At 70.2% G+C, this 50787-nt stretch carries 51 protein-coding genes and 2 pseudogenes; 23 read left to right on the top strand and 30 right to left on the bottom strand.

Features of this window, described 5'->3' with window-relative positions; genetic code table 11:
- Positions 1–162 precede the first annotated feature (162 nt).
- From KBZ08_RS15855 to KBZ08_RS15845, 3 genes are read left to right on the top strand one after another with little or no spacing between them, the layout of a single operon-like run.
- Complete coding sequence (locus KBZ08_RS15855) at positions 163–1068, top strand: YihY/virulence factor BrkB family protein (protein WP_106222944.1); 906 nt, start codon at positions 163–165, stop codon at positions 1066–1068.
- A 49-nt stretch (positions 1069–1117) separates the two neighbouring features.
- On the top strand, positions 1118–1354 hold the full coding sequence (locus KBZ08_RS15850) for a glypican (RefSeq protein WP_106222945.1): 237 nt from the start codon (positions 1118–1120) through the stop codon (positions 1352–1354).
- Positions 1354–1776: a hypothetical protein gene (locus KBZ08_RS15845; RefSeq protein ID WP_254974171.1), complete on the top strand. Its 423-nt coding sequence runs from the start codon at positions 1354–1356 to the stop codon at positions 1774–1776. Before KBZ08_RS15850 ends, KBZ08_RS15845 begins: the two co-directional genes overlap by 1 nt.
- 3 nt (positions 1777–1779) lie before the next feature.
- On the opposite strand, the gene KBZ08_RS15840 is transcribed toward KBZ08_RS15845, so the two are convergent.
- From KBZ08_RS15840 to KBZ08_RS15820, 5 genes are all read right to left on the bottom strand, one after another.
- Positions 1780–2187: a DUF2834 domain-containing protein gene (locus KBZ08_RS15840; protein ID WP_254974169.1), complete on the bottom strand. Its 408-nt coding sequence runs from the start codon at positions 2185–2187 to the stop codon at positions 1780–1782.
- Positions 2184–2537: an exodeoxyribonuclease VII small subunit gene (gene xseB, locus KBZ08_RS15835; RefSeq protein WP_106222948.1), complete on the bottom strand. Its 354-nt coding sequence runs from the start codon at positions 2535–2537 to the stop codon at positions 2184–2186. Before xseB ends, KBZ08_RS15840 begins: the two co-directional genes overlap by 4 nt.
- A 91-nt stretch (positions 2538–2628) precedes the next feature.
- On the bottom strand, positions 2629–3819 hold the full coding sequence (gene xseA / locus KBZ08_RS15830) for an exodeoxyribonuclease VII large subunit (protein ID WP_254974167.1): 1191 nt from the start codon (positions 3817–3819) through the stop codon (positions 2629–2631).
- Between the two features lie 4 nt (positions 3820–3823).
- Entirely contained in the window at positions 3824–4018 is a 195-nt protein-coding gene (locus KBZ08_RS15825; protein WP_254974165.1) for a hypothetical protein, read from the bottom strand.
- 141 nt (positions 4019–4159) lie between these two features.
- Positions 4160–4306: a chlorophyll a/b-binding protein gene (locus KBZ08_RS15820; protein ID WP_015109196.1), complete on the bottom strand. Its 147-nt coding sequence runs from the start codon at positions 4304–4306 to the stop codon at positions 4160–4162.
- A 111-nt stretch (positions 4307–4417) separates the two neighbouring features.
- Here KBZ08_RS15820 and KBZ08_RS15815 point away from each other — a divergent pair, with 111 nt between their 5' ends.
- On the top strand, positions 4418–5305 hold the full coding sequence (locus tag KBZ08_RS15815) for an HAD family hydrolase (protein WP_254974163.1): 888 nt from the start codon (positions 4418–4420) through the stop codon (positions 5303–5305).
- Positions 5306–5316: 11 nt separating this feature from the next.
- On the opposite strand, the gene hrpB is transcribed toward KBZ08_RS15815, so the two are convergent.
- The 3 genes from hrpB to KBZ08_RS15800 form a co-directional block, all read right to left on the bottom strand.
- The gene (gene hrpB / locus KBZ08_RS15810; protein ID WP_254974183.1) at positions 5317–7914 is read right to left on the bottom strand and encodes an ATP-dependent helicase HrpB; all 2598 of its coding nucleotides are present in this window, start codon (positions 7912–7914) and stop codon (positions 5317–5319) included.
- The gene (locus tag KBZ08_RS15805) at positions 7911–8294 is read right to left on the bottom strand and encodes a hypothetical protein (protein ID WP_043326803.1); all 384 of its coding nucleotides are present in this window, start codon (positions 8292–8294) and stop codon (positions 7911–7913) included. Before KBZ08_RS15805 ends, hrpB begins: the two co-directional genes overlap by 4 nt.
- A 64-nt stretch (positions 8295–8358) precedes the next feature.
- A complete protein-coding gene (locus tag KBZ08_RS15800) occupies positions 8359–8649 on the bottom strand; it encodes a DUF2973 domain-containing protein (RefSeq protein ID WP_106222952.1) in 291 nt (96 codons plus the stop codon).
- Between the two features lie 253 nt (positions 8650–8902).
- Between KBZ08_RS15800 and KBZ08_RS15795 the strand changes: the two genes are divergently transcribed.
- Positions 8903–10060 (top strand): trypsin-like peptidase domain-containing protein, encoded by a 1158-nt coding sequence (locus KBZ08_RS15795; protein ID WP_106222953.1) that lies wholly within the window; start codon positions 8903–8905, stop codon positions 10058–10060.
- Between the two features lie 46 nt (positions 10061–10106).
- Here the strand turns inward: KBZ08_RS15795 and KBZ08_RS15790 are convergent, their stop codons facing one another.
- From KBZ08_RS15790 to KBZ08_RS15770, 5 genes are all read right to left on the bottom strand, one after another.
- A complete protein-coding gene (locus tag KBZ08_RS15790) occupies positions 10107–10376 on the bottom strand; it encodes a hypothetical protein (protein ID WP_106222954.1) in 270 nt (89 codons plus the stop codon).
- Between the two features lie 248 nt (positions 10377–10624).
- Positions 10625–10789 (bottom strand): hypothetical protein, encoded by a 165-nt coding sequence (locus KBZ08_RS15785; RefSeq protein WP_181280224.1) that lies wholly within the window; start codon positions 10787–10789, stop codon positions 10625–10627.
- A 125-nt stretch (positions 10790–10914) separates the two neighbouring features.
- Positions 10915–12672 (bottom strand): ABC-F family ATP-binding cassette domain-containing protein, encoded by a 1758-nt coding sequence (locus KBZ08_RS15780; RefSeq protein ID WP_315861270.1) that lies wholly within the window; start codon positions 12670–12672, stop codon positions 10915–10917.
- A gap of 241 nt (positions 12673–12913) precedes the next feature.
- Entirely contained in the window at positions 12914–13180 is a 267-nt protein-coding gene (locus KBZ08_RS15775) for a hypothetical protein (protein WP_106222955.1), read from the bottom strand.
- 89 nt (positions 13181–13269) lie between these two features.
- On the bottom strand, positions 13270–13578 hold the full coding sequence (locus KBZ08_RS15770; RefSeq protein ID WP_106222956.1) for a hypothetical protein: 309 nt from the start codon (positions 13576–13578) through the stop codon (positions 13270–13272).
- A 223-nt stretch (positions 13579–13801) separates the two neighbouring features.
- Between KBZ08_RS15770 and KBZ08_RS15765 the strand changes: the two genes are divergently transcribed.
- Positions 13802–14134: a ribbon-helix-helix domain-containing protein gene (locus KBZ08_RS15765; protein ID WP_254974159.1), complete on the top strand. Its 333-nt coding sequence runs from the start codon at positions 13802–13804 to the stop codon at positions 14132–14134.
- Here KBZ08_RS15765 and KBZ08_RS15760 read toward each other — a convergent pair.
- The 7 genes and pseudogenes from KBZ08_RS15760 to KBZ08_RS15730 form a co-directional block, all read right to left on the bottom strand.
- Positions 14123–15268, bottom strand: coding sequence for an anhydro-N-acetylmuramic acid kinase (locus tag KBZ08_RS15760; RefSeq protein ID WP_254974157.1), 1146 nt, complete (start codon positions 15266–15268; stop codon positions 14123–14125). The genes KBZ08_RS15765 and KBZ08_RS15760 overlap by 12 nt on opposite strands.
- Positions 15269–15288: 20 nt before the next feature.
- On the bottom strand, positions 15289–15993 hold the full coding sequence (locus tag KBZ08_RS15755) for a TrkA family potassium uptake protein (protein WP_254974155.1): 705 nt from the start codon (positions 15991–15993) through the stop codon (positions 15289–15291).
- Positions 15994–16059: 66 nt separating this feature from the next.
- Positions 16060–17439, bottom strand: coding sequence for a potassium transporter TrkG (locus tag KBZ08_RS15750; protein WP_254974152.1), 1380 nt, complete (start codon positions 17437–17439; stop codon positions 16060–16062).
- Complete coding sequence (locus KBZ08_RS15745) at positions 17436–18071, bottom strand: peroxiredoxin (RefSeq protein WP_254974179.1); 636 nt, start codon at positions 18069–18071, stop codon at positions 17436–17438. Before KBZ08_RS15745 ends, KBZ08_RS15750 begins: the two co-directional genes overlap by 4 nt.
- 81 nt (positions 18072–18152) lie before the next feature.
- Positions 18153–19421, bottom strand: a pseudogene (gene hflX / locus KBZ08_RS15740) (GTPase HflX); the annotation flags it as partial.
- Positions 19422–19768: 347 nt separating this feature from the next.
- Entirely contained in the window at positions 19769–20419 is a 651-nt protein-coding gene (locus tag KBZ08_RS15735) for an HAD-IA family hydrolase (RefSeq protein ID WP_254974151.1), read from the bottom strand.
- Entirely contained in the window at positions 20416–21657 is a 1242-nt protein-coding gene (locus KBZ08_RS15730) for an NAD(P)/FAD-dependent oxidoreductase (protein ID WP_106222963.1), read from the bottom strand. The genes KBZ08_RS15735 and KBZ08_RS15730 overlap by 4 nt, the downstream gene beginning before the upstream one ends.
- A gap of 51 nt (positions 21658–21708) precedes the next feature.
- On the opposite strand from KBZ08_RS15730, the gene KBZ08_RS15725 reads away from it, so the two are divergent.
- Both KBZ08_RS15725 and KBZ08_RS15720 read left to right on the top strand, forming a co-directional pair.
- Positions 21709–22530, top strand: a complete 822-nt coding sequence (locus tag KBZ08_RS15725) for a phosphoadenylyl-sulfate reductase (RefSeq protein ID WP_106222964.1) — start codon at positions 21709–21711, stop codon at positions 22528–22530.
- 1 nt (position 22531) lies between these two features.
- Positions 22532–23293, top strand: coding sequence for a type III pantothenate kinase (locus tag KBZ08_RS15720; RefSeq protein WP_254974149.1), 762 nt, complete (start codon positions 22532–22534; stop codon positions 23291–23293).
- Here the strand turns inward: KBZ08_RS15720 and bcp are convergent.
- A complete protein-coding gene (bcp, locus tag KBZ08_RS15715) occupies positions 23263–23730 on the bottom strand; it encodes a thioredoxin-dependent thiol peroxidase (protein WP_106222966.1) in 468 nt (155 codons plus the stop codon). The genes KBZ08_RS15720 and bcp overlap by 31 nt on opposite strands.
- 186 nt (positions 23731–23916) lie before the next feature.
- Between bcp and KBZ08_RS15710 the strand changes: the two genes are divergently transcribed.
- Complete coding sequence (locus tag KBZ08_RS15710) at positions 23917–24627, top strand: alpha/beta hydrolase (RefSeq protein WP_106222967.1); 711 nt, start codon at positions 23917–23919, stop codon at positions 24625–24627.
- Between the two features lie 91 nt (positions 24628–24718).
- Here the strand turns inward: KBZ08_RS15710 and KBZ08_RS15705 are convergent, their stop codons facing one another.
- A complete protein-coding gene (locus KBZ08_RS15705; RefSeq protein WP_254974147.1) occupies positions 24719–26953 on the bottom strand; it encodes an AAA family ATPase in 2235 nt (744 codons plus the stop codon).
- A gap of 54 nt (positions 26954–27007) precedes the next feature.
- Here KBZ08_RS15705 and KBZ08_RS15700 point away from each other — a divergent pair, with 54 nt between their 5' ends.
- The 12 genes from KBZ08_RS15700 to gltS all read left to right on the top strand — a co-directional run bounded on the left by KBZ08_RS15700 (position 27008) and on the right by gltS (position 42978).
- A complete protein-coding gene (locus KBZ08_RS15700) occupies positions 27008–28174 on the top strand; it encodes an efflux RND transporter periplasmic adaptor subunit (protein WP_254974146.1) in 1167 nt (388 codons plus the stop codon).
- Between the two features lie 10 nt (positions 28175–28184).
- Entirely contained in the window at positions 28185–31595 is a 3411-nt protein-coding gene (locus KBZ08_RS15695; protein ID WP_254974145.1) for an efflux RND transporter permease subunit, read from the top strand.
- Positions 31595–31879, top strand: coding sequence for a hypothetical protein (locus KBZ08_RS15690; RefSeq protein WP_254974143.1), 285 nt, complete (start codon positions 31595–31597; stop codon positions 31877–31879). Before KBZ08_RS15695 ends, KBZ08_RS15690 begins: the two co-directional genes overlap by 1 nt.
- Positions 31880–31931: 52 nt before the next feature.
- Positions 31932–33107, top strand: a complete 1176-nt coding sequence (locus tag KBZ08_RS15685) for an efflux RND transporter periplasmic adaptor subunit (RefSeq protein WP_254974142.1) — start codon at positions 31932–31934, stop codon at positions 33105–33107.
- Positions 33108–33113: 6 nt separating this feature from the next.
- The gene (locus KBZ08_RS15680; RefSeq protein WP_254974140.1) at positions 33114–36419 is read left to right on the top strand and encodes an efflux RND transporter permease subunit; all 3306 of its coding nucleotides are present in this window, start codon (positions 33114–33116) and stop codon (positions 36417–36419) included.
- 84 nt (positions 36420–36503) lie between these two features.
- Positions 36504–37061 (top strand): hypothetical protein, encoded by a 558-nt coding sequence (locus tag KBZ08_RS15675; protein ID WP_254974138.1) that lies wholly within the window; start codon positions 36504–36506, stop codon positions 37059–37061.
- A gap of 181 nt (positions 37062–37242) precedes the next feature.
- Positions 37243–38187 (top strand): LysM peptidoglycan-binding domain-containing protein, encoded by a 945-nt coding sequence (locus KBZ08_RS15670; protein ID WP_254974136.1) that lies wholly within the window; start codon positions 37243–37245, stop codon positions 38185–38187.
- A 108-nt stretch (positions 38188–38295) separates the two neighbouring features.
- Positions 38296–39057 (top strand): 20S proteasome subunit A/B, encoded by a 762-nt coding sequence (locus KBZ08_RS15665; protein ID WP_254974134.1) that lies wholly within the window; start codon positions 38296–38298, stop codon positions 39055–39057.
- Positions 39058–39114: 57 nt separating this feature from the next.
- Positions 39115–40101 (top strand): glutaminase A, encoded by a 987-nt coding sequence (glsA, locus tag KBZ08_RS15660; RefSeq protein WP_254974133.1) that lies wholly within the window; start codon positions 39115–39117, stop codon positions 40099–40101.
- Between the two features lie 83 nt (positions 40102–40184).
- Positions 40185–41195, top strand: a complete 1011-nt coding sequence (locus KBZ08_RS15655) for an AI-2E family transporter (RefSeq protein WP_254974131.1) — start codon at positions 40185–40187, stop codon at positions 41193–41195.
- A gap of 41 nt (positions 41196–41236) precedes the next feature.
- On the top strand, positions 41237–41734 hold the full coding sequence (locus KBZ08_RS15650; protein WP_254974129.1) for a hypothetical protein: 498 nt from the start codon (positions 41237–41239) through the stop codon (positions 41732–41734).
- 26 nt (positions 41735–41760) lie between these two features.
- Positions 41761–42978, top strand: a complete 1218-nt coding sequence (gene gltS / locus KBZ08_RS15645; RefSeq protein WP_254974126.1) for a sodium/glutamate symporter — start codon at positions 41761–41763, stop codon at positions 42976–42978.
- A gap of 42 nt (positions 42979–43020) precedes the next feature.
- Here gltS and KBZ08_RS15640 read toward each other — a convergent pair whose 3' ends face one another.
- Positions 43021–44376, bottom strand: coding sequence for a carbohydrate porin (locus tag KBZ08_RS15640; protein ID WP_254974124.1), 1356 nt, complete (start codon positions 44374–44376; stop codon positions 43021–43023).
- A gap of 13 nt (positions 44377–44389) precedes the next feature.
- Positions 44390–46036: an alpha-D-glucose phosphate-specific phosphoglucomutase gene (locus KBZ08_RS15635; RefSeq protein WP_396122428.1), complete on the bottom strand. Its 1647-nt coding sequence runs from the start codon at positions 46034–46036 to the stop codon at positions 44390–44392.
- Between the two features lie 136 nt (positions 46037–46172).
- On the opposite strand from KBZ08_RS15635, the gene KBZ08_RS15630 reads away from it, so the two are divergent.
- Both KBZ08_RS15630 and KBZ08_RS15625 read left to right on the top strand, forming a co-directional pair.
- A complete protein-coding gene (locus KBZ08_RS15630; protein WP_106222981.1) occupies positions 46173–46604 on the top strand; it encodes a hypothetical protein in 432 nt (143 codons plus the stop codon).
- 11 nt (positions 46605–46615) lie between these two features.
- A complete protein-coding gene (locus tag KBZ08_RS15625) occupies positions 46616–46858 on the top strand; it encodes a hypothetical protein (RefSeq protein WP_106222982.1) in 243 nt (80 codons plus the stop codon).
- Here the strand turns inward: KBZ08_RS15625 and KBZ08_RS15620 are convergent.
- From KBZ08_RS15620 to KBZ08_RS15595, 6 genes and pseudogenes are all read right to left on the bottom strand, one after another.
- Positions 46839–47303, bottom strand: a complete 465-nt coding sequence (locus tag KBZ08_RS15620; RefSeq protein ID WP_146134670.1) for a hypothetical protein — start codon at positions 47301–47303, stop codon at positions 46839–46841. The two genes, KBZ08_RS15625 and KBZ08_RS15620, sit on opposite strands and share 20 nt — an antisense overlap.
- Before the next feature lie 14 nt (positions 47304–47317).
- Positions 47318–48547, bottom strand: coding sequence for an FAD-dependent monooxygenase (locus tag KBZ08_RS15615; RefSeq protein ID WP_254974175.1), 1230 nt, complete (start codon positions 48545–48547; stop codon positions 47318–47320).
- A 32-nt stretch (positions 48548–48579) separates the two neighbouring features.
- Positions 48580–48852, bottom strand: coding sequence for a hypothetical protein (locus KBZ08_RS15610; RefSeq protein ID WP_106222985.1), 273 nt, complete (start codon positions 48850–48852; stop codon positions 48580–48582).
- 17 nt (positions 48853–48869) lie between these two features.
- A complete protein-coding gene (locus tag KBZ08_RS15605; RefSeq protein WP_254974173.1) occupies positions 48870–50246 on the bottom strand; it encodes a phospholipase D-like domain-containing protein in 1377 nt (458 codons plus the stop codon).
- A 161-nt stretch (positions 50247–50407) separates the two neighbouring features.
- Positions 50408–50617, bottom strand: a complete 210-nt coding sequence (locus KBZ08_RS15600; protein ID WP_106222986.1) for a hypothetical protein — start codon at positions 50615–50617, stop codon at positions 50408–50410.
- Positions 50617–50787, bottom strand: a pseudogene (locus KBZ08_RS15595) (DUF4912 domain-containing protein); the annotation flags it as partial. The gene KBZ08_RS15600 and the pseudogene KBZ08_RS15595, both read right to left, overlap by 1 nt.

The raw sequence follows: 50787 nt of genomic DNA, 5'->3' as shown, positions 1-50787 counted from the left end.
TTCTGTTGGCCACCACATCGGACAGCGCAGCGGACAGCCCAGGGCAGCGGGCGGCTGAGGGGGCCGGCGGCAACGGCCAGGCCAGGCTCTTGAACAGGCACAGCGCTGGGCAGGCCAGGATGCGGGAATGCTGCAGCTCCCACCCTTGATGATCGGTCTGTTGTGAAATGGCGTCGTCGCCTCCGTCCGTTCTGGAAGGCCTATCTGTTGTGGCTGCGGGCGGACTGCGTTGATCTGAGCGCCGCTTTCGCGTACCACACACTGCAGTCGTTCTTCCCCGCCCTGCTGATTGCGCTGTCGGTGGCCTCGCGGCTTCTCGGCCGGGACGTGGAGCGTTTCGATCGGCTGATCGTGCTGGTCGGCCAGGTGCTGCCCGCGTCTGCCCTGCCGGGCTTCGAAGCCACCCTGCGGCGGTTCACCAACCAGGGATTCGGCGCCGGCATCCTCGGCCTGGTGCTTCTGGCCCTCAGCGCCAGCAACATCTATCTCACACTCCAGCGTGGGGCCGATCGGCTCTGGTGGAATCGGCCCTTCGGGTTCGACCACCTGCGCTGGCAGGAGCATGTGCGCCGGTTTTTGGCCCTGCGGTTGAAGGCCCTGGTGTTGCTGCTGTTCGTCGGCCTGCTCATCGTTGTCGACCAGCTCTTCAGCACGGTGCGCCTGTTCGGCTCCAGGGGCTTCCATGACCAGCTCCAGGCCTTCCTGCCCGGACCCCTGCTGCGGCTGAGCTCCCTGTCCTTCGGGCTGGATCTGCTCGTCTCCCTGCTGATCGGCTTCGGCGCCACCCTGCTGTTCCTCTGGATGCTGCCGTCGCGCCGGATCCCTTTCCGCCCGCTGATCCCCGGCGCCCTGCTGGTGAGCGGCAGCCTCACCCTTTCCAACCTGCTGCTGGGCAGGAGTCTGCTCGCCCTCGGGTTCCGCTTCCAGGCCTACGGGGTGGTGGGGGGCGTGCTGCTGCTGACGCTCTGGGTCTGGCTGGTGGGTGCTGTGCTGTACTTCGGCCAGTGCTTCAGTGTGGTGCTATCCGGCGGGGCGGCTGGGGGGCCATCGACACCTCTGCCCCGCTGAGGATCGGCCCGTTTCGGGTCAGGATGGAAGGGTCTGATTGGATGGACCCTTGGCCAAGCCTGCCCTCCGGATCCCCCCTCTGCCGGCCAGCCTGGCGCTGGTCTCGATGGCGGTGGGCGCGGTCGTGCTGATCGGTCTCACCACCCTGGCGTTGATTCCGCTGCTCGTGGGCCTGGGCCTGCTGGCGGCCTGGGTCGTGGCGGCCCTGCTGCTGGGCTGGGCTGGCCTCGAGGGCCTGGCGGCTCTGGAGCGCTGGATCGAGAACGATCCACGCTTCCAGCGCTGATGGAACGGCGCATCCCCTGGCTGTGGATCGGCGTGGCGGCGGCGCTGCTGTTGATCCCCACCTCCGCCGGCCGCCTGCTGCTTGACGTCATCGGCGGACTCACCCTCACCCTGCTGCTCCTGCCCCTGCTGGCGGGAGGAGTCGCCCTGATCGGCTGGCAGCTGCTTCGGCGCCGCCTGCGCACCTGTCCCAGCTGCGGCTTCGCCAGCCTCGGCACCGACGTCTGCCCGGCCTGCGGCAGTCCCTTCGCCGCTGGCGATACCCCTGCATCGGCGCCGGGGGAACCGTCCGGTTCCATCTTCTGGGGACCCCGCTCCCCTGCCGAGATCGATGCCCGCGACGTGACCATCAATGTCGACGCGGTCGATGTGGAGACCACGTCCAGCGGCGATACGGGTGGTCGCCAGGGTGATGGGTCCTGAGCCCTAATCAGCCGACTCCGGCACGGCCGGGCTGAGGCGAGCCAGCTCCAGCAGCCGACGTTCGCGCAGATGGAGGAACAGGGGCGCCCCGAACGCAAAGGCGATCGTCACGCAGCTCAGCAGGACCCAGCCCAGCCCCCGCATGCCGAGGCGGCGGCTCTCGCGCACCATCCAGATCGTGACGGCCGTTGCCCCGATCGCCAGATCGCTGGAGAGGGAGCGGGCGGCTGGATTGGCGTTGGCCTGGCGGATGAACAATCCCAGATCGAAGGCCGAGCCTGCGCTGCGGATGAACTCCAGATTGGCCAGCCAGGGGAGCACCCCACCGGCGACGGCCAGCAGCAGATAGATCCAGGCGATCCAGCTGAGGCCGCCGGGGCCGCTCCGGGTGGACGTGGCGTCGTCACTCATGGGGTGTATGGCGTGGGGGCCAGATCTGGCTGGCCGGGATCCCATTGCATCACCTGCTGCTCCACCCGGGCCAGCACCGCCTCGCAGCGTTCGGCATAGGCCAGGGCCCGGCGGTAGAGACCGGCCATCGCCTCCACATCCAGATCCTGGTCCTGCAGCTGGGCCAGGCAGAGCTCGAGAGCCGTCTGGGCTTCCCGGAAGCTCAGCCCCTGGGCCACGTCGCTCCCATCGTCTTCCTCGTCCGCCCCGTGTCCTTGGGTTCCACCGGTCCGAGCGCCATCGGCGTCCAGGCCGGAGAGCTGGACCTTGGCCTTGGCGGAAGCGCCGGCTCGGGGGGAGGGTTTGGCCATGGGAGTGGGCAAGGACGGAAACGGTGGGAGCCAGCCGGAACGACGGGCCGATGGAAGAAAAGGACGCTGGGGCGCTGTCCCGGGCCCTGTCTCAGGGACCTGGCCCGTCCGGCTCGATGGCCTGCACCTGCAGGTTCACCCGACCATCCGCCAGCTCGGCGGTGATACCTGCCCCTGGCCGCACCTGGCTCACCGAGCGCAGCAGGCGACCATCGCCATCCCGAAGCAGGCTGAAGCCCCTGGCCAGGAGATGCCGCGGCGAGAGCGCCTGCAGCAGCTGCCGTCGCTGGTCCAGCCACTGGCGCCGCTGGTTCAGCAGACGGATGGGGTGCAGCAGGTGCAGCTGCTCCTGCCGTGCGCTCAGCCGTTGACGGGCCGAGGCGACGCGGAGTGCCAGGGTCCGTTGCAAGTGGCCGCGTTCCTGCTCCAGGGCCCGGATCACCTGGCTGCGATCCGGCAGCAGGGCCACCAGGGTGGCCGTGGGCGTGGCCGCCCGGTAGTCGGCCACCAGATCGGCAATGGTCACGTCATCTTCATGGCCGATGCCGCAGATGACGGGCCAGCGACAGGCCGCCAGGCAGCGGGCCAGGGACTCCCCGTCGAAGACGGCCAGATCCTCCCGGCTGCCTCCGCCGCGGGCCAGCACCAGGGCCTCGATGCCGAGGTGGTCGGCCTGGGCGCCCAGGCTGTCGATGGCGGCCACGATCTGGGCTTCCACGTTCCCCTGCACGGGGATCGGCACCACCAGCAGGTCGGTGGCGGGCCAGCGCTCCCGGGCGGTGCGCAGCATGTCAGCCAGGGCGGCGCTGGGCACGCTGGTGAGCAGGGCGATGCGCCGGGGCCAGCGGGGCAGCGGTCGCTTCCGCTCAGGGTCGAGGAGCCCCTCCGGCTCCAGCCGGCTGCGCACCTGCTCGAACTGGCGCAGGACGGTGGTCAGGCTGGGGCGCACATCCAGCACCTGCACCGTGAGGCTGGCCCGAGCGGCCCAGAAGTTGAGCTTGCCGACCACCACCACCCCATCCCCCTCCTGGGGCACGAAGCTGAGCTTCTGCAGCTGGGACGACCAGATCACCCCCTGGATGCTGGCCTGGCCGTCGACGAGGGTCAGCCAGAGATGGCCCTTCTTCTGCTGGGGGCGCCCCACGGTGGCCTCCAGCAGGAAGCGGGGGGCGAAGCCCCGCTCCAGCAGGGCACCGATGGCCTGGTTGAGCTCGGCGACCGTGTAGCGGGGGATGCCGTCGTGCTGGCGGGGGGACGCACTGCTGCCAGGGACCGTGAGCATGGATTCAGTGCTTGAGCTGGCGGTAGCAGAGCCACCAGTAGAGGCTGAGCAGGCCAGCCACCAGGGTCACGGCCCGGCCCATGGGATGGTCGACGCGCACCAGCCCGGCGCCGGCGATCACCAGGGCGCTGCTGAGCAGCCTGGCGCCGTCGCGACGGTTTCCCACATAGAAGCGGGGAGCGGTGGCGGAAGGGGCCATCGGAGGGCGCTGCCTGGCGAAGAGTCCAACCTAGGACCGCCCGGCGCAGCCTCCTGGCCCACGAAAAAGCCGCCGGTGGGCCGGCGGCCTGCCCCTTGGACGGGTCCCAGGGGCGATGGTGCTGGGGGAGACAGCCGGGCCTCAGCCGAGGCCGACCTGGGCCAGAATGCCCTGGCCGGTGAGAATTTCGGTCGCCAGCCCGATCACGAAGCCCATCATGGCCAGGCGGCCGTTCCAGGTTTCGGCGAAGTTGACGAAGCCGAAGCGGGGCTGGGAAGCGTCAGACATGGAAGGATCCCTCGGTGGAGCCCTGACTGTAACGAAACATGGAGCGGACTTGACAGTGGCAGGGGCTACAACGGCGGGTGTGGGTTGCACGGTTGACAGTCGGGCCTGGCCATGGCAATGAGGCCTCTGCCGGGGCAGGCCTCGGGCGCGGATGCCGGCCCCGGCACCGTCTGGGGGCCCGGGCTGGAGGAGCGCCGGCGGGCGCCCCGGACCCGCCTCCAGGGCCATCTCGCCGCCCCCCTGCCCAGGCAGAGCGAACTCGTGCTGGTCACCGACCTCGATGGCACCCTGCTGGAGGGGACCGTCCCCACCCGCCGCCGGCTCTACCGATGGCTGGCCTCCCAGCGCCACCGGGTGTTGCAGGTGTTCAGCACCGGCCGGGACCTGCGCTCCGTCGCCCGGCTGCTGGCTTCGGAGGCCGCCCTGGGACTCCATCCACCCCACGTGGTGATCGGCGATGTGGGCTGCACCGTGGCCTGTGGTGCCAGCCTCACCCCCCTGCCGCTGGCCCTGGAGCCGATCGAGGCCCTCTGGCGGGGCCGGGCGGAGAAGGTGCTGCCCCTGCTGGCGCTGCTGCCGGGGCTGTCACCCGAGCCCCTCAGCACCGACCGGCGCCTGGCCTACGGCATCGACCCCCTGCGGCTGGACACCAGTCGGCTGGCGGCCATCGAGGCCCACGGGGTGGATTGCCTGGTGTCCGGCGACAAGTACCTCGACGTGCTGCCGGCCGGCGTCAACAAGGGCAGCACCCTGCTGGGCCTGCTGGAGTGGCTGGAGCTGGAGCCCGCCCGGGTGGTCACCGCCGGGGATTCCCTCAATGATCTGGCCATGTTCGAGACCGGCCTGCAGAGCGTCATGGTGGGCAATGCCGAGCCCGGGCTGGTGCGGGCCCTGCCGGGGCTGGCCCGCACCTACCGCGCCCGCGCCTATGGCTGCCTGGGCATCCTGGAAGGACTGCGCCACTTCGGCTTCGGCCATCTGCTTGACGGTCTGCCCTAGGGAGGGCCCCCTCAGCGACGCTCCCCGCGCGCTTCCCGCGCCAGGCCCGCCTTGGTGCGGGCGCTGGCAACGCCCTGGCGGGGATCCTCGGGCCAGGGGTGGCGGGGGTAGCGGCCGCGCAGCTCGCGGCGCACCTCGGCGTAGCCCTGGCTCCAGAAGCCGGCCAGGTCGCTGGTGACCGCCGCCGGGCGTCCCGCCGGTGACAGCAGCTCCACCCGCACCGCCAGCCGGCCGTCCAGCACCGTCGGCCCTTCAACACAGCCGAACATCTCCTGCAGCTTCACGGCCAGCACCGGCGTGCCGCTGCCGTAGTCCAGCGGCACCCGGCGGCCGGAGGGCACTGGCTGGCTGAGGGGCAGCAGCCGATCCAGCTCACGGCGCAGGGACCAGTCCAGCTCCCCCCAGAGGATTTCCGAGAGGTCGAGCTGCTGCAGATCCTGGAGACTGCGCAGGCCGCCGAGGTGGGGCCCCAGCCAGGCCCCCGGGTCCTGCCCGAGCCGTTCCGGCGATCGGTCGGGCCAGGGCGCCCCCAGGTGCCGGTGGGCCAGCATCAGGCGCTGCTGCAGCTGGCGGCTGGTGCGGCACCAGGGGAGCACCTCCAGTCCGAGTCGTTCGAGACCCTCCAGCAGGGCCCGCTCCACCACCTCGCCGCTGGCATCCGGCCAGGGGCGGCGCTCCAGCACCAGCGCCCCGCTGCGCCGCAGCCGCTCGCAGCGCACCCGCTGGTCGGTGCCATCCCAGCGGGCTTCGGTCACCTCCTCGATCTCCTCCGCCACCAGCTCCTCCAGGCCGCTGCGGGAGAGGGCCACGGCCAGCCGCACCCGGGCCTCCTGCCCCTGGCCGTCGACGCTGGCGATCGCCAGGGCTTCGGCGGCGGCCAGGGGATCCCCCGGGGGGAGCACGGCGCCGCGACCGCTGCGCATCAGGAAGCGCCCATCGCCCCGGCCCCGGCCCAGGGCCAGCCGTTCCGGGTAGGCCCAGGCCAGCAGCTGGGCGGCACGAACGTCGTCAGACCCGTCCGGGGGATCGTCGCGGCCGCCGCTGCAGGAGCCATCGCGGGATGTGCCGCCGTCGACCACCGCCGGCTTCGACGCGGCCGACCCCTGGCGGAGCTGGCGCAGCAGCTGGGCCTGGAGGCTGCTCCAGGGGCCCCGGCCCGCCGACGGCCCGCTCCCCTCCGGCCCGGGGCGGCGCAGCAGCCAGTCGAGGCGCCGCATCAGATCGCTGCCGGCCTCGCGGCGATCGAGGGGATCGCGCTCGCTGAGCAGCACGGCCACCGCCGTGGCGAGCGACTCCCAGCCCCTGTCGGCGGCCCGCAGCAGCATGTGGGCCAGACGCGGATGCAGGCCGAGACGGGCCATGGCCCGCCCGTGCGGGCTGATGCGCCCCTGGCCATCGACGGCCCCGAGCTGCCGCAGCAGGCCCTGGGCCTCTTCGAGGGGCCGGCGGGGGGGCGCGGTGAGCCAGGGCAGGCCGTCGTCCTCCGCGGCACCCCATTCCGCCAGCTGCAGGGCGATCGGCAGGGGATCCACCTCGAGCAGCTCCGGTGGATCGAAGGTGGGCCGTCGCTGCTGCTCCGCCGGCGACCAGAGCCGTACACATCGCCCGGGCCCCAGCCGGCCGGCCCGACCCCGTCGTTGCTCGGCACTGGCCTGGCTCGCGGGCTGGGTGACCAGCCCATCCATACCCGTGGCCGGGTCGAAGCGGCTGCGTCGGCTCAGACCGCCGTCGATGACCAGGGTCACCGCCGCGATCGTGAGCGAGCTTTCCGCCACCGACGTGGCCAGCACCACCTTCCCCATCCCCCCCCGGGGGGCCGCGATCGCCTGGCCCTGGGCCGCCAGCGGCAGCTGGCCGTGCAGGAGGGCCACCTCCAGCCCCTCGCCCCAGGGGGTGGTCTCGATGGCCCGCCGTGCCGTCTCCAGCTCCCCCAGGCCGGGCAGGAACACCAGCGCGGTGCCCCTTGGCTCGGGTTCGACCAGCCAGTGGCCTTCCAGCGCCCGCAGCACCTGGCGCTCCAGCCGCTCGTCCGGCCGCTGCGGCTGGTAGGCCACCGCCACCGGATGGCTGCGGCCTTCGCAGCTGATCACGCTGGCCCCATCCAGCTGGGCGGCCAGGGGCGCCAGATCGAGGGTGGCGGACATCACCAGCAGCCTCAGCTCGGGACGCAGCAGGCTGCGGGCCTGACGCACCAGGGCCAGGGCCAGATCCGCCTCGGCCTGGCGCTCATGGAATTCGTCGAAGATGACGCAGGCCACCCCGTCGAGGGCGGGATCGGCCTGGAGCCGGCGCAGAAACAGCCCCGCAGTGACCACCTCCAGCCGGGTGGCCGCCGAGGTACGCGACTCCAGTCGCACGCTGTAGCCCACACGCCCGCCGACGCTTTCACCGAGGCTGGCGGCGAGGCGCTGGGCGGCATTCCGGGCCGCCAGCCGCCGCGGCTCCAGCAGCAGCAGGCGGCCCTCCGGGCCGAGGCTCTCCAGCAGGGCGAGGGGAACCCGGGTGGTCTTGCCGGCGCCGGGTTCGGCCTGGAGCAGGAGGGTGGCCCCGGGCCCGAGGGCCGCGGTGATGGCCGCGAGGCGACCGTCGATGGGCAGGGGCGGGTTCAGCGCACGTGGCGGATGCCATCCACCGGGTGGTAGGCCTCTCCGGTGGTTTCTTCGTAGACGATCGCCGGCAGGCCCGTCTCGAACATGGTCTGGAGGGCCTCCTTCAGGTACGGGTTCCAGCCGCCCGTGGTGACCTTGCCGTGGCGCACCGTCCAGTCCCAGGTGCCCTGGAGATCACGGGGAATGCGACCCTCCCGGTCGCGCCGGGCCACCAGGTCCTGGGATTCGACGATGCCGACCAGGATCGGATCCTTTCCGTAGGACGGCGTCAGGCTGAGCTCGAGCCGGATGGGGTCGTCCTTCACCATCTTGAGTCGAAACCGTGGCGGCAGCTTCAGTGCCCCGAGCACAGCCGCCACGATTCGCGTTCTCTGATCCACCATCGATCTCCGCCGGTTGGCGCATTCACCTCAGGGAGCCTATTCAGCGGCCGGCCGGCTGCGCTCAGTTCGGATCGGTGGGGAAAGCGGGCTGCTCGTTGTCGCCGCTGAAACGCACCGTCAGCAGGTCCTCCTGGGTGAGCTGGCCGTCCGCGTCCAGGAGTTCCGGGTGGATGGTGAGGCGACCGGTGCGATCACCGACCGGGCCACCGCGCTCCGTGGAGGCGGCTCCCGCATCGCCGGGACGGGGAATGGCGCGGAACCCCTGCCCCATGACCCGGAACGCCTGCCACAGCAGCACGAGGAAACAGGCCCCGTAGACGATCGGGAAGATCTGCGAGAGGAGGGAGGTCATGGCGCGATGGGAACCCCGCAGTCCGCGGACTTCCCCCCCATCATCACCCGTCTGACGGAGCGGTGGTGGTGGCCAGCATCCAGGCCCAGAGGGAGGTGCAGGCGGCTCCGAAGGCGAGAAAGGCCAGCAGCAGGCGGCTTGTGTCCATGACCCGATAAAAAACTTTACAAATCATAGCCGGTCAGGCCGGTTTGCCTCCCCTTTCTCGTTCCCGGGGACTTGCCTACGGTTTTTCCATCTGAGCTTCTTCACGATGCGTTCCTCCCGCGTTCTTGCCGCGGCCGCCGCCGGGCTGGCCACGGTCACGGCGGCGGCCACCGCCACGGTCACGGCCACCACGGCCCTCGTCAGCCCGACCCTCACCTCCCCCGGACTGGCCCAGCCCGCCGCGGCCGTGCTCGGGCGGCAATCCTTCGTGGCGGCGGCGATCCGTCGGGCGGGCCCGGCGGTGGTCACCATCGACACCGAACGCACCGTGCAGTCGGCCGCCACCGGCGGCCTGCCCCGGGGCCTGCTGAACGACCCCCTGTTCCGTCAGTTCTTCGGCATTCCCCAGCAGGGGGCCCCCTCCCGGCGCACCGAACGGGGTCAGGGCAGCGGGGTGATCCTGCAGTCCGACGGGCTGGTGCTCACCAACGCCCACGTGGTGGACCAGATCGACCGGGTGACCGTGGGTCTCGAGAACGGCCGGCGCTACGAGGGGCGGGTCGTGGGTCTCGACAAGCTCACCGACCTGGCGGTGGTGCGGCTGGTGGGGGCGGGCCCCTGGCCGGTGGCCCCCCTGGGCAACTCCGATGCCCTTCAGGTGGGCGACTGGGCGATCGCGGTGGGGAACCCCTTCGGCCTCGACAACACCGTCACCCTGGGGATCATCAGCAGCCTCAACCGCAACGCCAGCAAGCTCGGCATCACCGACAAGCGGCTGGATCTGATCCAGACCGACGCTGCCATCAACCCGGGCAACTCCGGTGGGCCGCTGCTGAACGCCGACGGCGAGGTGGTGGGCATCAACACCCTGGTGCGCTCGGGGCCGGGGGCCGGCCTGGGCTTCGCCATTCCGATCAACCGTGCCCGCGGCATCGTCAATCAACTGGTGGCCACCGGCCGGGCCACCCACCCCATGATCGGCGTGGGGCTCGATGAGGTGCGGGCGGGAAGCGGCTCCGGCGTTTCCCAGGGAGCGGTGGTGGTTTCCGTTCAGCCCAATGGACCGGCGGATCGGGGCGGTCTGAGGACCGGTGATGTGATCGTCGCGGCCCAGGGAGCCGCGGTGAGGGACCCGTCCCAGGTGATCAATGCCGTCGAGCGGGCCGGGGTGGGGGGAACGCTCAATCTGACGGTGAACCGTCAGGGGGCGACGGTCAACCTGCGGCTCATCCCTGGCGACATGGCCCTGCTGCGTCAGGGATGAGGAGGAGGCCCGGGCTCGCCCTCAACAGGAGACCCGAGCTCGGCTCTCAAAGGACATCCATGCCCCCCTTGCTGCTGTCGGGACGGAGCGCGTCAAGCAGGCCGGCGTCCATGGTGAGCTCGGCGCCGAATCGGGCGGGAGACCCCAGCTGCTGGCGCATGACCCACTGGGTGGCCGCCTTCTGGCTCTGCCAGGCCTGCAGCAGCTGTTTGGCCAGACCCCGCAGAACCTGGGGGTCGCCCGTGGCGTCGATGGCCCGGGTCATGCGCTCCAGCTCGAATTTCTGACCGAGGCTGAGGGCGAGGGGTTCGGACATGGTGGGCTGTGCGATGGGGCGTTTCTGACCGGCCCAAAGCTACGAACTGTTTCAAGATGCCACGTAGCGGCTGTTACAGGGCCTGCGCCATGGTCAGGAAATCCGCTCAACCCCTGCTTCTGGCCCGGTCCCTCTGGCGCAGGGCCGGGAAGGGCGCTACGGAGGACGCCCATCCTGGCCCCGACCTGTGGCGGCCCTGCCCTGAGAAGCCCTGCTCTCGGAGGCCCTGCCCCGGAGGCCCAGTTGCGTCAGTGGCGCTCGCGCAGCTCTTCCACGCAGCGGGTGACGCATTCACCGTCCTCCAGGGAGCAGGTGGTGATGCACTCGAAGTACACCTCCATGGCATCGCTGGTGCCGGAGGTCTCTTCGCGCTCCGCAGTCCAACCGTCGGTGACGACGTTCTGGATGGTCATCGCTGCTCCTGGATGGGTGACCCTGTCAGCCTATGCACACAGAAACGCCCACACCAGAGAAATGAGTCTTCCTGCCTAGGCAACCATGAAGTTGTATTTTGCGCCGCGCCGATGACGGCACCGCGTCAGCGGCCGGTCTTCCCTGCCGCTTTCCCCCCTGACGCTCCGCCGGCCTTGCCGGCGGCCTTGGCCTTCTGCCTCTGCCGCTGTTCCTCCCGTCTGGCGGCGAGGCGGCGCTCCTCCTCCAGCCGCTCGTTCTCCAGCGCCTCTTCCCGTTTCTTCTCCTGGTAGTAGGCGTAGTCACCGCGGTAGAGCACCAGTTCGCCGTCGCGCACCTCGACGATCCGGTTGGCCACCCGGCCGATGAAGAAGCGGTCGTGGGAGACCAGCAGAGCCGCGCCCTCGTAGGCCATCAACGCCTCTTCGAGCATCTGCTTGGCGGGAATGTCGAGGTGGTTGGTGGGCTCATCGAGCACCAGCAGGTTGCAGGGGGTGAGCAGCATCAGGGCCAGGGCCAGTCGCGCCTTCTCCCCGCCGCTCAGCTTCTCCACCGGCTTGAACACCGTGTCGTTGCTGAAGCCGAAGCTGCCCAGCAGGGAGCGCACCTGGGTCTGGGTCCAGTCGGGCACGGCCTCGAAGAGGGTGTCGATCACCGTCTTGGCCAGGTCCAGGGCTTCCGCCTGGTTCTGCTCGAAGTAACCGGCCACCACGTGGTGTTCCCCCAGGCCGGCCTGGCCCTCGAGGGGCATCTCGTAGCCCATCACCAGCCGCAGCAGGGTGGACTTGCCGGCGCCGTTCGGGCCGACGAAGGCGATCCGGTCGCCCCGCTCCACCTCCAGGTTCGCCCCCAGGAAGAGGATCTGGTTGTCGTAGCCGTGGGTGAGGTTCTCGATCGAGGCCACCACCCGGCCGGAGCGCGGGGCGGGGGGGAAGGCGAAACGCGGCCCGCCCACCGATTCCAGCGGCGCCTCGATCCGCTCCACCTTCTCCAGCAGCTTCTCGCGGCTCTTGGCCTGGGTGCTGCGGGTGGCGCTGGCCCGGAAGCGGTCGATGTAGGCCTGCTGGCTGCTCAGTTCCTTCTGCTGGCGCTCGTAGGCCGCCTGGCCGGCCTCCCGCTCCAGGGCCTTCTGCTCGAGGTGCTGGCTGTAGTTGCCCAGGTAGGTGCGGGAGACGCCCCGCTCCGTCTCGACGATCTGGTTGCAGACCCGGTCGAGGAAGGCCCGGTCGTGGCTGATCACCACCAGGGGAACCGTCTGATCCACCAGGTAGGTCTCCAGCCACTGGATCGTTTCGACGTCGAGGTGGTTGGTCGGTTCGTCGAGAAGCAGCAGATCCGGCTCCTGCAGCAGGATCTTGCCCAGGGCGATGCGCATCTGCCAGCCCCCCGAGTAGTCGCCCACCGCCCGCTCGGCCGACTCCGGCGTGAAGCCGATGCTGGGCAGCAGCTTGTCGATGCGGGCATCGAGTTCGTAGCCGTGCAGCGCCTCGAAGCGGCTCTGCAGCTGGCCGAGCTCGTCGATCAGGCGATCGAGCAGGTCCGGATCGGCGGCGGCCTCCTCGCTGGCCATCGCGTCCTCCACCTGGCGCTGGCGGTTGAGCACCTGGGCCGCCTCCCCGAAGGCCTGGAACAGTTCCTGGCGGACGCTGCGGGCGGGGTCGACGTCGAACTCCTGCTGCAGATAGGCGATGCGGGGATCCCCCTGGCGGACCACCTGGCCGCTGGTCGGCTCCTCCAGCCCGGCGATGATGCGCATCTGGGTGGATTTGCCGGCCCCGTTGACCCCCACCAGGCCGATCCGGTCCCCGGCCTTCACCTCCCAGGTGATGTCCTTGAGCACCTCACCGGTGGGATAGATCTTGCCGATGCGTTCGAGGCGCAGCACGGAGCGGAAGGCGGTCGCGGTGAGCGCATCATCCCCTGTCGGGGCGTCCTGCAGACTGTCCAACGGGTCCGGTCGCGTCGTCAGGATGATCAAGCGCCTTGAGCAGATCGCCGCCCTGGTGGTGGCGGCGGGCCTGGCGCTGACGAGCTACTGGCTGTTCTTCAGCTGGGCCCAGGGCGGTGGATCCCAGCGTCGGGAACAACCCCGCCGCCCCCCGCAGGAGGGCCTCCGCTCCCCGGCCTCAGAGTCCGCCCCGGGCCTTGATCAGCCACTGCTTGGTGGCGCCGTCATCGAGGCCGGCCAGATGGGCCTTCACCTCCTCCGGGCTGACCGGCAGGCCCTCCTGCTCGCCGAGGGCGACGATCCTGCGCAGGGCGCCGCTGGGGTCCTGAAGGGCCTGGCGGAACAGTGACTGGGTGAGCTCCACGTCGTTGCTGATGCGTCCGTAGAGCTCCGCTGCGTTGCCAGTGGTGTTGCCAGTGGCGTGGTCGGTGGCGTTGCTGGTCATCCTGGCCGGGATTCTTCCCTGACCTTATGGGCACGGGGCCGTGGGCGCAGCCCCTCGCGGGGGGTTCGTGAGGGACGGTGCGCGGCGGATCAGGCGGCGCGCGGACTGGTGTCCTCCTCGGCTCCGCTGGCGGAGGCGTCCTCCATGCTGCGGGCATCGAGGCAGAGCACCTTGCGCAGCTGGGCGTAGTTGGCGGCCAGGGACTGGCGCCCCTCCTGCTGGGCACCGAACTCGGCCCGCTGCAGCACATGGTGCAGGTGGGTGAGCAGGTAGGTGCTGATCACGGCCGACACCAGCACATCGCTGCGTTCCGCCGTGCTGCGCCGCCGGCTCTGGCGGGTCTTGGGCTGCAGGGGTGTCTCGGAACCGGTCGGACGGGACTGGGTGGAGCGGGCCATGGCGGAAGCGGCCGGTGGGCCGTCGGAGGGGACGGGGTGGGGGCGGGAGCGTGGAACTGGTGGGCCTGGGTCTGGGTGAGGGGCCTGGCTGAAGGGGATCCCGTGGGGGCGGGACGGTCCACAACCCTACTTTTGGATACTACCCATGACAGTCACTGTACACTTTTTCCTATCCCGCCGGATCCCAGCGGCACCCTCTCTTCGGCCCCCACCCAGAGGCACCGTGCCCACCCGTCAGACCTCCTCCAGCGGCAAGCCCAAGTCGCCGCGGATCCAGGTCGTCCTGCCGGAGGAGCTCTGCGCCCGGCTGGCCGCCCTGGCGGAGAGCGAGTCGCGCACGGTCAGCAACATGGCCAAGGTGCTGATCCAGCAGGGGGTGGAACGGCTGGAGCGGCAGCGGACTCCCGAACCGGCCGCGGCCCCCTATCCGCTCGGGCCCGCCGTCGCCGCCGATCGCTTCCGCCGCGAACTCGAGCAACAGGAGCAGGCCGGCACCCGGCGGCTGCGGGGGGCACCGCGCCGACTGCGCCTGCGCCAGCCCCCCTCATCCCCCTGACGGGGGCGGCAGGGCCATCACCCCCAGCACGGCGGGCCGCCGGGCCCCGGTGACCGAGGGCAGGGAACCCGGATGGCCGCGGTGCCGCCACCAGGCCAGCAGGGCGAAGGCCAGGGCCTCCCGCTGGTCGTCGGCGATGCCCTGGGTGGCCAGGGGCAGCACCGCGGTGCCATGGCAACGCTGGCGCAGCTGCTCCATCAGGAAGCCGTTGCGGGTGCCTCCGCCGGCCACCAGCAGTTCCAGGGGCCGGGGTCGGGGGGGGCGGGCCAGATCCTGGGCCACCACCGCCGCACTGAAGGCCGTCAGGGTGGCCAGGGCATCGGCCGGATCCACCCCGTCGCCGAGCTCGGCCAGGCGCCGCTCCAGGTCGGCGGCCCCGAACAGCTCCCGGCCGGTGGACTTGGGCGGCGCGGCCTGAACGTAGGGCTCCCTGAGCCACTGCTGCAGCCGCCACTCGTCGATGCGGCCCCGCCGCGCCCAGGCCCCATTGGCATCGAAGCCCAGGCGACCGCCGCTGAAGCGGGCCACCGCCAGATCCAGGAGCGTGTTGGCCGGGCCGCAGTCCCAGCCCAGCACCGGCGCCTGCCGATCAGGACCGGTGGTGGGAGGCAGCAGGGTGAGGTTGGCGATGCCCCCCAGGTTGAGCAGGGCCCGCCAGCCGCCGATCCTGCCCAGCAGGGCGGCGTCGGTGGCCGGCACCAGGGGGGCGCCATGGCCGCCCAGAGCCAGATCGATGCTGCGGAAGTCGAACACCACCGGCGTCCCCAGCAGCTCCGCCAGCAGCGGCCCCTGCAGCAGCTGCCAGCTGGCCCCGCGGCGCTCCGTTTCCGGCGGGCGGTGCCAGAGGGTCTGGCCGTGGCAACCCACCAGCTCGGCCCGGCCCTCCGGATCGCAGGCGCGGGCGGCCAGGGCCTGGTGCTCGGTGAGCTCCTCGGCCAGGTCCAGCAGGGCGGCGGCGTTCTGGGGAACCCCCTGACCCATGGCCACGAGCCGCTGGCGCAGTCCGGCTGGGTAGGGGGTGTGGGCACTGGCGAGGATGCGCCAGCGCGGCCGGGCCGGGCGACCCTTCAGGCTCACCAGCACCGCATCGATGCCGTCGGCGCTGGTGCCGCTCATCAGCCCCAGCACCCGCATGGCTGTCCTTCGCAAGGCAATCAGTGGGAAGGCAGGGCCTCGAGGGCCTCGCTGCTGCCCATCACCACCAGCAGCTCAGAGGCGTTGAGCACATGGGAGGCGGGCGGGTTGACCGTGAGCTGGTTGGCGGGGCCCGCCGCCAGCACGCTGACGTTGTAGTTCTTGCGCAGGTTCAGATCCCGCAGCGACTGGCCGACGAAGGAGCCGGGCACCTTGATCTCCTCGATGCTGTTGCGGTCGTCGAGCCGCAGCCGCTCCAGCAGGTTGGGCCGGACCAGCTCCATGCCCAGGCGGCTCCCCTGCATCTTCGAGGGGAAGACCACCTTGTCGGCGCCGACGCGGCGCAGCATCTTCTCGTGCAGATCGCTTGTGGCCCGGGCGATCACCTGCCGGACACGGCTGCCTTCGCCGTCCTTGACGATCAGGGTGGCCGTGATGCTGGCGCCGATCGGTTCGCTGATCGCCACCACCACCGTGCCCACGTCGAGGGCTCCGGCGGCCCTCAGGGCCTCCTCATCGGTGCAGTCCACCACGCGGGCCTCCATGGCCGGATCCATCTGGCGGAGCTCATCGATGGCCCGCTGGCTGTTGTCGATCGCCAGCACCTCGGCCCCGTGGCGCAGGAGCTCCTTGCACACGGCACTGCCGAAACGGCCGACGCCGATCACGGCGTAGCTGTTGGAGGTGTCGGTCTCGCTCCCCTGCCACTGCCACCACTGATTCATGAGGACGACGGTTTCATGGGGATGAGGTTGTCAGGGGCATGGGCCGCGGATCGATGGAGCCCGGGCTCAGATGTAGAGCTCCTCGCGGGGGAAACCCACCCGATTCTGGGGCCGGCTGCCGTAGACGGCGGAGAGCATCAGGAGAATACCGATCCGGCCCACGAACATGCCCACCATCAGCACCAGCTGACCCCAGCGGTTGAGCTGGCTGGTCACGCCGACATCGAGGCCCACGGTGCCGAAGGCGGAGACGCAGGTGAACAGCTTCTCCAGGAAGGTGAAGGCCTCGCTCCCGGGGGTGCCGGCAGTGGTGTTGCCGAGCCCCAGCAACAGGGCCATCAGCAGGATGAACAGGCCTGAGCCCAGGGTGACGCCCACCGCCTTGAGGATCACCTTGAGGGGGATCTCCCTGTTGCGGACCACCACCACGTCGTGGCCGCGAAGGGTGGAGCGGGTGGCGGCGATCAGGGCCGCGAAGGTGGTGGTCTTGATGCCGCCGCCGGTGCCGCCGGGGCTGGCGCCGATGAACATCAGCATAATCATCAGCAGCAGTCCCGAATCGGAGATCGTCTCCAGGGACAGCGGCACGGTGTTGAAGCCGGCGGTGCGGGTGGTGATCGACTGGAAGATCGTCACCTGGAGCTTGTCCCAGAGACCCAGCTGCTCCACCATTCCCTCGGTGGCGAAGTGCTCGGTGAACAGCAGGCCCACCGCCCCCAGCACGATCAGCACGATCGTGGTGCGGATGACGAGGCGGGTGTGGAGGCTGAGACGGCGGAGGCGGGCCAGCCGGAAGCGGTTCACCCAGATGTCGTTGGTGACCCGCCAGCCGATGCCGCCCATCACGATCAGCAGGCCGATCACTCCATTGACGATCGGCTGGCTGCGGTAACCGACCAGGTTGTCGCGCCACAGGCCAAAGCCGGCGTTGTTGTAGGCGCTGATGCAGTGGAACAGGGAGGCCCAGAGTCGCTGGCCCTTGTCAGGAATATCGGTGAAGCCGAAGTTGTACAGCGTCAGTGTGCCGATGCCGATGACGATCCCGGCAATCAGGAGAATCTGGTTGAGGGTGGGGCCGATGCCGCCCACACCGAAATCGTCCAGGGCACGGCCTTTGTCGAGACGCTGGCGCAGGCCGGAACGCCCCTGGACGAAGCCCTGGAGAAAGGTGGTGATCGCCATCAGACCCAGACCCCCGGTGAGGATCAGCCCGGCCAGAGCCACCTGGCCGGCAAAGGTGAGTTCGGCCCCCACGTCGATGATCGACAGGCCGGTGACGGTGATCGCCGAGGTGACGGTGAAGAGGGCCTCCCAGAGGCCCACCTCATCGCTGGAGCAGAGCGGACTGGCCAGCAGCAGAGTGCCGAAGGTGATCACCAGCACGCCGGTCACCACCGTGAACTGCGGCACCGTCAGCCTGTGCCGCCAACCCTGCCGTCGAATCATTTGTTCGGCTGGGGGGTCATCCGCAGATAGGGACGGATCTCGGTGACGCCCTTGGGAAACTTCGCCCGGGCCTCGTAGGTGGGGATCGAGGGCACCACGACGCAGTCGTCACCCTCTTTCCAGTTCACCGGTGTCGCCACCTGGTGGTGGTCGGTGAGCTGCAGGGAATCGATCACCCGCAGGATCTCATCGAAGTTGCGGCCCGTGCTGGCGGGGTAGGTGATCTGCAGACGCAGCTTCTTGCTGGGGTCGATGATGAACACCGAGCGCACCGTGAGGTTGCTGAGGGAGTTGGGGTGAATCATGCCGTAGAGGCTGCTCACCTTCTTGTCGCTGTCGGCGAGAATCGGATAATCGACCGTGGTGTTCTGGGTTTCGTTGATGTCGCCGATCCAGCCCTTGTGGCTCTCGGCGGAATCGACGCTCAGGGCGATCGTCTTGACATTCCGCTTCTCCCATTCGGCCCGCAGCCGCGAGACCTCACCCAGTTCGGTGGTGCAGACGGGGGTGTAGTCGGCGGGATGGGAGAAGAGCACCACCCAGCTGTCGCCGGCGAAGTCGTAGAGGTTGATCGGGCCGAGCTGGGACTCCTGAGTGAAATCGGGAACGGTGTCGCCCAGTTGCAGGGTCATGGGAGAGAAATTGGCGCCGGCCGATGCTGGCACAGCAGCGGGGCCGTCGGTCGTGGCCGCGGCGGTCCAGGACTGGAGCTCCTGGCGCAGGTGCTGCAGCCCCAGGTCGGCCGTGGCCGACACGAACAGCATGCCCGGCTCCAGGGCCCTGGCCCGCTCCAGCTCGCCGCTGGCGCAGCGGTCGATCTGGTTGCCGATCACCCGTCGGGGCATGGTGGCCTTCAGGGAATCGAGGATGGTGCGGACGGTGGCGAGCTGCTCGGGCCAGGCCGGATCCGCCAGGTCCACCACGATCAGCAGACCATCGGCGTCGAGGGCCTCCTCGAAGGTGGAGCGGAACGCCTCCATCAGCTGGGGCGGCAGCTCCCGGATGAAGCCCACCGTGTCGGTGACCAGCAGCGGCGGGCCGCCCCCGGCCGCCCCCCGTCCGATCCGGCGGGTGGTGGGATCGAGGGTGGCGAAGAGCTTGTCCTCGGCCAGCACCGCCTGGTCTCCGCTGGCGCCGGTGAGGGCGTTGAGCAGGGAGCTCTTGCCCGCATTGGTGTAACCCACCAGGGCCACCCTGGGCAGATCGCGCCGGCCCTGGCGCAGCCGGGCCCGGTGGTCCCCCAGCCGCCGCACCTCCCGCTGCAGCCGTTCGATGCGGCGGGCGATGGCACGCCGGTCCTTCTCCAGCTGGGTCTCGCCCGGGCCCCGGGTGCCGATGCCGCCCCCCTGCCGCGACAGGCTCAGGCCCCGGCCGGTGAGCCGCGGCAGGCGGTAGCGCAGCTGGGCCAGCTCCACCTGCAGCCGTCCGGCGCCGCTGGCGGCCCGCTGGGCAAAGATGTCGAGAATCAGCTCACTGCGGTCGCTCACCGGCAGGTCGAGCAGGCTCTCCATGTCCCGGGCCTGGGCCGGCGTCAGTTCCCGGTCGGCCACCACCAGGCTGGCGCCGACGCGGCGGGCCTCCAGGGCCGCCTCCCGCAGCTTGCCCTCCCCCCAGGGGTTCCGGGTGACCGGCCCCTGGCGGCGCTGCTCCACCCGCCCCACCGGCACGGCACCGGCGCTGCGCACCAGCCCCTCCAGTTCGGCGATGCGCCGGTCGCTCAGGGCCCGGTCGCCGCTGGTCTGCACCAGCAGCAGCACCCGTTCGGGGCCCTCCGGGGCCGGAGCGGGTGCTGCCGCGGCCGGCGCCTCCTCGCCGACGAGGGTGGCGGGATCGTGGCCGCACAGGTCGGCCAGGTCCCCCTCCAGAACGCCCTGCCAGGCGCGGTCGCCGCTGGCGGCCGGGATGTGGATGGCCGCCGGCCAGCGCCCGCCGGCCTCCGGTTGCGGGCCGAAGCGCAGCCACAGCTCCGGGGCCAGGTCCATCCCCACCACCGCCTCCTGGGCGGTGGGCTGCAGCTGGGCCTGGCGGCCGGCGCCGGCGCAGGTGAGCAGGCGCAGGTTGTGGCCCTGGCGCCGGGAGGGGCCGGGCAGCTTCTCCAGCAGGCGAGCGGCGTGCTCCAGCTCCCCCACCCACAGCAGCCTGCAGAGGCCGCGCCCGTCCACCACCAGGGTGAGGGGCAGCTCCAGGCCCCGGCCCTCGGCCGCCAGGCGCTGCAGGGTGAGCAGGTCGGCCACCGCATCGGCGGGGTGGCGGCGGTGACAGATCTGCTCCAGACGCCGGCGCTCGGCGGGCCGCAGACCCGCCGTCCTGCCGGCCAGCACCCCTTGCCTCAAGGACGCCGCACCAGCAGACAGCGCACCCCGGCGGCCCGGGCCCCGGCCCCATCCTCCGGGCTGTCGCCCACGTGCCAGACCTGGGACGCCTCCAGGGCGAGGGACTCCAGGGCGATCCGGAAGGGCCGGGGTGACGGCTTGGCGGCCCCGGCGCTGCTGGAGACCACCACCGTGTCGAACAGATCGGCCAGTCCCAGGCCCTCCAGCAGCGGCTGCAGGCGACGGTCGAAGTTGCTGACCACGGCCAGGCGCAGCCCCGCCCCGTGCCAGCGGCGCAGCACCGCCGGCACATCGGGGTAGACGCGCCACAGGGAGGGGTCGGCGAAGCGATCGAACAGGGCGAGGTGCAAGGCCGTCGGGGCGGCGGTGCCCAGCACCGCATCGATGCGCTCGCCCCACCAGCGGCGTTCGGCCTCCAGCAGGCGATCGCCCTCCAGGCCGGGGAAGGCCAGGGGCGGGGCCAACCGCAGCACGCCCGGAAAGGCCCGGTCGATGGCCGCCGGGGCGGCGTCGATGCCGTGCTCGGCGGCCACGGCGGCATAGGTGGCCCCGACCGAGGTCCGCAGGCCGATCAGGGTGCCCATGGCATCGAGCAGCAGGCCGCGGGGCCGGGGCCAGGGTGGCGCCGGGGCGGAGGCCGTTGTCATGGTTTCCAGTCGGCCAGCCAGCCGGCGGCCACCCGCCACTGATGGGACCGGCCCGGCAGGCGGGTGAGGTAGGCGAGGCGACGCAGCTGGTAGGCGGCCGGCCCGGCCAGGGTGACGCCCGCGGCGGTGAGGCTGGCTTCGCCGACCCCGAGGCTCATCATCTCGCCCAGATCGTTCCACTGGAAGGGTTCCAGGGGTTCGCCCGCCAGGGAGCGGATCAGGTTGGCGGCCAGCACCGGGGCCTGCTGGAAGGCCACCTGGGCTGTGGCGGGAGGGGCGGGACCGGGGCCCTCGCCGGCCGTGTCCTGCGGGTCCACCGGGGCGGCCAGATCGCCGGCCACGAAGAGATCGGCGTGATCCCGCAGGCGCAGATCGGGTCCGCAGAGCAGGCGGCCACGGCTGTCGCAGGCGGGAGCGGGGTCGATCCGGGGGGGGCGGAAGCTCAGTCCGGCGGTCCAGACGACCGCCCGGACGGCCAGGGTCTCGGCGTGGGCAGGGCTGTCCCCGTCCGGATGGCAGCGCAGCGTGATCGCCCCGGCCTCCACCGCCTCCACCTGGGTGCGGGCGCGCAGCCGCACATCCCGGCGCTGCAGGGCCAGGGCGGCCTGCTCCCGGTTGAAGGCCCTGGCCTGGGGCAGCAGCTGGGGGCCCTGCTCGATCAGTTCGATCACGGCGCTGCCCTGGACCATGTCGGCGAGCTTGCAGGCCAGCTCCACCCCGGTGGGCCCGGCGCCCACCACGGCGATGCGCTGCAGGGGTCTGGGCTGTTGTCTGAGGTCGGCCACGAGGCGCTGGAGCCGCTCCACATCGGCCAGGCTGCGGAAGCCCAGGCTGTGGCGATCGGCCCCCGGCACCGCGAAGGTGTTGCTCTCGGCGCCCGTGGCAAGCACGAGGCGGCCGTAGGCAATGGTGCGGCCGCCAGCGGTGTGGAGCCGATGGCCGCCTGTGTCGATCCGCTCCACCCGGTCCTGGAGCCAGGCCAGGCCACGGCCGGCCAACAGGCCGTCGTAGCGGGGGGCGATCTCCCAGCCGCGCAGTTCGCCACTGAGGAGCTCGTAGAGGAGGGGCAGGAACAGGAAGCGGTCGTTCGGCTCGATGAGCAGGACGGGGGGGTGGTGCTTCCGCTGGGCCAGGGCCAGGGCGGTGTACAGGCCGCCGAAGCCCCCCCCGACGATGACAACGTTGTTCTGCACGTTGTTCGGGACCGGGTTGTGGGCCGGATTCGGGTGCCCTTGCATGGCGTCACCCTAACCACATCGACCGGACCGCCGAAGGGCGATGATGTCTCCATGGTGTCCTTCCCTCTCACGGCGTCCACCAGCCCCGCGGGGGGTGCGGCAGACCGGACTGCGGCTCTCCAGGCACTGCCCCGCGATCGCCATGGCGCCGCCATCGATCTCGACGCCGCCCGGGCCGGCCTGGAGCCCCTCGATGCGATCGGGCGGATGCGCTGGGCCCAGGAGGCGTTCGCCGGCCACTTCGCCGTCACCACCAGCTTCGGCATCCAGTCGGCGGTGATGCTGCACATGGTCAGCGCCCTCGACGGCTCCGGGGCCTGGCCGGCGATCCCGGTGCTCTGGGTCGACACCGGCTACCTCCCACCCGAGACCTACCGCTACGCCGACGAACTCTGCGATCGCCTCAAGCTGGATCTGCATGTGCTGCAGGCCGACCTGAGCCCGGCCCGGATGGAGGCCCTGCACGGCCGGCTCTGGGAGACGGGGACGCCGGAAGACATGCGCGCCTACAACCGCATCCGCAAGGTCGAACCCCTCGACCGGGGCCTGGAGCAGCTGCAGGTGCACTGCTGGGCCAGCGGGGTGCGGGCGGGCCAGACCGACCACCGCGGCGCCATGCACTGCCTGGATCCGGTCCGCCAGCGCTGGTCGCTGCGGCCCCTGCTCGCCTGGAGCCGCCGCGATGTCTTCTATTACATGCAGGAGCACGAGCTGCCCCAGCATCCGCTGTTCGAGAAGGGCTATTCCACCGTGGGCGACTGGCACACCAGCGCCCCCGACGACGGCACCACGAACGGCCGGGCCACCCGCTTCGGCGGCCTGCAGCAGGAGTGCGGCATCCACCTCCCCGGCCTGATGGGCGAGGGCATCTGAGGTGGCGGGGCGTCAGCCCCGCTGGCTGCTGATCGGCAACAGCCGCTGGCACTGGGCTGTGGCCGACGGGGACAGCGACGGCGGGTCTTCCGGGGCGGGCCTCCGGTTCGTCCACCTGCCGTCGCCGGCCTCGGCGGTGGAGCCGCCCCTGGCCTGGGCGGCGGTGGGCCCGGTGCCCTCGGAGGCCGCCCTGAGCGACGCATCGCGTCTGAAGCTTGAGGATGTGCCCCTGGCCGGATCCCCCCCCTGGCTCGGCGTCGACCGGGCCCTGGCGGGCTGGTGGGCGCACCGGCTGGTGGGCGGCCCGGTGCTGGTGGCCGATGCCGGCACGGTGCTGAGCCTCACCCGGGTGGACGGGCAGGGCCGCTTCGCCGGTGGCCGGTTGATGGCGGGGGCCGCCCTGCAGCTGACGGCCATGGGGTCGGGTACCGCGGCGCTGCCCAGCCTCGAAGGGGTCTTGGAGGCCAGCGGGGACGACTGGCCGCTGGCCACGGCGGCGGCCATGCGTCGGGGGGTGCTGGAGGGTCTGGCCGCGGCGGTGCGGGAGGCGGGCCGTCAGGCCCGGATGGGGGCGCCCGACTGCCCGATCGTGCTCACTGGCGGTGACGGGCCGACCCTGCTGCCGCTGCTGCGCCGCTGGCCGGAGCTGGGGGGGGACGCACTGAGGCACCACCCCGAGCTCTGTCTGGAGGCCCTGGTGGCCCTGTGTCCGGCTGGGCCAGAGGGCGCGCCTCAGGCCAGGCCCAGATCCGAGAGGATCTGATCAGCCATCTCCTCGGCCTTCACCTTGAGATAGATGCGCTCCAGCTTGCCGTCGGCGTCGACGACGAAGGTGTGCCGCATCATTCCCATGTACTCCTTGCCCATGAACTTCTTCAGTCCATAGCTTCCGTAGGCCTCGGCCACGGGACAGGGCTCGGCGTCGGTCAGCAGGGTGAAGGGCAGGTCGTACTTGGCGACGAACTTGCCGTGGCTGGCCGCCCCGTCCTTGCTGATCCCCAGCACCCGAATGCCGTGGGTTTCGAAGGCGCTCCAGCGGTCCCGGAAGTTGCAGGCCTCCTTGGTGCAGCCTGGGGTGTCGTCCTTCGGATAGAAGTAGATCACCACCCGCTGGCCCCGCAGCGCAGCGAGGGACACGGCTTCACCGCTCTGGTCGGGGAGGGTGAAGTCGGGGGCTGGATCTCCCACCTGCAGGGCCATGGGTCGAACCTTGGGTCGAATGACAACCATTTCACCCTAGGGGCAAGCTCCTGGATGGGGCCTCCCGTCGGGTCCCACCGCAGGCCCCGGGTCCCACACGCCCGGGCCCCGGCCGAGGGTGCCGCTTTCCGTTCTGTGTGGAGAGGCAAAGAAACTGCACACGAGATGTAGGCAGAATCACCTCCAATGCTTAGGTTGATAGCGAAGTCAACATCGCCTCCCGTGTTCAAGAGAATTCTCGCCGGTCTCTTTGTGGGAACGGCCGTCACGGCCTCCGTGCTTCCCGCCTCCGCGGCCGTGGACAACGATCTGCCTGTCCGCTGGAACACCGGTGGTGCCGTGTGGTCCACCCACCAGTCCGCCTTTGACACCTTCCTTGACTCCGGCGACATCACCGACCGCGGTCTGGAAGGTGGTCTGGCCCGCTCCGGCTGGACGTCCGACGAAGTCAAGTCGGGCATGACCAAGACCTACGCCGTCAATCTGGTGGGGGTGTCCCGCTTCCTGTACTCCGATGCGGGCGTGAAGTTCCTGAAGAACGCCACCAACAGCTACTTCCCGTACTACAGCATGAACACCTATGCGGTTCAGGCTCTGCGGTCGGCGATCATCTCCGATGCCAAGGACGGCTCGATCTCCTCGGCCGGCATCATGAAGGCCCTCCCCACCGACTTCCGTCTGGCTGATTTCTGCAACACCTACACCGGTGCGCAGAACATCTGTGCCGAAGGTCGTTGCGCACCCGGTACCGCCCAGTGCACCTCGCTGCTCTCCTGGTACGTCTTCCTGCCCGCCTGCATCCAGGCCAACCAGATGGCCGATCCCGTCGCCATGGTCCGCGAGACCCCCGCTGCTCCCGCTCCGATGATGCAGGAGCCCGTCCGCGGGCTCTGGTGAGCCACCGGGGGAGACGTTCTCCCCCATCCCAACGGATGCCCCGGCCTTGTGCCGGGGCTTTTTTCATGGCGCCCTCTTCACGGCCCCGTGTTCATGGTTCCGGGCCGCGTCGGGCCACCAGCAGGGTGTGCCCCAGGGGCTGGGGCAGGGCGGCCCCGCGCCGCTGCCGGAACAGGGCTTCCAGGCGCCGCAGGCCAGCGGCCGGCAGCACGGCGGCCAGATGCCCGCGGTAGCTGGCCTGGCGGCCGAACCAGCGCTCCAGCACGGCGTCTCCCAGGGGAAGGTCGAGCGCCTCCTCCCAGAAGCGGCGCTGCACGCTCCATCCCATGGCTTCAAGGCCCTCCTGCACCCTCTCGGCCAGCTCCCCCTCCCCCGCCCGCCACTCCTGTTCCCGGGAGGCTGCGGTCTCGAGGGCGTCCCGGGCGTCGCCGGCATCGCTGCCGCCGAGATGGGCGCGCAGGCTGCCCGCCGGCCCCAGCAGGGGACGGGTGAACAGCAGGCGGAGCCCGGCGCCGGGGGCCGCCAGGGCCGTGAGCAGCTCCAGCCAGGCCCGCCGCTGCTCGGCCGTGCAGCTCCGCCAGGGCTGGCGGGCCGCGATCCATTCGAAGCGCCCCTCCCCCCGGGGCCATGGCTCCAGCTGGGCCTGCAGCGGCTCGGGCGTCTCCGGCGCCGCGGCCAGCAGGCGGGGGCGCCGCAGCTGATCCAGCAGCTGCAGCTGGGCCTGGAGGCGATCGTGCACCGCCGCCGATGGCGTGGCCAGCACCACCTCACCCTCGCTGGTCGCTTCGAGCGGATCAAGGGCCCAGAGCAGGGAGTGGGCCTCCAGCACCAGCACCCGGTCGAGGCGGCCGATGGCGGCGTCTTCCCAGAACCGGCGGCGCAGCCGGTCGAGCCGTTCGCCCTCCGCCCCCGCCTGGCGCTGCAGCCAGCGGTTGAGCAGGGGGTCGTCCGGGCTGCTGCTGAGCAGGTCGCCGCGGTCGTCGGCGGCCGTTTCGGCCGCGGCGGCCAGCTGGGCGGCCCGCCGCTGCTGCAGCCGTTGGCGCAGCCCCCCTTCCCAGCCCAGGGCCCCCGGCTGCCAGAACACCTCCCCCTGCAGGGCCCGGGGCAGGTACTGCTGGGCCACCCAGTGGTCGGCATAGGCGTGGGGATAGCGGTAGCCCACCCCGTCACCGAAGGCCTGGCCGTCCCGGTTGGCGTCGCGCAGATGGGCGGGCACCTGCTGGCGCCGGGCCTCGCGCACCGCCTTGACGGCATCGAAGAAGCCGAGGCTGCTGTTGCTCTTCTCGGTGCCGGCCAGGTAGAGGGTGGCGTGGGCCAGGGGGTAGAGCCCCTCCGGCAACCCCACCCGGTCGAAGGCCGCGGCGCAGGCCTCCACCACCACCATGGCCTGGGGATCGGCCAGGCCGATGTCCTCGCCGGCGGAGATCAGCAGGCGCCGCAGGATGAAACGCGGGTTCTCGCCGGCCTCCACCATCCGCGCCAGCCAGAACAGGGCCGCATCGGGGTCGGAGCCCCGGATCGACTTGATGAAGGCGCTGATGGTGTCGAAGTGGGCATCGCCCTGCTTGTCGTAGAGCACCGCCCGCTGCTGGATCGATTCCTCGGTGATGGCCAGGTCGATGCGGATCACCCCGTCGGCGTCGGCTTCGGTGGTCTCCACCGCCAGTTCGAGGGCGTTGAGCAGGCTGCGGGCATCGCCCCCCGCCACGTCCAGCAGATGGGCGGCCGCCTCCTCGGCCAGTGCGACGCGGCGCTGGCCGTAGCCGTGCTCGGGATCGGCCAGGGCCCGCTCCAGCAGCAGGCGCAGGTCCTCCGGCTCCAGGGGCTGGAGGCGGAACAGGCGGGAGCGGCTGACCAGGGCCTTGTTGACTTCGAAGTAGGGGTTTTCGGTGGTGGCGCCGATCAGGGTGACGGTGCCGTTCTCCACCCAGGGCAGCAGGGCGTCCTGCTGGGCGCTGTTGAAGCGGTGCACCTCATCGATGAACAGGATTGTGCGCAGGCCGTGGTGCTCCAGCCGCTGCCTGGCGGCGTCCACCTCGGCGCGCAGGTCCTTCACGCCGGCCAGCACGGCGTTGAGGCTGCTGAAGTGGGCCCGGGTGCTGCCGGCGATGATCCGCGCCAGCGTCGTCTTGCCGGTGCCGGGGGGGCCGTGCAGGATCAGGTTGCCGACGCGATCGGCGGCGATGGCGCGACGCAAGAGCCGCCCCGGGCCCAGGATCGCCGCCTGGCCCACGAAGTCGTCGAGGCTGCGCGGCCGCAATCGATCCGCCAGCGGGGCGATCCTGCGCCTGGCCTGCTCGCCCTGATGCCAGAACAGATCACTCACCGCCCCATCATCTCGCCGGGAGAGCCTCCGGAGCGGTACGGTCTGGCGGAAGCCTTGTCCGTCGCTGAACCCGTGATCGGCCATCCGAGCAGGCCGCCTCTTCCCGGGGCACCCACTGGACGCCTGCGACGCTCCGGCACCACCCTTCCGGCGGCCGCCGCCGCCCTGCTTGGCGCCACCCTGCTGGGGGCCTGTCAGGCGGAGGCCCCCCCCGGACGGCCGCCACTCGCGGTGCGCGCCGAGCCGGCCACCCTGGCCCCCTTCACCGACAACGTCGACACGGTCAGCACCCTCGAGGCCATCGAGGAGGTGCGCCTGGCGGCCCAGGCCGGCGGACGGATCGAGCGGCTGCTCGTGGGCCAGGGCGACAAGGTGGCCGCCGGCCAGATCCTGCTGGTGCTCGACCAGGCCCAGGCCCGCGCCGATGTGGCCCGTCTGGAGGCGGAGGTCCAGACCAACAAGCTCAACTACGAGCGCTACGAATATCTGGTGCGGCAGGGGGCCGCCAGCGCCTTCCAGCGGGATGAGTTCCGCCAGCGGTACCTCTCCTCCCGGCAGGACCTGGTGGCTCGGCGGGCCGATCTGGCGTTCCGCGACCTCAAGGCGCCCATCGCCGGCACCGTCGGCGACGTGCAGGTGAAGCTGGGGGATGTGATCGCCGCCGGTGACCCCTTCACCACGATCATCCGCAACGACCGGCTGATGGCCCGGGTGGATGTGCCGGCGGTGTTCTCCAGCCGCCTGCGGGTGGGACAGGCGGTGATCCTCATGGATCCGGCCACCAACAAGCCGATGGCCCAGGGGGTGGTGGGTTCCCTCGATCCGGGCGTGGTGGCCGGCACCCAGTCCCTGCTGGCCAAGGCTGAATTCGCCAATCCCGGCGGGGTGCTGCGCACCGGATTGCGCACCCGCACCCGGCTGGTGCTCGACAGCCGCCAGGAGCTGTCGGTTCCCTTTGCGGCCGTCACCCAGATCTCCGGCCAGAGCTTCGTCTACGAGGTGGGCAGCCTGGCCGATCTGGAGCGGCGCCCCGGCCGCGCCGACCTGGCGGTGGCCCGCAAGCTCCCCGCCGGCACCAGCTTCGCCCTGCAGACCCCCGTGCAGCTGGGCCCCCTGCAGAACAACCGCTATCCGGTGCTCAAGGGCCTCCAGCCCGGCACCCGGGTGATCACCACCAACCTGATCAATCTCCGCAACGGCGCGCCCGTCAAGGTGAACTGAGCCCCGCCTGATGTCCCCTTCGAACACGTTCATCCTCAGGCCGGTGCTCACCACGGTGTGCAGCCTGCTGATCGTGATCGCCGGCCTGATCGCGATCCCCCTGCTGCCGATCGAGAGCCTGCCGGACATCGCCCCGCCCACGGTGCGGGTCACCTCCCGCTACGTGGGTGCCGATGCGGTCAGCGTCGAGCAGGGCGTCACCAGCGTGCTCGAGCAGCAGATCAACGGGGTGCAGGACATGGAGTTCATCACCTCCACCAGTGCGGCCGATGGCTCCAGCTCCATCTCCGTCACCTTCGCCAGCGGCAGCGACGGTGACATCAACCAGGTGAACGTCCAGAACCGGGTGTCCCTGGCCCAGCCGAGCCTGCCGGAGGAGGTGCGCCAGTCCGGCATCACGGTGAACAAGGCCTCCAACTCGATCCTGCTCGTCTACAACTTCACCAGCGAGGATCCGAACAACCAGTTCAGCCTGGAAACGATCAGCGGCCTGCTGGATCAGAACCTCACCGATGCGGTCCGCCGTGTGCCCGGTGTCGGTGAACTCACCTATTTCGGCAACCGGCAGCTGGCCTTCCGACTCTGGCTGGATCCGAATCGCCTGGCGGCCAACAAGCTCACCGCCGCCGATGTGGTCGCCGCCCTGCGCAGCCAGAATCGGCTGGTGCCGGTGGGTCGCATCGGCGGTGCCCCCTCCCCCGAGGGCCAGCAGTTCACCCTCACCGTGCAGCTGCAGGGGCGGCTGCGCAACACCGAGGAGTTCGGCTCGATGATCCTGCGCTCCACGGCCGACGGCGGCCTGGTGCGGCTGCGGGATGTGGGCCGGGTGACGCTCGGGGGCGAATCCTTCGACATCGAGGCCACGGACCTGCGCGGTGTTCCCTCCGTGGGCATGGCCGTCTACCAGCTCACGGGCAGCAATGCCCTCGATGTCTCCAGTGGTGTGGAGGAGGTGATCAAGGAGTTCGCAGGCACCATGCCGGTCGGCATGACGATCCAGAAGATCTACGACAACACCGAATTCGTCGAAGCCTCGATTGACGAGGTCACCACCGCCCTGCGGGAGGCGGTGGTGCTGGTGGTGCTGATCCTGTTCCTGTTCCTGCAGAACTGGAAGGCCACCCTGGTGCCGGCCATCGCCATTCCGGTCGCCCTGGTGGGCACCTTCCTGTTCGTGAAGGCCTTCGGTTTCACCCTCAACCAGCTCACCCTGTTCGGCCTGGTGCTGGCCACGGGTCTGGTGGTGGATGACGCCATCACCGTGATCGAGGACACCTCCACCAAGAAGGGCTCCGGTCTCACTGCCCTGGAGAGCGCCAAGTCCACCATGGACGAGCTGTTCGGGGCGGTGATCGCCACCTCCCTGGTGCTGTTCGCAGTGTTCGTGCCGGTGCTGTTCTTCCCCGGGGCCACCGGCACGATCTACAAGCAGTTCGCCGCGACGATCATCTTCTCGATCCTGATCTCCACCTTCAACGCCCTCACCTTTTCGCCGATGCTCTCGGCCCTGCTGCTGGCCCGGGAGGGCGAGCCCCCCAGTCGGCGGACCTATGCGATCTCCGGTGTCTTCATCGGCTTCGTGTACGGACTGCTGGCCAGCGGCGGCGGCATCCTGGTGGCCCTCGGCGTGCTGGCCCTGGCCGCGGCGATCGGCTACGGCCTGCACCTGCTCACCGGCCTGCCGCTGCGGCTGCCCTTCGCCATCGGCGGTGCCGTCGCCGCCGTGATGCTCGGGAAACTGAACAGCCCGCTGGAGGTGCTGATCTACACGCTGATCGGCGGGCTGCTCGGCTGGGGCGCCCCGTTCATCTTCCGCCGCTTCAACGTCCTCTATGGCGGCGTCGAACGGCGGTACCACGCCGGGTTGGCCTGGGTGCTGGGCAAGCGCCGACTGATCATGGTTCTGCTGGCCGGTGGCATCGTGCTCACCGGTTTCGCCTTCACCTCGATCCCGACAGGTTTCGTTCCGGTGGAAGACCAGGGCTATGCCATCGGCATCGTCCAGGCCCCCGACGGCGCCTCCCTGGAAACGACGCGCCGCATCAACCAGCGGGTGGCCGAGATCCTGCGCAGCGAGAAGGACATCACCACGGCGGCGGTGTTCAGCGGTGCCAGCCTCGATGGCAACGCCCCCAACCGGGGCCTGTTCTTCTTCGGCACCCGCAACTGGAACGATCGAACCAACGATGAGCAGTCGGTGGCGGCCATCACCCAGCGGCTGAACCGCAAGCTCTCGGTGATCCAGGAGGCCCGGATCATCGTGGTCGAACCCCCCGCCATCCCCGGCTACGGCACCGGAGCGGGCTTCGAGATGCAGATGCTCAACCGCAGTGGTGGTGCGCTGTCCTCGGCCGATTTCTTCGCCGCGGCCACCCAGCTGGTCAGCCAGGCCAACCAGAGCGGCCTGTTCGATCGGGTGTTCACCCAGTTCTCCCCCGAGGCCCCCCAGCTCCAGATCCTCGTCGACCGTGACCGGATGGCGGCCCTCGGGGTCGACTACGGCACGGCGATGCAGACCTTCAGCTTCAACATCGGCTCCTTCTATGTCAATGACACCTTCGATGCCGGCCGGGTGCGCCGCATCTTCGTGCAGGCCGATGAACGTTACCGCGCCGATCCGGAGCAGCTGAAGTCGCTCTATGTGCCCAATGCCAGCGGCGACCAGATTCCCCTGTCGGAGTTCATCACGATCGAACCGACCACAGGACCGTCGGTGATTCCCCGCTTCAACCTGTTCCGCTCGATCAAGGTGGAGGGCTCTGCCCTGCCGGGCCGCAGCTCCGGCCAGGCGATCAAGGACATCCAGGACATCTTCGACAACCTCTCCACCACCGGTGTCGGCTACGACTGGACCGGCATCTCGCGGGAGGAGGTGAAGGCCGGCGCGCTGGCGATCGTGATCTTCGCCCTCGGCATCCTCACGGTGTACCTGGTGCTCTCGGCCCAGTACGAGAGCTACAGCGACCCCCTGATCATCCTGATGACCGTGCCGACGGCCATGCTCGGCGCCCTGGCCTTTCTGGCCCTGCGGGGTGAGGTGCTCAACATCTACGCCCAGGTGGGTCTGGTGATGCTGATCGGCCTGGCGGCCAAGAACGGCATCCTCATTGTCGATCTCGCCAACCAGCGCATGCAGGAGGGCGCCTCCGCGCTCGAGGCGGCGCGGGCGTCGGCCCAGTCCCGCTTCCGGCCGATCCTGATGACCGCCATCTCCTCCCTGTTCGGCTTCCTGCCCCTCGTTTTCGCCAGCGGCGCCGGTGCCCGCAGCCAGGCGTCCCTGGGTACGGTGGTCTTCGGGGGCCTGGCCGTGGCCACGGTGCTGTCCCTGTTCGTGGTGCCCGTGTTCTACGTCGTCATGAAGCAGCTCACCGCCGGATCCCCGCCCGTCGAGGCCGAAGCCACCCCCGGCCTGGGGTCCTGATGCCGGCCCCCTGCCCACCGCTGAGCGGCCGCCGGGTGCTCTGCGCCGGCATGCTCACCGGTCTGGTGGGTCTGGCCATCGCCCTGTTCCTGCGGTCCATCGTCGCCCACACCCCCCTGCGGGTCACGCCCCAGGCCCTGTTCTGGAGCACCGTGGTGCTCGGCGGCTTCGGTGTGGTGGCCGGCATGGCGGTGGAGGCGGTGCGCCAGCTGCAGGAATCCAACCCGGATCCGGACTACCACCGGCACCACGGCCGGGGCGGCAAGCCCGGCCCACGCCCCTGAGGGTCCGCATGGCGCTCCGGACCAGTGGGGCGGACGGGCCTTTTCCGGTACCTTGCGGAGGTATGAACCCGGTCCGGTGCGCTGGCAGGCTCTTCCCTCTCTCCTTCCCCTGACGTGGCTGCTGGCCGCCTGCGGTTCCGCCGCCCCTGAGGCCAGGCCGCCCCTGGTGGTCCAGACGGTGACGGTGGGGGAGTTCCGCTTCACGCCGGGCATCGAGACCATCAGCACCATTGAGTCCACCTCCAACGTGGTGATGCGGCCCCAGTCCGATGGCCGGGTGGTGCGGATCCTGGCCAGGGAGGGCCAGCAGGTGAAGGCGGGCCAGCCGATCCTGGTGCTCGACAACGTGCAGGAATCGGCCACCCTCGATTCCGACCGGGCTGAGGCGATCAAGGATCGTGTCAACGCCGAGCGCTACGTCTTCCTCAACGAGCAGGGGGCCGTCTCGACCAAGGACCGGGATTTCTACATCACCCAGGCGATCCAGAGCCGCGACCAGGCCCGCTCCAGCGCCGCCACCCTCGGGTACAAGTTCGTCACCGCCCCCATCGACGGCCAGATCGGCAACCTCGACTCGGTCAAGCTGGGGGATTACGTGCGCCAGGGCCAGGCGATCACGGGCATCGTCAACAACGCCTCCCTCTGGACCCTGATGGATGTGCCGGCCACCCAGTCCAGCCAGGTGAAGATCGGCCAGCCGGTGGAGGTGGAGAGCCAGGGCAATCCGCCGGTGCGGGGCGTGGGCCGGGTGGTGTTCGTCTCCCCCTACTTCGCCAATGCCACCCAGTCTTCGGGCCAGCCCAACACGGTGCTGGTGAAGGCGGAGTTCCCCAATCTCACGGGGGTGCTGAAGACCGGCCAGTACGTGCGCAACCGCATCATCACCGGCAGCAGCGACCAGCTGGCGGTGCCGGTGGAGGCGGTGATGATGCAGGCCCAGCAGCCCTTCGTGTACCGGGTGCTGCCCCTCTCCACGGTCCTGCCCCAGATCAAGGCCTCGGATCAGCTGCTGCCCGCCCAGAAGCAGAAGCTGGAGAAGCTTCCGGGCACCACGCCGGTGGTGGTCCAGACGGCGGTGAAGCTGGGCAAGCTGCAGAACAACGCCTACCCGGTGCTCTCCGGACTGACCAAAGGCGATGAGGTGGTGGTGAGCAACACGGCCCTGCTGCGCTCCGGCATGCCGGTGCGGCGGGCCCCGGCCCCGGCCGCAGCCCCGGCGGCGAGCTGAACTCCGATGTCGTTCTCCGATAACTTCATCAAGCGGCCGGTTCTGACCACCGTCTGCAGCATCCTGATCGTGCTGGTGGGCCTGATCGCCATCCCCACGCTGTCGATCGAGAACCTCCCCAATATCGCTCCACCCCTGATCCAGGTGACCTCCAATTATGGAGGGGCCAATTCCCTTGTCACCGAGCAGGCGGTGACCAACCCGATCGAGCAGCAGATCAACGGCGTTCCAGGCGCGAATTATATTTCCTCCACCAGCAATATGTCGGGGACGAGCACGATTCAGGTCTTTTTCAACGAAGGCACCGATATCAACATCGACCAGGTGAACGTGCAGAACCGCGTTTCCCTGGCGATGCCCCAGCTGCCGCAGCAGGTGCAGGCCACCGGGGTTTCGGTGATGCAGAGCACCCCGTCGATCCTGCTGGCCTATCAGGTCACCTCAACGGAAGGCCAGTTCGATGCCTCCTATCTCAACGGCTTGATTTATCAGAATCTGTACTTCCAGTTGGAGCGGGTGCCCGGGGTGGCCACCGTCAACCTGCTGGGTGGCAGCAATCCGGCCTTCTGGCTGTTCGTCGATGCCAACAAACTCTCCGCCAACAACCTCACCGCCGACCAGGTGGTCAATGCGGTGGCCAGCCAGAACAGCGTCGCCATCGGTGGCCTGGTGGGCGGTCCGCCGGCGGCGGGTAACCAGAAGTTCGCCTACCCGATCCTGGTGGAGAACAACGGCAACCTGGTGTCCGTCGAAGAGCTCAACAACCTGATCGTCGGCCGCACCTCCACCGGCAACCTGCTGCGGCTCAAGGATGTGGGCGAAGCCACCTACGGCACCAACACCTTCGCCCAGCAGGCGGTAAGCATCGAAGGCCACCCCTCGATCACGGTCGCCGTCTTCCAGACCCCCGAGAGCAACGCCCTCGATGTCTCGAACCAGGTGGTGCAGGTGATGAACCAGTTCACCCAGGGCGTCCCCCCGGGCGTCAAGGTGTTCGAGATCTACAACATCGGCCAGTTCATCGAGTCGGCCGTGGAGGGGGTGGTGGATGCCCTCGGCCTGGCCATCGTGCTGGTGCTGCTGATCCTGTTCCTGTTCCTGCAGGATTGGCGGGCCACGGTGGTGCCTAGTCTGGCGATTCCGATCTCCCTGATCGGCACCTTCGCCTTCGTGAAGATCTTCGGTTTCTCGATCAACCAGCTCACCCTGCTGGGCCTGGTGCTGGCCACCGGCCTGGTGGTGGATGACGCCATCGTGGTGATCGAGGCGGTGGAGAAGAACCTGGAGAAGGGGATGCGCCCCCGCCAGGCCGCCATGGCGTGCATGGGGGAGCTGTTCGGCGCCCTGGTGGCCACCGCCCTGGTGCTGATGGCGGTGTTCGTGCCGGTGGCCTTCTATCCCGGCGGCATCGGCATCATCTATCGCCAGTTCGCCCTCACCATCGCCTTCTCGATCGCGATCTCCGCCTTCAACGCCCTCACCTTCTCCCCCATGCTCTCGGCCCTGCTGCTGCGGAGCCAGAAATCAGCGCCCCCCGGACGGGTGGTGGGCATCATCGGTGGGGTGGTGGTGGGCCTGGCCTTCGGTCGCTTCAGTGCCGCCTCCTTCGGCAGCATCACCTATGGGATCGGCGTGGTCGGGGGTGTGCTGGCCGGCGCCAATCTGGTCTGGATCTTCAACCGCTTCAACGCTTTCTTCACGCGCCTGGAGCGCGGCTATGCCGCTCTGGTGGGGGCCCTGATCGCCCGGCGCCGCTGGATCCTGGTGGGACTGGGCGCCGGCATCGCCCTCACCCTGTTCGCCTTCACCGCCCTCCCCTCCGCCTTCATCCCCGAGGAGGACCAGGGCTACGGCATGGGCATCTTCCAGCTCCAGAACGGCGCCTCCCTCAGCCAGACCCAGGGCACCGCCCTGGAGGTGGCCAAGGTGCTGAATGCCGAAGAGGAGATCATTGCCGGTTCGGTGGTGAGCGGCTATGGCTTCAACGGCGCCAGTCCCGACCAGGGGGTGTTCTTCTTCGGCTTCAAACCGCTTGAGGAGCGCAGCCGGGCCGACCAGAAGGCGCCGGCGATCGTCAGCCGGCTCAACGCCAAGCTCAGCCAGATCAGCTCCGGCATGGCGGTGGCGGCCCAGCCTCCGGCGATTCCGGGGTTCTCGGCCCAGGGGGGCTTCTACTTCCAGTTCAACGACCTCAGCAACGGGGCGTTCACCTTCAACCAGCTCGATGACCAGGCCAAGCAGCTGATCCAGGCCGGCACCGCCAGCGGCGGCTTCTCCACCCTCTACACCCAGTTCATCCCCAGTGCGCCGGCCTTCGGGCTGAAGATCGACCGCTCGATCGTGGGGGCCCTCAACATCGACTTCCAGCAGGCGATGCAGACGATCGCCGTGCTGGCGGGCAGCAACTATTCGGGCCTCACCTATGTGAGCGGCCAGGTCAGGAACATCTACGTGCAGGCGGCGGCCGCCAACCGCAAATCCCTGGAGGATGTCCTCAGTTTCTACGTGCGCAGCAGGGACGACAAGCTGGTCCAGGTGTCGGAGTTCGCCACGGCGGAGCTCACCAGCGCACCGCCGGTGATCAGCCACTTCAACCTCTACCGCACGATCCTGATCCAGGGGGCCGAGGCGGTCGGCAAGAGTTCCGGGCAGGCCCTGACGCTGATCCAGGATCTGTTCCGTGCCCAGGACTTCAACAACATCGGCTATGCCTTCACCGGTCTGGCCGCCCTGCAGCTGTCGGCGGGCAACGCCAGTGTGCTGGTGTTCGGCCTCGGGATCCTGGTGGTCTACCTGGTGCTCTCGGCCCAGTACGAGAGCTACGTGACGCCGGTGATCATCCTGATGACCGTGCCCCTGGCCATGCTCGGCGCCCTGGTGTTCCTGGCGCTGCGCTCGATCGACCTCAACATCTATGCCCAGGTGGGCCTGGTGACCCTGATCGGGCTGGCGGCCAAGAACGGCATCCTCATCGTTGAGGTGGCCGAGCAGCACATGAAGGAGGGCATGACCGCCGCCGAGGCCGCCATCGCTTCGGCGGAGTCCAGGCTGCGGCCGATCCTGATGACGGCCATCGCGGCCCTGGCCGGCTTCCTGCCCCTGGTGGTGGCCACCACGGCGGGGGCCAACAGCCAGCAGTCCCTGGGCACGGTGATCTTCGGCGGTCTGCTGGTGGCCACCGTGCTGTCGCTGGGGGTGGTGCCCCCCTTCTATGTGGTGGTGAAGGCGCTGGAGGCCCGCTGGTTCGGCGAATCCGACCCTGAGGAGGCCGACCTGGCCCCCGCCGGCGACCAGCCCAGCGGCTCGATGTAACGAAACGTGGAGCGCTCCGCCGGCTCCATTGCGGTGGCCCGGCGAGGCCGTGAGGATCGTTACAGGAGATTGAGGAACCCTTCCATGCTGCCCACGCTTGCCGAACGGCTACGGGAGCAGCACGCCAAAACTCGGGGGCGGCACCCCTCGCGCCTGCCCTGGCCGGTGCCCGACGAGCCGCCCACGGCCCTCCTGTTTCAGGCTTGTCCAGATCTGGAGATCGTGGCCTTGCCGATTGGGCCGGCTGTGTCCGCAGCCGCCGCGATGGCCGACCCCGACCCGCTGCCCCCGGTGAACGCGGTCGTCGTCACGGAGATCGCCAGGCTTGAGCCCCTGAAGTCGGAGGTCGTGGAGCCTCAGAGGGGGTTGCCGGAGCACAGGGAGCCTGAGCTGGCGGTCACGCTGCCCCCGGAGCCTGCCGTGTCTGTGACAGCCCCCACGGTCCCGGAGCGGACAGCCTTGGCGGAGCTGCTGCTGCTGCTGGTCTGGGCCGTGCTGGTGCTGATCGATGGTGCCCTGGCCCTGGTCACCCTGGCCGATGGCGCCGCGGGCCGGCAAAGGCGGCCGCCGGGGAGCGCCGCCACCGACCACCCGTCGCCGTCGTCGGCGCCCCCCTTCCTGATGGCTGCCGCGGCGCCCTGAACGCCTGCGGCTGAGGTGCCGTCGATCAGCGGGACGTCGTCGGGCGTTTCTATCCCTGTCTGATGAAATGTTGCGACGTTGCTTTCAACGGTCGGGGCCATGATCGGCAGGGTCTGGAATGTGCTGATTCTGTGATGGTGGCCGCTTCTGGTAGCTTTCTTCTGCAGGAAGTGAGGGAATCATGGGTCGACAGGCATCGGCGACCGGGGCTGTTCTTGCCGCCCTTTTTCTCTCCTTCAGCGGGCTCGGCTTCAGCCCGGTGGCCTTCAGCCAGGGGACCCCTCCCGCCCGCAGTGTGAAGGTCGTCCAGGGCGACACGCTGGAGGCCATTGCCGCCCGTTATGGGGTGAGCGTGCAGGAGTTGATGCGGCTGAACAGGATCACCAAGCCGGAGGAGCTGCAGATCGGTCAGCAGCTGAAACTGCCGCCATCGAAGGGGCTCGTGCAGGTGCGCGCCGGAGACACCCTGGCGCTCCTCGCAACCCGCCATCGGACCACTGTGGCGGATCTGCAAAAGGCCAACCCCGGGCTCAAGCCCGACCAACTCAAGGTGGGTGCCTGGCTGAAGCTCCCTCCGGCATCCGCCGCCAAGCCCTCTGCCGCGGCCAAGACAACCGCGAAGCCCCCGTCCACCGCGAAGCCTTCCTCCACCGCCAAGCCCGCTGCCGCCGCCAAACCGGCGCCCCCCGCGAAACCGACATCCCCGGCCACGCCGTCGCCGCCGGCCACCGCCTCTCCGGCCCAGGCACCGACCACGCCGCCAGCCGTGACGCCTCCGGCGCCCAGCGCGCCCCCCGCACCGGTGCCCCCTAAACAGGGTGAGGCGGTGCGCTGGCGCTTCTACGGCAACACCCTCGTCGACTGGGGCGGCTGGAAGCTCCATCCCGGCGGGGTGCGGGTCACCCTGGTGCAACCCACCCAGGCGGACGTGGGTCCGACCCGGGCCCAGGCGACGGCGGTGGCAGTGCACTGCAGCAGCCTCCGCCAGGCCTGGCTGGTGAACGGCGCCTGGGAGCCCTGGTCGGTGCCGCTGGGGCGGTCACTGGGTCAGCAGATCGTCCTCGATCTCTGCGCCAACGTCAGCGACCCCACCGCCCCATCCACGGCACCTCCCGCAGCACCCTGAGGGCCGGTTCCACCAGGGGGCTGGAACGCGGTGATCCCGGTCACTTCCGGGCCGTTGATTTCCTGACCGTGGGCTAGTCTCACGACAGGTTTTTTGCTGCCGAACGGAGTGACGTACTGCATCGGTTACTGGCTGGAGAAGGGCCTGGTGATGGTCTCCGACTCCCGCACGAATGCAGGAGTTGATTATATTTCAAGCTATAGCAAGATGTACGTCTTCCAGCCGGCCTCCGACCGGCTGTTCGTCTTGCTCGCTGCCGGCAATCTGGCCACCACCCAGGCCGTGGTCAACTGGATCCAGCGGGATCTCGATCGACCCGACGAGGACTCCAGCTCGAACGGCAAGACGCTGCGCACCTGCGATTACCTGTTCGAGGCAGCCGCCTACATCGGCCGGGTGAGTGTGGCGGTGCAGCAGGAGAACGGCCCTGCGCTGCAGCAGGCCGGGGCCAGTGCCGGGGCCTCCTTCCTCCTGGGTGGCCAGATCGCCGGGGAGGCCCATGGGCTGTATCTGATCTATGCCGAGGGCAACGCCATCAAGGCCACCCGGGAAACGCCGTACCTTCAGATCGGGGAGACGAAGTATGGAAAGCCCCCGCTCGACAACGTGGGCCATACCAACCTCTCCCTGGAGGATGCGGCCCGGTTGTGCCTGATCTCGGAAGTGCTCACCCAGCGCTCCAATCTCACCGTGGGCCCCCCGTTCGAGCTGGCCATCCTTCCCGCCGACGCCCTGGCGGTGGCCCACCGCGTGACGTTCGACTCCGAGGCGCCCGAGCTGGCCGCGATGGTCGAGACCTGGAGCGATGCCCAGCGGGAAGCGCTGCATCGCCTCCCCAGCTTCCCCTGGGAGCGGACGTCGCCGCACTGATCACGCCATCTCCCGGCCCCTCCGCGGAACCTTTCACCCTCCACTCTGTCTCCCACCATGTGGTCCGTGTCCGAATGGGTGTCCAACGGTCACCTGCCCACCGCGGAGGTGGTGCAGGAGCTGGTGGAGGAGGCCCATCGCCGCTTCGCACCGGTCCGCGACGGCCAGGTGGCCGACTACATCCCGGCGCTGGCATCGGCGGATCCGGCCCACTTCGGTCTGTGCGTGTCCAGCTGCGGCGGGGCGTTGTTCGAGGCGGGGGAGGCCCGGGTGGCCTTCAGCATCCAGAGCATCTCCAAACCGTTCCTGTTCGCCCTGATCTGCCAGGCCATCGGCGAGGAGGAAGCGCGGGAGAAGCTCGGCGTCAACAGCACCGGCCTGCCCTTCAATTCCGTGCTGGCGGTGGAGCGCAGCGGCGACGGCCTCTCCAATCCGATGGTGAACGCCGGGGCGATCGCCGCCACCAGCCTGGCGCCCGGCGCCAGCAGCGAGGCGAAGTGGTCCTTCATCCAGGACGGCTTCTCCCGCTTCGCCGGCCGGCGGCTGGAGATCGATGCCGAGGTTTTCGCGTCGGAGCTGTCCACCAATCGCCGCAACGCCGGTCTGGCGACGCTCCTCAGTGACCATGACCGCATCTGGTGGGATCCGGACGAGGCCACCGAGCTGTACACCCGCCAATGTTCCCTGAGCGTCACCGCCGCCGACCTGGCGGTGATGGCCGCCACCCTGGCCAACGGCGGGCGCCAGCCGGTCACCGGGGAGCAGGTGATCGATGCCATCCACTGCCAGCACGTGCTGGCGGTGATGGTCACGGCGGGGCTGTACGAGACCTCTGGCGACTGGCTCTACGCCACTGGCCTGCCGGGCAAGAGCGGCGTGGCTGGCGGCATGATCACCGTGGCGCCCGGAAAGGGGGGGCTGGCCACCTATGCGCCGCCCCTCGATGAGGCGGGCAACAGTGTGCGCGGCCAGCTCACGGCCCGTTTCCTCTCCGAGCGGCTGGGCCTCAATCTGTTCGCCTCCCGGCCGGAGACCAGCCACTGACCAGCCACTGACGGCTGGCGGCGCCGATCGCCAACGGAAGCGCGACGCGTAGCATCCAGCCACCAGCGGGGGCCTGCCTGCAGATGTTCCAAACCCCCCAGCTGGTGCGCTACCTGCTCCTGGTGGCCTGCATCGGGGTCACGGTGGTGATCTTCAATTACTTCTCGGGCACGATTGCGGTCTTCACCGTGGCGGCCATCGTCGCGGCGCTGCTCAATGTGCCCGTGGGCTGGCTCAGCCGGGTGCTGCCGCGGGGCTGGGCGATCGCCGCCGTCTGCCTGGTCGCCCTGATGCTCCTGGTGGGCCTGATCACCGGAATCGGACTGCAGGTGCTCAACCAGGGCCAGGGCCTGCTGCTGGATCTCCAGGGCACTCTCCGGCAGCAGGACCTCACGCCGTTGCAGGCCTATCTGGAGCGCTATGGACTGGAACGGGTGACCAGCCTCCTGCAGCAGGGGCTGGTGACGGGACTGGGACTGCTGCAGAACGTCTTTTCCGGGGTGTTCACGACGATCTTCGGAGCGGTGATCAGTCTTTACATGCTGATCGATGGAGAGAAGCTCTGGCGGGGGTTTCTGAACCTGATTCCGGAGGTTCATCGTGAACGCTTTGCCTTGATCTTTCGTCAGAGTGTTGTCGGCTTCATCCGCGGCCAGTTGCTGCTGATGGTGTTTCTCATGGTCTCGATCGCTGTTGTGTTCCCTTTCCTTGGGGTGAAATACAGTCTGATACTGGCGGTGGCCATGGGCGTTCTTGATGTCATCCCAGGGATCGGAGCCACCCTGGGCATCATCCTGATCTCGGTGATGGTGCTGGCTTCCCAGGGAGGGGAAATCGCGCTGCGGGCGTTCATCGCGGCCCTGCTCTTCGGCCAGATTCAGGACAACATCGTCCGACCCAGGGTGATGGGCCGGGCGATGGAGCTCAATCCCGTGATCCTTTTCCTGTCACTGTTCATTGGTCAGCGGGTCGCTGGCCTGCTGGGGATTTTTCTCTCGATTCCCATCGCCGGGATGGTGGCCCTCTGGATCCAGTCGGAACGCCAGCAGCCGGTGGCCCCGGATCGGCTCGCCGGCAGTGACGACCGGGGCTGAAGCGGTCCCGCCCCTGCCGGTGCCAGGGGCCGGCTGTCATGATGCTGGGCCTGGCCTGGTCTGAACGCTCCATGACGGCGATTCGCGCGATCACCCCCGTTCTGCTCACCGCCCTGACCATGGCCGCGACCGGGGTGCCCGCCGCCCAGGCCAGCTGCCGCTTCCTGATGCCGCTCGGCGGTGGCGGCAATCCGGTCGTGTCGAAGCGGATCGGGCCGGACCGGCTCGTGGGCCGCACCAACTGGAACACCGACTTCGTCGTCGATCGCGATTTCCGCAGTTATCGCTTCTTCTTCACATCGGCCTCCACGGAGCGCGCCAGTTTCCCGGTGTCCGGTTTCATGGTCTTCACCGACGGCAGCAGCCTGCAGGTGATCAATGAGACTCCCACGTTTGAGCCCGGCACGGGCCGGATGTTCGGGCCCTTCCAGGCCGTTCCCGGCAAGCGCACCCGGTTGATGAACTTCCGGGTGGGTTCCTCCACCACACCGGCGGCCCTCGGGTTCAGCTATCGGATCTCCGTTCAGGGCTGCACCTGAAGCCTTCCCCCTGAGTCCCGCAACCCATGCAGTTCGAGAGCTTCGCGACGTTCAACGTCGCCATCGTGGTGCTGGCGATCGGTCGCTGGCTGAACCGCAAGGTGGGTTTCCTGCGGGAATTCAACATTCCCGAGCCGGTCACCAGCGGCCTGCTTGTCTGTCTGCTGCTGGCCCTGATCCATGCCATCAATGGCACGGAGATCGGCTTCAATCTGCAGACGCGGGATTTCCTGCTGCTCTATTTCTTTGCGGCCATCGGCCTCAATGCCGACATCAAGACCCTGCTCTCCGGGGGCTGGCCCCTGCTGATCCTGGTGGGCACCACCGTGGCTTACATGGTGCTGCAGAACCTCACCGGGATCGGCATGGCGGCGCTGCTGGGGCTCAATCCCCTGGTGGGCCTGCTGGGCGGGTCGGTGTCCCTGCTGGGGGGCCATGGCACCGCGATCGCCTGGGCGCCACGATTTGCCGAGAGCCACGGCATCAGCAATGCCCTCGAGATCGGCATCGCCTGCGCCACCTTCGGGCTGGTGCTGGCTTCGCTGATGGGCGGGCCGATCGCCCGGATCCTGATCCGCCGCCATCGGCTCAAGACGCCGCAGGCCCGGGGCGCAGGCCCTGACAACGCCTCCGCCTCCCTGGAGGGCGGCACCCCGGACGGGGCCGGGGAGCCGGTGACCTACTTCAGCCTGCTGGGCACCCTCTTCTGGCTCAACGTGAGCCTGGGCCTGGGGGAGCTGCTGCATGAGGCCCTGCGGGCGGCCGGCAGCAACCTGCCCCTGTTCGTCTGCTGCCTGTTCGCGGCCATCTTCCTCACCAACACCGTGCCGCGGCTGCTGCCGATCCGCTGCCTGGCCGCCCCCCGCTCGCTGGCCATCGTCTCGGAGATCTCCCTGGGCATCTTCCTGACGATGTCGCTGATGAGCCTGCAGCTCTGGACCATCGCCTCCCTGGCGGGTCCGATTCTGGCCATCCTGGCCGCCCAGTTCGTGGTGTCCTTCCTGTTCGCCTTGTTCGTGGTGTTCAAGGTGATGGGACGGGATTACGAGGCCGCCGTCATCTGCGCCGGCTTCGGGGGCATCTCCCTGGGGGCCACCCCCACGGCGATGGCCAACATGTCGGCGGTGGCCCAGACCTACGGCCCCGCCCACCGGGCCTTCATCATCGTGCCGCTGGTCTCGGGTTTCTTCGTGGACATCAGCAACGCCGTGGTGATCCAGCGCTTCCTCAACTGGTTCGGCTGATCCCGCCGTGGCCGGACGGGGCCGAGCTCGCACCTGAAGGTCTCAGAAGCGCAGCGTCGTGCGGACCAGGGCGGCCCACACGCTCAGGCTCGCCTCCCCCGAGGCGGCGGGAAACAGCAGGGCCTCGGAGAGCGTGGCGCTGCCGGTGAGGGCCCCGCGCGGCCGGCTCAGCCAGAACACCGCCGGCGTCACCGAGAGATCGTCACTGATCTGGATCTGGTAGAAGAGCTCCATGGCCAGGCCCCGGTCGTCGAGGTTGCCCCGGGCTGGGGTCTGGATCGCGCTGACGTGGGCAGGGGAGCCGACGGCGAAGCCCAGGCTGTTGCCCACCCCCAGCACATCGCTCCAGATCAGCCCGGTGTACCAGGAGCGGCTGCGCACCCCCGACAGGCCTGCCACCGGGAAGGAGCCGAAACGGAACGTGTCCCGCCCCCAGCCGGCGCTGATCGAAGGCAGCCATCCGGAGGTGCGGGGCTGCCAGTAGCCCGCCAGCGACCAGGATCCCAGGCTGCCCTCGCCGGCGCCCGCCGCCAGCTGGCTGGCCAGGGGCGTCCCCCGGAGCCGCACCTGGGGCCCGCTGAGGGTCCAGGCACCGGTGATGTTCCACTGCGGCCTGGTCAGGGCCAGCTGCAGGGTGCTGGTCTGGGAGGAGGCCCCGCCGAACAGGCCGCCCCCCTGGGGGGTCCCCCCGGCCCGGCCGGCGACGTAGGCATAGCCCAGGCTCAGCCCCCGCAGGTCGCCGCGGGGCTGCCACCAGATCCCGAAGCCGCCCCCGAGCCGCTTGCTGTAGGTGCCCGGTGATCCGGCGTACTGGAACAGATCGAGGATGGGGGACGGGTTGTAGACGCTCGGCCAGACCGGCAGCATGTCGAGCTGCATGACCCGCGGCCCGACGCTGAGGCGGATCTCCGGGCCCAGGGGCAGCTGCAGGTAGGCCCGGTTGATGCTCACCAGCCGGCCGGGGCAGCCCTCCTCCCCGGCGCCGCAGGCCGGTTCCTGGAAGGCCACATCCAGGCGGCTCAGGGGGGTGGGCGGGTTGGAGAAGAAGCCGGAGGGGGCGAAATCGCCTGTGCGCAGGCGGACTCGGAACAGGTCCTGGCCCGTGAAGCTGGTGTCGATGGTGAGGCGGGCCTCGTGGCTGAGGCTGACCCCGTTCAGCAGCGGCGCCCCATCCGCGCTGTTGCTGGCGCTGTCCACCGCACTGCCGGTGGTCTGCAGCGCGCCCAGAACGGCGTTGATCTGCAGGTCGACCCTGGTGGTGGGGGCGAAGCGGGTGGCCTCCAGCGCTTCGACGCTGGCCTGGGGCCGCTCCGGCAGCCCCTCGGCCCGCAGCAGAGCGGGTGAGCAGCCGATCGTGGCGGCCGCCAGGCAGACAGCGGCGGCGCCGGGGGGCTTCACCGGGCCCGGCCGCTCAGGTGATCACGGTGGGGCGATCCATGCCGGTGCGCACCCGGATCTCCGCCAGGGCGTCGATGGCGTCGATCAGATCCTTGAGGGCCTGCTGGGGGTCGAGGTCGAGGGCACCGCTGGGGGGTACGTAGCTCTCCAGGTACACCCGCAGGGTGGCGCCCTTGGTGCCGGTGCCCGAGAGCCGCAGCACCACCCGGCTGCCGTCGTCGAGCAGCACCCGCAGGCCCTGGCCCTTGCTGATCGAGCCGTCCACCGGGTCGGTGTAGCCGAAGTCGTCGGCGGCGCGGATCGTGCGGCCGGCGAAACCCTGGCCCGGCAGGGCAGTGAGCATCCCGGAAACCCGGTCGTAGAGGCCGTGGGCGGCGTCGCTGGCGACGGCCTCATAGTCGTGGCGGGAGTAGTAGTGGCGGCCGAAGCGGCTCCAGTGGCCCGCCATCACCTCGGCCACCGAGCAGCCGCGCACCGCCAGGATCTGCAGCCAGAACAGCACGGCCCAGAGGCCGTCCTTCTCGCGGATGTGGTTGCTGCCGGTGCCGAAGCTCTCCTCGCCGCAGAGGGTGATCCGGCCGGCATCGAGCAGGTTGCCGAAGAACTTCCAGCCCGTGGGGGTCTCGAAGCAGGGGATGCCCAGCTCGGCGGCCACCACGTCGGCGGCGGCGCTGGTGGGCATCGAGCGGGCCACGCCGGCCAGGCCGTCCGCGTAGCCGGGGGCCAGGGTGGCGTTGGCGGTGAGCACGGCCAGGCTGTCGCTGGGATTCACGAAGCAGTGCCGCCCCAGGATCATGTTGCGGTCGCCGTCGCCGTCGCAGGCGGCACCGAAGTCGTAGGCGTTGCCGGCCAGCAGCAGGTCGGCCAGCTCGTGGGCATAGGTGAGGTTGGGGTCGGGGTGGCCGCCGCCGAAGTCCGCCAAGGGCAGGCCGTTGCGCACCGTGCCGGCCGGGGCCCCCAGCAGCCCCTCGAACAGGCGGCTGGCGTAGGGGCCCGTGACCGCATGCATGGCATCGAAGGCGACGCGGAAGTCGCCCCGCATCAGGGCGGCGATGCGGTCGAAGTCAAACAGCTTCTGCATCAGCGCCACGTAATCGTCGACGCCGTTGATCACCTCCACCGCCATGGCGCCGATGGTCGCCGTGCCGGGGACCTCCAGGTTCAGGGGGTCGGCGTCCAGGATGCGGTAGCCGTCCAGGTTGAGGGTGGCGGCATGGATGGCATCGGTGACCGATTCCGGGGCCGGACCGCCGTTGGCGCTGTTGATCTTGACGCCGAAGTCGCCGTCGAGGCCGCCGGGGTTGTGGCTGGCCGAGAGGATGATCCCGGCCACGGCGCCGTGGCTGCGGATCAGGTGGGAGGCGGCCGGGGTGGAGAGGATGCCGCCGGTGGTGGTGATCAGGCGGCTGACGCCATGGGCCGCGGCCATGCGGGCGATGACGCTGATCGCTTCGAGGTTGCCGTAGCGGCCGTCGCCGCCGACCACCAGGGTGCCGCCGGCGATGCCGGGCACCACCCGCAGGGAGGCCTCGATGAAGCTCTCCAGATAGTGGGGGGTCTGGAACTGGCGGGTGCTCTTGCGCAGGCCGGAGGTGCCGGGCTTCTGGTCGTCGAAGGGTCGCTCCAGCGCCACCTGACGCAGCTCGGTCGTCATCGCCATGGCCGGCGTCCTGGTGCTCGGGGGAGCCCCAAGCTACCTCCGCCGATTCGGGCGACCCTGGCCTGGTGGGTGCTCCGGCGCCTGATGGTCGCTGCGACGGGTCTGGCTAGCCTGGGGCCACCTTGCCGGCCACCCCATGGCGCTTCGGTCGCTTCCCTCCGCCCTGCGCCTGGCCGCTGGCGCCGCCTGCGTCGCCGCCGCCGCCGGGGCGGTGGTGTTCGGCCAGACCTCGGTGCGTGGCGCGGTGATGGGGGCCCCGAAGGCCCTTCCCTATGCCGAAGCGGTGAGTCGCACCCACACCGCCGCCGAGGCGGTGCTGGCCGGGGCGGGTGCGGAAACCTGCCTGCGGGGCAAGCTCACCAATGCCCTGCTGGGCCTCTCCAGCAGCTGTGAGGCCCAGGGGGAGCGCAACCCCCTCTGCCAGCTTGCCGACAAGGCCGCCGTCGTCACCCCCATGAGCCTGGCCTTCATGCGGGACACGGCGACCCAGCTGCTGGCGCTGATCGATGGCGGCGCCACCCGGGCGGCTGTCTCAGGGAGCCCAGAGCCGGCTCTGACCCAGCCCTGACCCGAGCCACCATGGAAGTTCAGCACCCCTTGGATGACGGCCCCCTTACTCCTGAGCAGGCCCAGCTGCTGGAGCAGTTCCGCCAGCGCGTGGACGCGAGGATCAGCAGCCACGGCCTCACCAGCGACGATGTGGCGGCTCTGGTCAAGGAGCTCCGCGACCATCCCCAGGTGAGCCGGCAGCTGATGGCCGAGCTGGCCCACGAGCTGCAGCGGCTGCTGCCCGGTCAGCGCTTCAGTTTTGATTGGGATTGATCAGGTTCAGGCCCCCCTGCCTTGGGGCGGCATTCTCCGCCGGCTTGGCCACCGGCAACTGCAGGCGGCAGACGGCCGTGAGGCTGCGGGCGGCGCGGTCGATCGGTTCGCGCCGCTCGAAGCTGTTGCTGGCCGCCACCACCGAACGCTGACGGATCGTCCAGAGCACGTCCTTGCAGCTGGCGGGCAGGCGCGGATGGTCGAGCAGGGGGTTGGCCAGGCTGCGGGCCTGGTCGCAGGGTTCGGCGGTGTTCTCGCGGCTGCAGGCCAGGGTGATCAGCTGCAGGGAGCGGAACTCGGAGGAGGGGGGAAAGGGGGGCGGCTCCGGCGCGGCCCGCAGCGGTGACGCCACCCCCAGGGGCAGGCTCGCCAGCAGGGCCAGGTGCGGCAGGGCCGCTGCGAGGCGTCGGGGGGCCTGGGAGGTGGCGCGAGGGGACCGGTCCATGGCGGGCGGGGAGGTCACCCAATCATGGCCGCCGCCCCGGGATCCCTGGTGATGGCCGCGGAGCCGTCGCGCAGCAGCCGCTGGGAGGCCTGCCAGCGGCGGGCCAGCAGCGGGCCGCTCCAGCGGGCGGTGCGGGCCAGCACTCCCCGCAGGCGGTGCCGGCGCCGCAGCAGATCGGCCCGGCGGGCCTCCTGTTCCTGCAGCGCCTGGATCCGCCGGATCTCCGGTTGCCGTTCGGCGACGACCGCCGCGGCAGCCGTGTCAATGGCCCCGGGCTCGCCGTCGCGCAGGGCGGGCCCCAGGTGCCGGGCGGCCACCAGGGCATCCCGCAGGGCCATGTTGATCCCCTGGGCCCGCAGCGGGCTCATCGGGTGGGCGGCATCCCCGAGCAACAGCAGTCCGGGCCGCTGCCAGTGCGGGCAGAGCCCCACCCGCACCGGCAGCCGCACCGGCTCCTGGACGGCCGGCACCGGCAGCTCCCGCAGCCGCTTGGCCAGGGCCTCGGGGGCGTCGCCGGCCCAGAGCTCCGCCCAGGCGCCGGGGCCGGCTGGGGTGGGCGCCGGCGGCGGCTCCGGCGCGATCGCCCAGCCCAGCTGGACACCACCGCGGGCGGAGGGGAACAGGGCATAGCTGCCCGAGGCGCCCACCACCGTCACGAAACGGCCGGCCAGCCACTCCAGCACCGCACCGGCCCCCGGGCCCTCCAGCCGGAACCAGAGCACGTCGAGGGGGCTGGGGGCGCTCTCCAGCGCCAGGCCGCCCCTGCGGCGCAGCAGCGAATCGCGGCCGTCGCAGGCCACCACCAGCGCCGCCTCCAGGGCGGTGCCATCCGTCAGGCGCACGCCGGCGACGCGGCCGTCCCGCAGCAGCAGATCACTGGCGGCCTGGCCCGGGTGGAAGCGGAAGCCCGGCTGCCGGCCCGCCTGCTCGAGCAGTTCGGCGATCAGGGAGTCCTGGTCGATCAGGGTGCAGGGGACGCTGCTGCCCATGGGCTCGGCCGCCTCGAACAGGGCCTGGCCATCGAGGAAGAAGCTCCAGGCCGTGAGGGGGCGCCGCCGCACCGCCGCCGGCAGCGGCTCGAGGCCCATGGCGTCCAGGGCCGCCAGGCCGCTGGGCATCAGCCCCTCGCCGCGGAATGGCCGGCCGCCGCGGCCTGCCGCCGATGCATCGATCAGGTCGACCGGGAGGCCCCGGCGGGCCAGGAGCAGGGCCAGGCTGGCCCCGGCGGGGCCGGCCCCCACCACCAGCACCCGTGCGGTGGGGGCTGCGGAGGTGGTCAGGTGAAGGAGTTGTAGTTGAGGCCCTCGTCGGGGCTGGCATTCTCCGCCCCCTGCAGGGAGTGCTTCTTGCTGAGCAGGTAGTCGACCAGCTCCTGCTGCAGGGTCAGCAGCTCGCTGGTGCAGCCCCGGAAGGCGGCCCGGTGGCGGATCTCGTCGTGGCGGGTGTGCAGGTCCCGCAGCATCAGGTTGATGGCGTCCAGGCGCGGGGTGACTTCGCGGGAGCTGGAGACGGAGCTGGGGGTGGAGACGGAGCTGGACGCCGGGTCCATGAATCGTGTGCTATGCGTTACCGAATCGTAGACGGCGCTGCCATCACCGCCCTGCCGGCGACAGAGGGGCGCTGCCGGCCGCTGCCGCAGCTGCGCCGCCCCTGCTCCAGGCGGCGGGCAAGCCGGCGGCCGATGCCCAGTTCGGCTCCGCGCCAGAGGCGGTCGATCTCCGCTTCGAAGTGGCGGGCCAGCAGGGGGGAGCGGATCAGCAGCAGGGTCTCGTCGTTCTGGAAGGCGGCCGAAGGGCTCCAGTTGAAGCTGCCGGTGATCACATCCCGGCGGTCGATGACCGCGAACTTGTGGTGCAGCTTGTCGCCGGCCGCCAGCCGGGGCGTGCCCACCCCTTCCAGGGCCGTGCTCCAGGCCCGGTTGTCCGCTTCGATGTGGCAGTCCTGGTCGGGCAGGGTCACCCCGAGCAGGTCGAGGGTTTCGCTGAAGGCCCGGTTGGCGAAGCCCGGATCCGCCAGCAGCCGCATCGTCACGCCGCGGCCATGCAGCTCCTGGAGGCGGTCGGCCAGGTTCTGTCCCGAGAAGACGAACAGGGCCAGGTCGAGGCGCCGGCCGGCACCGGCCAGCCGGGTCTCCAGCCAGGCCAGGCCGTGGTTGGGGTCGCGGCGGCGGTGGGGCGCGAACAGCACCTCCACCGGCGTGCCGGCCACATCGACCACCAGGGCCGGTCCGCCCTCCTTGGCGATGCCGAAGCGGCTGTCGGGCCGGCCGCCGGGGCCATCACCCCAGAGCCGGGCGAATTCGGCGGCGAACACCCCGGCCAGGGCGGGGCTGTCGAAGCGCAGCAGGTGGTTGACGTTGCCGCGGGTGGCCGGTGCGCCGGCATCGCCGTGGACGCAGGAGGGGCTGAAGTTGGCCGAGCCGGTCACCACCACCCGGCCGTCGACCACCAGGAACTTGTGGTGCATCAGGCCGCTGCCGCGGCTGCCGTCGGCGGTGTCATCGAGCAGGGGCACCCCCGCCCGCTGCAGCACGGCGACGGCGTCCCCCTGGCCCAGGGCGGCCAGCTGCTGCTGGCGCTGGCGCTGGTGGGGCGGCAGATCCACCGGATGCTGCTGGCTCCAGGGGGTGCTGTAGAGGTTCTCCAGAACGACCCGCACCCGCACCCCGCGGCGGTGGCGCTCCGCCAGGGCCTCCGCCACCGCCGGCAGGGAGAGCTCCTGCACCGCCACCAGGATCTCCACGCGGGCCTCGCGGATGCTCTCCAGCAGCAGGGCCTCCAGGTCATCCCCCTGGCGCCACTGGCCGCTGACCGGGCTGCGGTAGCGGCTGTCGCCGCGGTGGTTGAAGGCCACCCGGATGCCCGGCGGCAGGGGCAGGGCCCGGGGGCCGCCGCCGCTCAGGGCCGCCGGTGCGGGGCCGCAGCCCCCAAGCAGGCCGGCCATGGCCAGGGCGATCAGGGGCCGCTGGGCGGGCCGGAGCAGGCGAAGGAGCGCGAGAGGGTCCACGGGCTGGAGGGGGCGGCGGGTTCCGCTCCTTCAGCCTTCCCGGCGGGGGACAGGGCTCTTTCGGCTCTCCAGGGGCGCTCCGCCTGCTCGCCGGGACCTCAGTGGTGGCCTGGCATCTCCGAGGTGCGCAGCATGGCGGCGAACCAGAGGGTGCCGATCAGCACCGCGGCGATCACCCCGGCCGAGATGCTGACCCGCAGCATCAGGATCGGCACCACCAGCGGAAACAGGATCGAGCCGGCCACGGGGGTGAGGGCGACCACCGCCTTGAGCAGGCCGCGGTTGGAGCCGGTGGCGGTGTTCTCCATCAGAACCACTCGGCCACCGCCTGGCTGGCGGGGTTGCTGTTGTCTTCCGGCGTGGAACGGCGGAACTCCATGGTGATGCTGCGCTTCTGCTCGCCATCGGCCGCCAGGGCCTCGATCGGGTAGAGCTGCTGGCCGTCGCGGAAGGGCACCTGCACCCGGAAGGTGCCGTC

Origin of the sequence: Cyanobium sp. Candia 9D4 (genome assembly GCF_024346155.1) — a bacterium.
GTDB classification, from domain to species: domain Bacteria; phylum Cyanobacteriota; class Cyanobacteriia; order PCC-6307; family Cyanobiaceae; genus Cyanobium; species Cyanobium minutissimum.
Note: the sequence above shows the minus strand (reverse complement) of the source record. Positions and strands in the feature narration are given on the sequence as shown.

What these genes read in the sequence shown, in the direction of transcription:
- KBZ08_RS15845 (WP_254974171.1), top strand. Translation starts at nt 1,354, where the DNA reads ATGGAACGGCGCATCCCCTGGCTGTGGATCGGCGTGGCGGCGGCGCTG.
- KBZ08_RS15840 (WP_254974169.1), bottom strand. Translation starts at nt 2,187, where the DNA reads ATGAGTGACGACGCCACGTCCACCCGGAGCGGCCCCGGCGGCCTCAGC.
- xseB (WP_106222948.1), bottom strand. Translation starts at nt 2,537, where the DNA reads ATGGCCAAACCCTCCCCCCGAGCCGGCGCTTCCGCCAAGGCCAAGGTC.
- xseA (WP_254974167.1), bottom strand. Translation starts at nt 3,819, where the DNA reads ATGCTCACGGTCCCTGGCAGCAGTGCGTCCCCCCGCCAGCACGACGGC.
- KBZ08_RS15825 (WP_254974165.1), bottom strand. Translation starts at nt 4,018, where the DNA reads ATGGCCCCTTCCGCCACCGCTCCCCGCTTCTATGTGGGAAACCGTCGC.
- KBZ08_RS15820 (WP_015109196.1), bottom strand. Translation starts at nt 4,306, where the DNA reads ATGTCTGACGCTTCCCAGCCCCGCTTCGGCTTCGTCAACTTCGCCGAA.
- KBZ08_RS15815 (WP_254974163.1), top strand. Translation starts at nt 4,418, where the DNA reads ATGGCAATGAGGCCTCTGCCGGGGCAGGCCTCGGGCGCGGATGCCGGC.
- KBZ08_RS15800 (WP_106222952.1), bottom strand. Translation starts at nt 8,649, where the DNA reads ATGACCTCCCTCCTCTCGCAGATCTTCCCGATCGTCTACGGGGCCTGT.
- KBZ08_RS15795 (WP_106222953.1), top strand. Translation starts at nt 8,903, where the DNA reads ATGCGTTCCTCCCGCGTTCTTGCCGCGGCCGCCGCCGGGCTGGCCACG.
- KBZ08_RS15790 (WP_106222954.1), bottom strand. Translation starts at nt 10,376, where the DNA reads ATGTCCGAACCCCTCGCCCTCAGCCTCGGTCAGAAATTCGAGCTGGAG.
- KBZ08_RS15785 (WP_181280224.1), bottom strand. Translation starts at nt 10,789, where the DNA reads ATGACCATCCAGAACGTCGTCACCGACGGTTGGACTGCGGAGCGCGAA.
- KBZ08_RS15775 (WP_106222955.1), bottom strand. Translation starts at nt 13,180, where the DNA reads ATGACCAGCAACGCCACCGACCACGCCACTGGCAACACCACTGGCAAC.
- KBZ08_RS15770 (WP_106222956.1), bottom strand. Translation starts at nt 13,578, where the DNA reads ATGGCCCGCTCCACCCAGTCCCGTCCGACCGGTTCCGAGACACCCCTG.
- KBZ08_RS15760 (WP_254974157.1), bottom strand. Translation starts at nt 15,268, where the DNA reads ATGCGGGTGCTGGGGCTGATGAGCGGCACCAGCGCCGACGGCATCGAT.
- KBZ08_RS15755 (WP_254974155.1), bottom strand. Translation starts at nt 15,993, where the DNA reads ATGAATCAGTGGTGGCAGTGGCAGGGGAGCGAGACCGACACCTCCAAC.
- KBZ08_RS15750 (WP_254974152.1), bottom strand. Translation starts at nt 17,439, where the DNA reads ATGATTCGACGGCAGGGTTGGCGGCACAGGCTGACGGTGCCGCAGTTC.
- KBZ08_RS15745 (WP_254974179.1), bottom strand. Translation starts at nt 18,071, where the DNA reads ATGACCCTGCAACTGGGCGACACCGTTCCCGATTTCACTCAGGAGTCC.
- KBZ08_RS15735 (WP_254974151.1), bottom strand. Translation starts at nt 20,419, where the DNA reads ATGACAACGGCCTCCGCCCCGGCGCCACCCTGGCCCCGGCCCCGCGGC.
- KBZ08_RS15730 (WP_106222963.1), bottom strand. Translation starts at nt 21,657, where the DNA reads ATGCAAGGGCACCCGAATCCGGCCCACAACCCGGTCCCGAACAACGTG.
- KBZ08_RS15725 (WP_106222964.1), top strand. Translation starts at nt 21,709, where the DNA reads ATGGTGTCCTTCCCTCTCACGGCGTCCACCAGCCCCGCGGGGGGTGCG.
- bcp (WP_106222966.1), bottom strand. Translation starts at nt 23,730, where the DNA reads ATGGCCCTGCAGGTGGGAGATCCAGCCCCCGACTTCACCCTCCCCGAC.
- KBZ08_RS15710 (WP_106222967.1), top strand. Translation starts at nt 23,917, where the DNA reads ATGCTTAGGTTGATAGCGAAGTCAACATCGCCTCCCGTGTTCAAGAGA.
- KBZ08_RS15695 (WP_254974145.1), top strand. Translation starts at nt 28,185, where the DNA reads ATGTCCCCTTCGAACACGTTCATCCTCAGGCCGGTGCTCACCACGGTG.
- KBZ08_RS15690 (WP_254974143.1), top strand. Translation starts at nt 31,595, where the DNA reads ATGCCGGCCCCCTGCCCACCGCTGAGCGGCCGCCGGGTGCTCTGCGCC.
- KBZ08_RS15680 (WP_254974140.1), top strand. Translation starts at nt 33,114, where the DNA reads ATGTCGTTCTCCGATAACTTCATCAAGCGGCCGGTTCTGACCACCGTC.
- KBZ08_RS15675 (WP_254974138.1), top strand. Translation starts at nt 36,504, where the DNA reads ATGCTGCCCACGCTTGCCGAACGGCTACGGGAGCAGCACGCCAAAACT.
- KBZ08_RS15670 (WP_254974136.1), top strand. Translation starts at nt 37,243, where the DNA reads ATGGGTCGACAGGCATCGGCGACCGGGGCTGTTCTTGCCGCCCTTTTT.
- glsA (WP_254974133.1), top strand. Translation starts at nt 39,115, where the DNA reads ATGTGGTCCGTGTCCGAATGGGTGTCCAACGGTCACCTGCCCACCGCG.
- KBZ08_RS15655 (WP_254974131.1), top strand. Translation starts at nt 40,185, where the DNA reads ATGTTCCAAACCCCCCAGCTGGTGCGCTACCTGCTCCTGGTGGCCTGC.
- KBZ08_RS15650 (WP_254974129.1), top strand. Translation starts at nt 41,237, where the DNA reads ATGCTGGGCCTGGCCTGGTCTGAACGCTCCATGACGGCGATTCGCGCG.
- gltS (WP_254974126.1), top strand. Translation starts at nt 41,761, where the DNA reads ATGCAGTTCGAGAGCTTCGCGACGTTCAACGTCGCCATCGTGGTGCTG.
- KBZ08_RS15635 (WP_396122428.1), bottom strand. Translation starts at nt 46,036, where the DNA reads ATGGCGATGACGACCGAGCTGCGTCAGGTGGCGCTGGAGCGACCCTTC.
- KBZ08_RS15630 (WP_106222981.1), top strand. Translation starts at nt 46,173, where the DNA reads ATGGCGCTTCGGTCGCTTCCCTCCGCCCTGCGCCTGGCCGCTGGCGCC.
- KBZ08_RS15625 (WP_106222982.1), top strand. Translation starts at nt 46,616, where the DNA reads ATGGAAGTTCAGCACCCCTTGGATGACGGCCCCCTTACTCCTGAGCAG.
- KBZ08_RS15620 (WP_146134670.1), bottom strand. Translation starts at nt 47,303, where the DNA reads ATGGACCGGTCCCCTCGCGCCACCTCCCAGGCCCCCCGACGCCTCGCA.
- KBZ08_RS15610 (WP_106222985.1), bottom strand. Translation starts at nt 48,852, where the DNA reads ATGGACCCGGCGTCCAGCTCCGTCTCCACCCCCAGCTCCGTCTCCAGC.
- KBZ08_RS15605 (WP_254974173.1), bottom strand. Translation starts at nt 50,246, where the DNA reads ATGGCCGGCCTGCTTGGGGGCTGCGGCCCCGCACCGGCGGCCCTGAGC.
- KBZ08_RS15600 (WP_106222986.1), bottom strand. Translation starts at nt 50,617, where the DNA reads ATGGAGAACACCGCCACCGGCTCCAACCGCGGCCTGCTCAAGGCGGTG.